At 69.9% G+C, this 57671-nt stretch carries 43 protein-coding genes (1 of these 43 running past the window's edge); 21 read left to right on the forward strand and 22 right to left on the reverse strand.

Features of this window, described 5'->3' with window-relative positions:
- Window positions 1-301 precede the first annotated feature (301 nt).
- The 9 genes from BZY54_RS28245 to pqqE all read left to right on the forward strand — a co-directional run bounded on the left by BZY54_RS28245 (window position 302) and on the right by pqqE (window position 9739).
- Entirely contained in the window at window positions 302-1696 is a 1395-nt protein-coding gene (locus BZY54_RS28245; protein ID WP_086728161.1) for a DNA-binding protein, read from the forward strand.
- A gap of 19 nt (window positions 1697-1715) precedes the next feature.
- Window positions 1716-3956 (forward strand): catalase/peroxidase HPI, encoded by a 2241-nt coding sequence (gene katG / locus BZY54_RS28250; protein WP_086728162.1) that lies wholly within the window; start codon window positions 1716-1718, stop codon window positions 3954-3956.
- Between the two features lie 280 nt (window positions 3957-4236).
- Complete coding sequence (locus BZY54_RS28255; RefSeq protein ID WP_086728163.1) at window positions 4237-4698, forward strand: MSMEG_3727 family PQQ-associated protein; 462 nt, start codon at window positions 4237-4239, stop codon at window positions 4696-4698.
- Window positions 4699-4717: 19 nt separating this feature from the next.
- A complete protein-coding gene (locus BZY54_RS28260; RefSeq protein ID WP_086728164.1) occupies window positions 4718-6418 on the forward strand; it encodes a PQQ-dependent dehydrogenase, methanol/ethanol family in 1701 nt (566 codons plus the stop codon).
- A 45-nt stretch (window positions 6419-6463) separates the two neighbouring features.
- Window positions 6464-6559 carry a pyrroloquinoline quinone precursor peptide PqqA gene (gene pqqA / locus BZY54_RS28265; RefSeq protein ID WP_086728165.1) on the forward strand — a complete coding sequence of 32 codons (96 nt, stop codon included), beginning with the start codon at window positions 6464-6466 and terminating at the stop codon, window positions 6557-6559.
- 124 nt (window positions 6560-6683) lie between these two features.
- Entirely contained in the window at window positions 6684-7571 is an 888-nt protein-coding gene (pqqB, locus tag BZY54_RS28270) for a pyrroloquinoline quinone biosynthesis protein PqqB (RefSeq protein ID WP_086728166.1), read from the forward strand.
- 5 nt (window positions 7572-7576) lie between these two features.
- Complete coding sequence (gene pqqC / locus BZY54_RS28275) at window positions 7577-8275, forward strand: pyrroloquinoline-quinone synthase PqqC (RefSeq protein WP_086728167.1); 699 nt, start codon at window positions 7577-7579, stop codon at window positions 8273-8275.
- 5 nt (window positions 8276-8280) lie between these two features.
- Window positions 8281-8610, forward strand: a complete 330-nt coding sequence (pqqD, locus tag BZY54_RS28280; protein ID WP_086728196.1) for a pyrroloquinoline quinone biosynthesis peptide chaperone PqqD — start codon at window positions 8281-8283, stop codon at window positions 8608-8610.
- Window positions 8603-9739 carry a pyrroloquinoline quinone biosynthesis protein PqqE gene (gene pqqE / locus BZY54_RS28285; RefSeq protein ID WP_086728168.1) on the forward strand — a complete coding sequence of 379 codons (1137 nt, stop codon included), beginning with the start codon at window positions 8603-8605 and terminating at the stop codon, window positions 9737-9739. The genes pqqD and pqqE overlap by 8 nt, the downstream gene beginning before the upstream one ends.
- 5 nt (window positions 9740-9744) lie before the next feature.
- Here pqqE and BZY54_RS28290 read toward each other — a convergent pair whose 3' ends face one another.
- The 3 genes from BZY54_RS28290 to BZY54_RS28300 all read right to left on the reverse strand — a co-directional run bounded on the left by BZY54_RS28290 (window position 9745) and on the right by BZY54_RS28300 (window position 12336).
- Window positions 9745-10272, reverse strand: a complete 528-nt coding sequence (locus BZY54_RS28290; protein ID WP_244217371.1) for a manganese efflux pump MntP — start codon at window positions 10270-10272, stop codon at window positions 9745-9747.
- Window positions 10273-10731: 459 nt separating this feature from the next.
- Window positions 10732-11667, reverse strand: a complete 936-nt coding sequence (locus tag BZY54_RS28295) for a LysR family transcriptional regulator (RefSeq protein ID WP_244217372.1) — start codon at window positions 11665-11667, stop codon at window positions 10732-10734.
- 90 nt (window positions 11668-11757) lie between these two features.
- Window positions 11758-12336: a Dps family protein gene (locus BZY54_RS28300; RefSeq protein WP_086728170.1), complete on the reverse strand. Its 579-nt coding sequence runs from the start codon at window positions 12334-12336 to the stop codon at window positions 11758-11760.
- A gap of 259 nt (window positions 12337-12595) precedes the next feature.
- Here BZY54_RS28300 and BZY54_RS28305 point away from each other — a divergent pair, with 259 nt between their 5' ends.
- Window positions 12596-13291, forward strand: a complete 696-nt coding sequence (locus BZY54_RS28305; protein ID WP_244217373.1) for an FAD-dependent oxidoreductase — start codon at window positions 12596-12598, stop codon at window positions 13289-13291.
- Between the two features lie 183 nt (window positions 13292-13474).
- On the opposite strand, the gene BZY54_RS28310 is transcribed toward BZY54_RS28305, so the two are convergent.
- The 11 genes from BZY54_RS28310 to BZY54_RS28360 form a co-directional block, all read right to left on the reverse strand.
- A complete protein-coding gene (locus BZY54_RS28310; RefSeq protein ID WP_086728171.1) occupies window positions 13475-14452 on the reverse strand; it encodes an alpha/beta hydrolase in 978 nt (325 codons plus the stop codon).
- A gap of 539 nt (window positions 14453-14991) precedes the next feature.
- A complete protein-coding gene (locus BZY54_RS28315; RefSeq protein WP_086728172.1) occupies window positions 14992-16011 on the reverse strand; it encodes an AraC-like ligand-binding domain-containing protein in 1020 nt (339 codons plus the stop codon).
- Between the two features lie 114 nt (window positions 16012-16125).
- A complete protein-coding gene (locus BZY54_RS28320; protein ID WP_086728173.1) occupies window positions 16126-16941 on the reverse strand; it encodes a carbohydrate ABC transporter permease in 816 nt (271 codons plus the stop codon).
- Window positions 16942-16952: 11 nt separating this feature from the next.
- A complete protein-coding gene (locus BZY54_RS28325) occupies window positions 16953-17807 on the reverse strand; it encodes a carbohydrate ABC transporter permease (protein WP_086728198.1) in 855 nt (284 codons plus the stop codon).
- Between the two features lie 40 nt (window positions 17808-17847).
- Window positions 17848-19035, reverse strand: a complete 1188-nt coding sequence (locus BZY54_RS28330) for a sugar ABC transporter substrate-binding protein (protein ID WP_244217374.1) — start codon at window positions 19033-19035, stop codon at window positions 17848-17850.
- Window positions 19036-19326: 291 nt separating this feature from the next.
- Window positions 19327-20100, reverse strand: a complete 774-nt coding sequence (locus BZY54_RS28335) for an alpha/beta fold hydrolase (protein ID WP_244217375.1) — start codon at window positions 20098-20100, stop codon at window positions 19327-19329.
- A gap of 88 nt (window positions 20101-20188) precedes the next feature.
- A complete protein-coding gene (locus BZY54_RS28340; RefSeq protein ID WP_086728175.1) occupies window positions 20189-22936 on the reverse strand; it encodes a helix-turn-helix transcriptional regulator in 2748 nt (915 codons plus the stop codon).
- A gap of 170 nt (window positions 22937-23106) precedes the next feature.
- On the reverse strand, window positions 23107-23439 hold the full coding sequence (locus tag BZY54_RS28345) for a helix-turn-helix domain-containing protein (protein ID WP_244217377.1): 333 nt from the start codon (window positions 23437-23439) through the stop codon (window positions 23107-23109).
- Between the two features lie 211 nt (window positions 23440-23650).
- Complete coding sequence (locus BZY54_RS28350; RefSeq protein ID WP_244217378.1) at window positions 23651-24832, reverse strand: MFS transporter; 1182 nt, start codon at window positions 24830-24832, stop codon at window positions 23651-23653.
- 494 nt (window positions 24833-25326) lie between these two features.
- The gene (locus BZY54_RS28355) at window positions 25327-25665 is read right to left on the reverse strand and encodes a GNAT family N-acetyltransferase (protein ID WP_086728178.1); all 339 of its coding nucleotides are present in this window, start codon (window positions 25663-25665) and stop codon (window positions 25327-25329) included.
- Between the two features lie 210 nt (window positions 25666-25875).
- On the reverse strand, window positions 25876-26601 hold the full coding sequence (locus BZY54_RS28360; protein ID WP_086728179.1) for an alpha/beta fold hydrolase: 726 nt from the start codon (window positions 26599-26601) through the stop codon (window positions 25876-25878).
- 528 nt (window positions 26602-27129) lie between these two features.
- On the opposite strand from BZY54_RS28360, the gene BZY54_RS28365 reads away from it, so the two are divergent.
- A complete protein-coding gene (locus BZY54_RS28365; protein ID WP_086728180.1) occupies window positions 27130-27966 on the forward strand; it encodes an alpha/beta fold hydrolase in 837 nt (278 codons plus the stop codon).
- A gap of 182 nt (window positions 27967-28148) precedes the next feature.
- Here BZY54_RS28365 and BZY54_RS28370 read toward each other — a convergent pair whose 3' ends face one another.
- Window positions 28149-28997, reverse strand: coding sequence for an NmrA/HSCARG family protein (locus BZY54_RS28370; RefSeq protein WP_086728181.1), 849 nt, complete (start codon window positions 28995-28997; stop codon window positions 28149-28151).
- Window positions 28998-29662: 665 nt separating this feature from the next.
- Between BZY54_RS28370 and BZY54_RS28375 the strand changes: the two genes are divergently transcribed.
- The 3 genes from BZY54_RS28375 (at window position 29663) to BZY54_RS28385 (ending at window position 34357) form a co-directional block, all read left to right on the forward strand.
- Entirely contained in the window at window positions 29663-30361 is a 699-nt protein-coding gene (locus BZY54_RS28375) for a TMEM175 family protein (RefSeq protein WP_086728182.1), read from the forward strand.
- Between the two features lie 329 nt (window positions 30362-30690).
- Window positions 30691-31581 carry an MBL fold metallo-hydrolase gene (locus BZY54_RS28380; RefSeq protein WP_086728200.1) on the forward strand — a complete coding sequence of 297 codons (891 nt, stop codon included), beginning with the start codon at window positions 30691-30693 and terminating at the stop codon, window positions 31579-31581.
- A gap of 385 nt (window positions 31582-31966) precedes the next feature.
- On the forward strand, window positions 31967-34357 hold the full coding sequence (locus tag BZY54_RS28385; RefSeq protein ID WP_208640790.1) for a M4 family metallopeptidase: 2391 nt from the start codon (window positions 31967-31969) through the stop codon (window positions 34355-34357).
- 140 nt (window positions 34358-34497) lie between these two features.
- Here BZY54_RS28385 and BZY54_RS28390 read toward each other — a convergent pair whose 3' ends face one another.
- The 3 genes from BZY54_RS28390 to BZY54_RS28400 form a co-directional block, all read right to left on the reverse strand.
- Window positions 34498-36003, reverse strand: coding sequence for a S53 family peptidase (locus BZY54_RS28390; RefSeq protein ID WP_143668139.1), 1506 nt, complete (start codon window positions 36001-36003; stop codon window positions 34498-34500).
- A gap of 197 nt (window positions 36004-36200) precedes the next feature.
- A complete protein-coding gene (locus BZY54_RS28395) occupies window positions 36201-36500 on the reverse strand; it encodes a hypothetical protein (protein ID WP_086728185.1) in 300 nt (99 codons plus the stop codon).
- 212 nt (window positions 36501-36712) lie between these two features.
- Window positions 36713-37051 (reverse strand): hypothetical protein, encoded by a 339-nt coding sequence (locus tag BZY54_RS28400; protein ID WP_143668140.1) that lies wholly within the window; start codon window positions 37049-37051, stop codon window positions 36713-36715.
- Window positions 37052-37425: 374 nt separating this feature from the next.
- On the opposite strand from BZY54_RS28400, the gene BZY54_RS28405 reads away from it, so the two are divergent.
- Window positions 37426-38031, forward strand: coding sequence for a class I SAM-dependent methyltransferase (locus BZY54_RS28405; RefSeq protein WP_086728187.1), 606 nt, complete (start codon window positions 37426-37428; stop codon window positions 38029-38031).
- Between the two features lie 135 nt (window positions 38032-38166).
- On the opposite strand, the gene BZY54_RS28410 is transcribed toward BZY54_RS28405, so the two are convergent.
- Window positions 38167-40596, reverse strand: coding sequence for a carbohydrate-binding protein (locus BZY54_RS28410; protein WP_244217381.1), 2430 nt, complete (start codon window positions 40594-40596; stop codon window positions 38167-38169).
- A gap of 723 nt (window positions 40597-41319) precedes the next feature.
- On the opposite strand from BZY54_RS28410, the gene BZY54_RS28415 reads away from it, so the two are divergent.
- Window positions 41320-42309 carry a sugar phosphate isomerase/epimerase family protein gene (locus tag BZY54_RS28415; RefSeq protein ID WP_086728202.1) on the forward strand — a complete coding sequence of 330 codons (990 nt, stop codon included), beginning with the start codon at window positions 41320-41322 and terminating at the stop codon, window positions 42307-42309.
- 142 nt (window positions 42310-42451) lie between these two features.
- The gene (locus BZY54_RS28420) at window positions 42452-43618 is read left to right on the forward strand and encodes an ROK family transcriptional regulator (protein WP_086728188.1); all 1167 of its coding nucleotides are present in this window, start codon (window positions 42452-42454) and stop codon (window positions 43616-43618) included.
- A gap of 173 nt (window positions 43619-43791) precedes the next feature.
- On the opposite strand, the gene BZY54_RS28425 is transcribed toward BZY54_RS28420, so the two are convergent.
- The 3 genes from BZY54_RS28425 to BZY54_RS28435 all read right to left on the reverse strand — a co-directional run bounded on the left by BZY54_RS28425 (window position 43792) and on the right by BZY54_RS28435 (window position 49713).
- Entirely contained in the window at window positions 43792-44031 is a 240-nt protein-coding gene (locus BZY54_RS28425) for a LuxR C-terminal-related transcriptional regulator (RefSeq protein WP_167414080.1), read from the reverse strand.
- 353 nt (window positions 44032-44384) lie between these two features.
- Complete coding sequence (locus BZY54_RS28430; RefSeq protein WP_086728189.1) at window positions 44385-48434, reverse strand: ThuA domain-containing protein; 4050 nt, start codon at window positions 48432-48434, stop codon at window positions 44385-44387.
- Between the two features lie 286 nt (window positions 48435-48720).
- Window positions 48721-49713, reverse strand: a complete 993-nt coding sequence (locus tag BZY54_RS28435) for a multicopper oxidase domain-containing protein (RefSeq protein ID WP_086728190.1) — start codon at window positions 49711-49713, stop codon at window positions 48721-48723.
- A gap of 790 nt (window positions 49714-50503) precedes the next feature.
- On the opposite strand from BZY54_RS28435, the gene BZY54_RS28440 reads away from it, so the two are divergent.
- The 4 genes from BZY54_RS28440 to BZY54_RS28455 form a co-directional block, all read left to right on the forward strand.
- Window positions 50504-52618 carry an OmpL47-type beta-barrel domain-containing protein gene (locus BZY54_RS28440; RefSeq protein WP_208640792.1) on the forward strand — a complete coding sequence of 705 codons (2115 nt, stop codon included), beginning with the start codon at window positions 50504-50506 and terminating at the stop codon, window positions 52616-52618.
- Window positions 52619-53015: 397 nt separating this feature from the next.
- On the forward strand, window positions 53016-54197 hold the full coding sequence (locus tag BZY54_RS28445) for an ROK family transcriptional regulator (protein ID WP_086728191.1): 1182 nt from the start codon (window positions 53016-53018) through the stop codon (window positions 54195-54197).
- A 91-nt stretch (window positions 54198-54288) separates the two neighbouring features.
- Window positions 54289-55548 (forward strand): Gfo/Idh/MocA family protein, encoded by a 1260-nt coding sequence (locus BZY54_RS28450; RefSeq protein ID WP_086728192.1) that lies wholly within the window; start codon window positions 54289-54291, stop codon window positions 55546-55548.
- Window positions 55549-56385: 837 nt separating this feature from the next.
- Window positions 56386-57671: the 5' portion of a sugar ABC transporter ATP-binding protein gene (locus tag BZY54_RS28455; protein ID WP_244217379.1), read on the forward strand. It continues 226 nt past the right edge of the window; only the first 1286 of its 1512 coding nucleotides appear in the window; the start codon lies at window positions 56386-56388; the stop codon falls past the right edge of the window.

Genomic DNA, 57671 nt, shown 5'->3' on the forward strand with positions numbered 1-57671 from the left:
CCGCCCGACCGCCCGACCGCCCGCCGCCCCCGGCCGCCGATCCGTCCCCGTCCGGCTGCGGGGCGGCGGCGCGCGCACGCCACGCAGCGCGACCGGGTTCGCTGCCGATGGTGCGCAGCCCGAAAACGGTACCTAGGGTGGGGGATGCAGGTCTGTGACACGGCCTGGAACGAGTGACGAAGCAGAAGACGCGCGACGCGGTGCCCGGCCCGCCGTGGGCCCGGCCGCGACCAGCGGCGACCCGCGCGGACCGGGTGCACGCTGTCGGGCGTTGGGGATGAACCAAGGGCGGTTCTGAACCATGAGGGATGCATCTCGCCTCGAGCCCGTCTCGGCGAACCCGGGCGACGGCACCGTACTCGCGGCGTGGGAACGGTTCGTGCAGGGCGAGGATCAGGTCCCGGGCGTCCGCCCCCTGGTGGCGGTCTCATGGCGTCGCTGCCGAGAGCAGTACCGGGTCGATCCTCACCTCGCACAGGCCCCGGCGGCCGTCGCGGAGCCCGGCCGTACGCCCGAGCACGATGTCGTCTTCGCCGAGCTGGGTTTTCGTGCCGCCTCGGTGGCACATGAAGTGGGCAACCTCGGTGGCGTCGTCACCGTCACCGATGCCACGGGCCGGATCCTGGCCGAGTGGGGTGATCAAGCCACGCTCGCCCGAGCCGACGCCTCCCATCTGGCGCCCTGGTTCTGCTGGTCCGAGTGCGCGGCCGGCACGAACGGCATGGGCACGGCGCTCGAGGCGCACGGCCCGGTGCCGATCAGAGGCGCGGAGCACTGGTGCCAGGCGTTCCACAACTGGGTGTGCGCGGGCATCGCGGTCCGTGACGTGGTGACCAAGGAACCGATCGCGGTCCTGAGCATCTGCTGCTGGCGCAGCGAGCTTCCCGCGTCCGCGGAATGCTGGCTGGCGAACGCGGCCACGATGACCCAGTACCCGCTGAAGAGGCGGGCCCGGGACAGCGGCGCCGAGCTCGTCGCGGCCTACACCCGGGCCAGGACCCGCTCCGGCGCGGCGCTCGCCGCGGTGGACGCCGCGGGCAAGGTGGTGATCGCCGACGACATGGCAAGCGGGCTCCTGGGCGTCCCGGCTTCCACCCCGGCGGTCGACCCCACGCTGCGCTGGACCCCCGGGCTGCCGGAATTGATCGCAGCCGCCCGGCACGCCACCGGGCAGGCGGCGCACGATCCCGGCTGGGTCGGCTCGACGCAGATCTTCGCCCACCTCGCCGAGGAGCCGACATCGATCAGCATCCGACCGGTCTTCTCCTCCGGACACCTGATCGGGAACCTGGTCTCGTTCGGTGCCTCCGACGGGGTGCAGCTGCCCCGGGCGGAGCGGTCCGCGCACGCCCGCGGGCAGCCGCGCCGACTGGTCGCGCTGCGCGGCAACCGGATGGTGCTGCTGCGGCTGCCGGAAGTCTCCTTCGCCGAATCGCGGGGAAACGACGTGTGGCTCTCCACCGATCAGGGGCGGTTGCGAGCCGCCTCGTCGAGCCTGGACAAGCTCGACGGTGAGCTGGCGGATGTCGGCTTCCTGCGGGTGCACCGCCGGTATGTGGTCAACCTCGGCCGTGTCCGTGAGATCGAGCGCGGACTCAAGGGCGAGCTGTCCCTGGTCATGGATGACCGCACGAACGAGATGGTGCCGGTCTCCAGGCGGAACGCGCCGGCCGTGCGTCGGGCGCTGGGCATCTGACGGCCTCGGAAGGAATCCCGTGTCTGACAGTCCGGACGCCGTTGTCGGCGAGAAGAGCGTGGGGAGCGCGGGCGGCCTCGGCCACTCCGTCCCGGCCGGGCACCGCGGTCACCCGAGGGGGAGCGCGAGCGACCGCGACCGGTGGCCGAACCGGCTCGACCTGGCGATCCTGCGTAAGCACCCCGCCGTGGCCGACCCCATGGGCGAGGACTTCGACTACGCCGCGGAGTTCCGCACGCTCGACCTCGACGCCCTGGCGCGGGACGTCGACGAGGTGCTGACGACGTCGCAGGAGTGGTGGCCGGCCGACTTCGGCCACTACGGGCCGCTGGTGATCCGGATGGCGTGGCACGGCGCCGGGACGTACCGCGTCGACGACGGGCGCGGTGGCGCGGGCGCGGGAATGCAGCGTTTCGCGCCGCTGAACAGCTGGCCGGACAACCGCAACCTCGACAAGGCGCGCCGGCTGCTCTGGCCGGTGAAGAAGAAGTACGGCCGAAAGATCTCCTGGGCCGACCTGATGATCTTCGCGGGCAACCGCGCCCTGGAGACGATGGGCTTCACGACCTTCGGCTTCGCCGGCGGCCGGGCGGACGTCTGGGAGCCCAACGAGGACGTCTACTGGGGGCCCGAGCGGGTCTGGCTGGGCGACGAACGCCACGGCGGCGTCCGGGAGCTGGAGAGTCCGCTGGCCGCCGTCCAGATGGGCCTCATCTACGTCAACCCGGAGGGACCGAACACCGTCCCGGACCCGCTCACCGCGGCCCGGGACATCCGCGAGACCTTCCGGCGCATGGGGATGAACGACGAGGAGACCGTCGCGTTGATCGCGGGCGGCCACACGTTCGGCAAGACCCACGGCGCGGCCGATCCGGACGCCTGTCTCGGCCCCGGACCCGAGAGTGCTCCTCTCGAGGAGCAGGGCCTGGGCTGGAAGAGCGGCTACGGCACCGGAAAGGGCGCGGACGCCGTCACCAGCGGGCTCGAGGGCACGTGGACACCCACCCCGACGACATGGGACAACGGCTTCTTCGAGACCCTGTTCGGCTACGAGTGGGACGTGGAGCTGAGCCCCGCCGGTCTGTGGCAGTGGATCCCGAGGGACGGCGGCGGGGCCGGTACCGTGCCCGACGCCCACGACCCGTCGACGAGCCACGCCCCGACGATTCTGACGACGGACCTCGCCCTGCGGTCGGACCCGGTCTACGAGCCGATCTCACGGCGCTTCCTGGAGGACCCGGACCGGTTCGCGGACGCGTTCGCCCGGGCTTGGTTCAAGCTGACGCACCTCGACATGGGCCCGATCCAGCGCTACCTCGGACCGCTGGTCCCCCGGGAGAGGCTGATCTGGCAGGACCCGATCCCCGCCGTCGACCACGAGCTCGTCGGGGCGGCGGACATCGCCGCGCTCAAGAGCCGGATCCTCGCCTCCGGGCTGCCGGTCTCCCGGCTCGTCTCGACCGCGTGGGCGTCGGCCTCGACGTTCCGCGTCAGCGACAAGCGGGGCGGGGCGAACGGCGCGCGCATCCGCCTCGAGCCGCAGCGCGGCTGGGAGGTCAACGAGCCCGACACGCTGGCACAGGTGCTGCGCACCCTGGAGGAGATCCGGGAGTCCTTCGACGGTTCCCAGACCGGGAACAAGAAGATCTCGCTGGCCGACCTCATCGTGCTCGGCGGAGCCGCCGCCGTCGAGCAGGCCGCCAGGACCGCCGGCCAGGACGTCCGGGTCCCCTTCACTCCGGGACGCACGGACGCCACGCAGGAGTGGACCGACGCGGAGTCCTTCGCCCCGCTCGAGCCGGCCGCGGACGGGTTCCGCAACTACCGAGCCAAGGGCGCCCGGCTGCCGTCGGAGCACCTGCTGGTCGACCGCGCGAACCTGCTGAACCTCAGCGTGCCCGAGATGACCGTCCTGGTGGGTGGCCTGCGGGTGCTGGGCGCCAACCACCGACAGTCACCGCTGGGCGTCCTCACCTCCGCGCCCGGGTCGCTGACCAACGACTTCTTCGTGAATCTGCTCGACCCGGACACGGAATGGACGCCGACATCCGCGACCGCGGAGACCTTCGAGGGCCGCGACCGCGCCACCGGCGAGGTCAAGTGGACCGGCAGCCGCGTCGACCTCGTCTTCGGCTCGAACCCCGAGCTGCGCGCCGTCGCCGAGGTCTACGCGAGTGACGGCGCACGGGAGAAGTTCGTGCGGGACTTCGTCGCCGCGTGGGACAAGGTCATGAACCTCGACCGGTACGACCTCGCTTGATTCCCCCATCGGAGCCCCCAACGGCGGCACATGGGGTACGAACGGTAGCTGGTCGCGGACGAACGGCATGAGCCGCCCCGAGCTGCCGCTCACTCTTGTCGGTGTGATCCGCCCGGCGTAGCGTGTTTATCAGTTGCTAATTCATCCCGCTTTTCGATGTGATTCATCCGGCGTGACATCCGCCTTGGCCGCCGAATATATCCGGCCACCGTTCCGACGTAAAAATGAATTTCAGAGGTCCACTCATTAGAGGTCCCTTCATGAGGAGAGTGAAGCCCCGATGACGACCGCGCAGGAGCGATCCGACCTGCTGGACCAGATCGGGTTGAACACACAGAACAAAGCGGCGCTGGGTCAGGTGCTGGGCACCGGAAGCATCGGCCGGGCCACCGAGGAATCGGACGGCCGCATGAAGGCCACCATTCGCATTCACCCGGATGAACTGACCTGGGATCCCGAAATTCTGGTCATGCCGCACGGAGGCGACATCGAGCTCGAGCTCATCAACGACGACCTGAACACCCACTGCGCGCTGCTGCCGAGCAACGGCGACCGGAAGTTCATCTGGCTGGTGAACCACTCACGGGGACGGGCGAACCTCAACCTCGACGGACCGGGCTACTACTGGTTCGGCTCGCCCACGGGCAACGACGAGGGCCGGGGGCTGACCGGCGCCATCGTCGTCCTGGGGGACGCTCCGCCAGAGGCCCGCCTCGACCGTCCCGAACAGCCGCGACCGTGAGGAGAAGGAGGCGGAGCACATGACCGTCGACTACGTGGACGCGGGTTGGGCCGTCGACCAGGGAAGCCTGAGCGGCAAGGTCGCGGGCGGGGACGTCGCGCCGCCGGTGGTGGCCGGCGTCGACTACGAACGCATACTCCATGCCCGCGAGGAACCCCAGAACTGGCTCACCTACTACGGCGCCTACAACGGACAGCGGTACAGCCCGCTGGACCAGATCAACACGGAGAACGTCAAGCGCATGGTCCCCGCATGGGTCTTCCAGGCGGGCACGACCGGCCTGATCGCGGGCGCGTCGACCTACTCGTTCGAGGCCGCCCCGATCGTCGTCGACGGGGTCATGTTCCTCTCCGGCTGGGACGGCTGGGTCTGGGCCCTGAATGCGAAGACGGGTGTGGAGATCTGGCGGTACAAGCACGCGGTTCCCTTCGACGTGTCCCTGTGCTGCGGGAACGTCAACCGTGGGGTCGCCGTGGCCCAGGGGAAGGTCTTCTTCGTCACGGCGAACGCTCGTGTGCTCGCCCTCGACGCCACCACCGGCAAGCGGGTCTGGGACAGGACCTACGGAGACGTCCGGGCCGGGGAGAGCGCCACGGTCGCACCGCTGGTCGTGAAGAACATGGTCATCGTCGGGAGTTCCGGCGGCGAGTTCGGCGTACGCGGCCACCTCGACGCGTTCGACCTCGAGACCGGCGAGCACCAGTGGCGCTGCTACACGGTGCCGAAGCCGGGGGAGCCCGGCGCGGAGACCTGGCCCGCCGACGGCGAGGCCTGGGCACGGGGTGGGGCGAACTGCTGGCTCACCGGCACCTTCGACCCGGAGACGAACCTGCTGTACGTCGGCACCGGCAATCCGGCGCCCGACTTCGACGGAGCCGTCCGCGAGGGCGACAACCTGTTCACCGACAGCATCATCGCCGTGGACGTGGACAGCGGTCAGATCCGCTGGCACTACCAGTGCACCCCGCACGACCTGTGGGACTACGACAGCATCGCCGAGTGCATCCTGTTCGAGCAGGACGGGCGCAAGCTGCTGGGGCACTTCGACAAGAACGGCTACTTCTTCGTCCTCGACCGCACGAACGGCGAGAGGGTGCGGATCACCCCCTTCGTGGACCGCATCACGTGGGGTGCGATCACGAGGGAGGGCCAGGTGACGGCCAAGGTGTACCCGGACAAGGAGGGGGAACCGGTCCACTTCTACCCGGGTCCCGCCGGCGCCAAGGAATGGACCCACGCGGCCTACAGCCCGAAGACGGGGCTCTTCTACGTCCCGGTCCAGGACACCGGAGCCACGGCCACCCGGCGGCGCCGGGAGTTCAAGGAGAGCATCCCGTACTGGGGCGCGGGCGTTCAGGTGGACATCGAGGACATGGCAGGGGCCATCAGCGCGTTCGATGCCACCGGCGAGGAGAAGTGGCGCTGGCGCAACGAACTGCCGATGTGCGCCTCGGTGCTGGCCACCGGCGGTGACCTGGTGTTCGCCGGTGAGCCTTCCGGCGAGTTCAACGCCTACGACGCGCGCACCGGGGAGGTGCTGTGGCAGTTCCAGTGCGGAAGCGGCCACCACAGCAGCCCGACCACCTACATGGTCGACGGCAGGCAGTACATCGCGGTACCGGTCGGCTGGGGCGGCTGGGCCGAGGGGTTCCTCCCCGGCATGCTCGGCGCCGGGCACGGAAGCGCCCTGCTCGTCTTCGCCCTTCCGGAACCGGTCTAGTGCGTGACCGGAGCCTGCCGCCCTTGGCGGAGAGGAGGTGAATCCATGGAGTCCGACCTCGCTGTGTGGGAGACACCCGAGTTCGACGAGATCGTGGTCGCGGCCGAGGTGACCATGTACCTCGCTCGGTTGGAGGAGTAGCGGACGAGAGGACCAGCGGACGCGGGGCGGCGCCGGAGCTGATCCGGCGCCCCCGGCGGTTCGGGACGGCCACGGACGGCTGGGCCGGCGACGGCCCAGAGCCTCGACGAACGCAGGTGGCGGTGTGTTGCTGCGAGTGCTGGGCTCGGCGGCGGGGGGCGGCTCCCCGCAGTGGAACTGCGGCTGCCCGGTGTGCGCCGCGGTCCGCTCCCGGGCCGGTCTCGCGCGCACCCAGTCGTCGGTCGCGGTCAGCGCCGACCACCGCCGGTGGTTCCTCATCAACGCCTCGCCCGACGTGCGCACCCAGATCGAGGCCTTCCCGGGCCTGCACCCGCGCGAGGACCGGACGACGCCGTTGGAGGCGGTGCTGCTCACCGACGCCGAACTGGACCACACGCTGGGCCTGCTTCTGTTGCGCGAGGCCCGGGCCCTGCGGCTGTACGCCACGCCGGCGGTGCGCAAGACCCTGTGCGACGGCTCGGGGATTCTGCGCACGCTCGAGCGCTACTGCCCGGTCGAGTGGCGCGCGGTGCTCCCCGGAGCCGAACTCGCTCTGTCGGACGGGCTGTCGTGCCGGGTCTTCGACGTGCCCACCAGCAAGCGGGCCCGGTTCGGAGCCGGGCCGGACCACGGCCGCGTCGTGGGGTACCGGCTGACCGACGAGCGCAGCGGGGGGACGCTGGTGTACCTGCCGGGAGTGCAATCGCTGACCCCGGCACTGCGCGGGGAGATCGAGGGCTGCGCGTGCCTGCTGATCGACGGCACCTGCTGGCGCGACGACGAACTCGTACGGCTCGGCCTGGCGGGGAAGACGTCCCGGGAGATGGGCCACCTGCCCGTCGACGGACCGGACGGCAGCCTGGCACAACTGCCCTCGCTGGGGGTGGGGCGGACGGTCTTCGTGCACATGAACAACACCAACCCGATGGTCCTGGAGGACACGCCCGAGCGGCGTACCGTGGAGGAGAACGGCATGGAGGTTGCCATGGACGGCCTTGAGGTCCAGGTGTAGTTGCCGTGACGACGACGGCCACGCCAACCGGCGCCGACGGCTTCGTCGAGGCGTTGCGGGCCCACTCGCGGCGGTACCACGACCAGCATCCGTTCCACGTCCGGATGAACGACGGGCGGCTGAGCCGCCCGCAGATCCGGGGCTGGGTGGCCAACCGCTTCTACTACCAGGAGAACATCCCCCGCAAGGACGCCGCGATCCTCTCCAACTGCCCCGACCTCGAGGTCCGCCGCCGCTGGATCCGACGGATCCTCGACCACGACGGCACCGCCGCCGGCGAGGGCGGCATCGAGGCGTGGCTGCGCCTCGGCGAGGCCGTCGGGCTCACGCGCGAGGAGGTCCGCGACCACCGGCACCTCGTACCCGGTGTGCGGTTCGCCGTCGACGCCTATGTCAACTTCGCCCGGACCCGCCCGTGGGTGGAGGCGGTGGCGTCCTCGCTCACCGAGCTGTTCGCGCCCGATCTGATGGCCGCGCGGCTGGCCGCGTTCGAGCGGTGGTACCCGTGGATCGACCCCGAGGGCCTCGCCTACTTCCGCGCCCGTCTGGAGCAGGCACCCCGCGACTGCGAGCACGCCCTCGAGGTGGTCACCGGGCATTGCCTCTCCGCGGAGTCCCGGGCGCGTGCCGTCGGCGCGCTGTCGTTCAAGTGCGACGTCCTGTGGAGCCTGATGGACGCCGTCGACCAGGCCTATCCGGAGTGACCATCATGGACACGACCCCTACCGGAACCGACCGGACCAGTACCAGGACCCGACCCGGTGCCGGGCTGTCCGGCTCGGACCGGCCCCGGCTCGCCCGCCATGTCCGGCTGGACTTCTCCCGCACCAGGCAGCGTCCGATCCTGCTGCACCCCGAGGCGGTGGTGGTGCTGAACGGGAGCGGCGCGGCCATCCTCGAGCTGTGCGACGGGCGGCACACCGTGGCCGAGATCGTGAGCGAACTGGGCGCGCGCTACCAGACCGTCCCCGACGACGAGGTGCGGGAGTTCCTGACCCGGCTCGTCGCCCGGCACTGGGTGGAGCTCACCGATGGATAGCCCGTTCGGGTTGCTGGCCGAGCTCACCTACCGCTGCCCGCTGGCCTGCCCGTACTGCTCCAACCCGCTGAACCTGGCCGGCTACCAGGACGAGTTGACCACCGGCGAGTGGCTGCGGGTGCTGACCGAGGCCGAGGACCTGGGAGTTCTGCAGTGCCACCTGTCCGGCGGGGAACCGCTGCAGCGGCGCGACCTGGTGGAGCTCGTGGCGCACGCCCACGACCTGGGCCTCTACACCAACCTCATCACCAGCGCCCTCGGCTTCTCGCGTCCGAGGGCCGAGCGACTGCGGGCCGCGGGACTGGACCACGTGCAGATCAGCATCCAGGCCGACGAGCCGACCGTGTCCGACCGGATCGCAGGAACCCCGTCCTTCCACCGCAAGATCGAGGCGATGAGAGTGGTCAAGGAGCTGGGCTGGCCGCTCACCATGAACGTGGTGCTGCACCGGCACAACATCGACCGCCTCGCCGACCTGCTCGCCCTGGCCGAGGAGGTGGGCGCCGACCGGGTGGAGCTGGCCAACACCCAGTACTACGGCTGGGCCTGGCGCAACCGTGACGCGCTGCTGCCGAGCCGGGCCCAGCTGGAGGCGGCCGAGGCCGTCGTACGGGCCGCCGGCGAGCGGCTGCGGGACCGCATGGACATCATCTACGTCATCCCCGACTACTACAGCCGCTACCCGAAGCCCTGCATGGGCGGCTGGGCCTCCCGGCAGCTGACCGTGACGCCGAACGGCGACGTCCTGCCCTGCCCGGCCGCCCAGTCCCTGCCGTTGCCGCGGGCCAGCGTGCGGGAGGACCCGCTGGCGCGGATCTGGGCCGAGGCCCCGGTGATGACCGCGTTCCGGGGGACCGACTGGATGCCGGAACCCTGCCGGAGCTGCCCCCGGCGGGAGGTGGACTTCGGAGGTTGCCGCTGCCAGGCCTTCCTCCTCACCGGCGACGCCGCCCGCACCGACCCGGTCTGCTACCTGTCGCCCGACCACGACCTGGTCGCCAGGGCGGTCGAGGCCGCCAACGCCGACTCGCGGCCCGGCGACCTTCCGCTGATCCCCCGCCCGCACCAGGTTCGCGGGCCGGGCCGCCACCCGGGCGGAGCGGGCCGGACCGCTTCCGGAGCTGAGTGAGTGGGCTAGCTGCCGAACACCAACGGCAGCGCAGCAGCGGCGATGATCAAGGTGACACCGCTCAGCAGGTCCGAGCGGATCCGGATGAGGTGCGCCACAGCCCGCCCGAGCTGCAGCCCGACCAGCGACATCACCGCCGTCATGACGCCGAAGGCGGCGGCCGAAAGCCACGGCGAGAGCCCGAGGATCCCGAGGCTCGCCCCGGCGATCAGGTTGTCCAGGCTCAGCGTCAACGGGATGCCGAACAGCGCCCACGGGTGGTCCAACTCGTCCGGCTCCGGGTTGCGAAGGGCCGAGATGACGAGGTAGAGACCGTACCCGCCGAGCGCGGCCGCGCCCACCACATCGGCGACGTTCCCGATGGACTCCCCGATCTCGCGACCGATCAACAGCCCGACCAGGGGCATGACCGCGTCCCACAGCCCGAAGGTCAGCGCGACCTGCACCGCGCGCTTCAGACCGAATGGGACGGTGCCGAGAGCGATCGACACCCGGAAATTGTCGAGACTGAGCACGAAACCCAGCACCAGCATTTCCCAGATCATGGCGACGTCGCCGCCCGATGACGACCGACGCCGGCAGCAACGACTCCGTCCAGGCTGCTACCCGCCATGATCAATATCATATCTCAGAAGGTCCGCGGACCAAACTCGGTGAGACGATTTCAGAGCGCCTGGCGAGCGTATTCGCGAGGGTCCTTCCCGGGGATCGCGCGGGGCTCGCGACCTCGCAGCCGGCCGCTCCTGAAACACTGACGCATCGACGGAAATCCGCCGGAGCCGATCCTGGGCGAGCCGACGGTCCCGAACGATGCAATCTCGGAATTCCATCCTTACCCGTCACCTTTTCAACATTCGACCGCGAACGCCGCGAGCTCCATCACGGGCGGTTGTTCACAACAGTCCAGGGCGCTGCGCAACCGATGTGGCGATCCTCGGTCGCCCCGCGTCGCGATTCTCGGCCGATCTGCCGCAGCTCGTCACCTCAGACCGTCAGGTGATGTGTCGCAGCAGCGCGGCTACCGCGGGGGGTGCCTCGCCAGGAGGCCGTACCACCATGATCTTCCAGTTCGGCGCGTGCCGGTCGAACCGGTACTGGGATAGATCGGGGAAGCGGTCCGCGATGGACTTGGGCATGATGCAGACGCCCAGGTCGTTGCGGACCAGTTCGGCCGCCGCGACGATGTCGTTCACCTCGAACGTGGTGCTGCGGTCGACGCCCGCGGCCCGGAACGCCCGGTCGACCGCATAGCGGATGGCCCAGCCGGGTGTGAAGTCCACCAGGGGCAACCGGGCGGTGTCGGCGAGGTGGACCTCGCCGTTCGGTGTCGCCCCCGCGAGCACCCGTCGGGGCGCCGCCAGCAGCACCATGTCCTCACGGGACAGGAGACGGGTCGCGAGTCCGCGCTGCTGCTGGCGGTCGAGTGCCACCACGGCCAGGTCGACCGTGCCCTCGCGCAGCGCCTGCCGGATGTCGGCGACGGCCGCCTGCCGCAGCTGCACGACCACACCGGGATGCTCCGCACGCAGCGCGGCCAGCGCGTGGTGGAGTCCCGCCCATACTCCCTGCATGGTGCCGACTGTGACCCGCCCGCGCAGTTGCCCCCGTACGGCGTCGACGGCTTCCCGGGCGAGTTCGGCGGCCCGGAGCGCCGTGCGTGCGGCGGGAACGAACGCCTCGCCGGCCGGGGTGAGGGCGACACGGTGTGTGGTGCGGTCGAACAAGGGGGTGCCCAGTTCGCGTTCGAGGGCGCGCACCGTGGTGGACACGGCGGACTGGACCACGTGCAACCGGCGTGCGGCCGCCGTGAAACCCCCCGTGTCCGCCACCGCGACGACGACCTCCATCTGCCGCAGATCCATCATCCGCTCCCGGTCCAGCAGCGCTCCGTCCGGCGCGAAGGCGACGGGCTTCGATCTTCGCTGCATCGTATGCGGCCGACGGTCCGTCGGGCGGGTGCCGGCTCATGCCGTTCCCAGGTGCCGCCCCACATACGTCGGGGCAGCCGCGGCTGTTCCTCAGGCGCGGACCAGCGGTGTGTCGACCAGATGCTCGGCCAGGAACCACGCCTGCCGTTCGCCGGTCCGGATCACCTGGGAGACCAGCAGGTCGTTGGTGCCGTCGTCACCGTACTCGGCGGTCCGGGCGGCGGCGTCGTGGGCGTCGATGAGGATGGTCTCGTGGGCCTCCAGCAGCCGGGACAGCATGGCCGGCACCTCCTCCACCCCGTCCGGCGGCCGCGGGATCGACGTGATCTCCGCGGCGTGCCGGGGATCGCCCACCGCGACGCCGCCCAGTGACTGGACGCGTTCGGCGATGGTGTCGATGATTTCGAGCTGTTCGCCCGCGTGCTTGTCCAGGACCAGGTGGAGCTGGTAGAAGGTCGCGCCGCGCATCAGCCAGTGGTGCTTCTTGTAGAGGCCGTAGAGGATCTGCGTGTCCGCGAGGACCTTGTTCAGGCGCTGGCACGAGTACATCCGCGCCTCGTAGGACAGGGCGACCGGGAACTGCTTGACGGTCCCGAACTCCTGGATCACCTCGCCCTTCTGGTGCAGCCAGGGCTGGCTGCTGTGCGGGGATGGCGAGTTGGTGGTCATTGGCCGCCTCCTGCGGTGCCGTGCTGTGCGTACCCCGGTGACGCTAGGCGCCTGGTCGGGGGCGTCTTGACCAACAGTGCACGCGGTGATGCCCTGCGGCGCACTGCGCCCGGCCGCTGTCCCGGGGGTTCGCTGTCGGGCAGGCCTCCGTGCGCCGGCGGACTCGGGCCGTTCTCCGGCCGCTCTGGCGTCAGCGGGACGGTCCATGCCCGCACAGCGGGCGGAACGAGGAGAGGCATGAGCGCGAACGAGCAGGCGGATGTGGTGGTCGTCGGGCTGGGGCCAGGGCGGCGAGTACGTCGCCGGCACGCTGGCCGAAGCGGGACTGGACGTCGTGGGGGTGGAACTCGTCGGCGGGGAGTGTCCGTACTGGGCGTGCGTGCCCAGCAAGATGATGACCCGGGCCGGGAACCTGCTCGCCGAGGCGGGCCGGATCCCCGCCCTCGCCGGCGAAGCGGTCGTGACTCCGGACCGGACCAGGGTCGCCGGACGGATCCGCGACGAGGCCACCGACGACTGGAACGACCAGGTGGCCGCGGACCGCTTCACGGCGAAGGGCGGTCGGCTCGTCCGGGGGACGGGGCGCCTCGCCGGGCCGCGCCGTGTGACCGTCGGCGACCGCACGTTCGAGGCCCGGCGCGGTGTCGTGCCGGCCACCGGCGCCCGGCCCCGGATCCCTGCGGTGCCGGGTCTGGAGGGAACCCCGTACTGGACCGACCGGGACGCCATGGCCGCCAAGGAACTGCCGGCGTCCATGGTGGTGCTCGGCGGGGGCGCCATCGGCGTCGAACTCGCCGAGGTCTTCGCCCGCTTCACGTGCGCGGTCACGGTGATCGAGGGGCGGGCGGGACCGGCTGCTGTCGCAGGAGGAGCCCGACGATCGAGACCGCCCTGGGAGCCCTCCGCTGAACCGCATCGCGGCCGTGTGGAAGGAGTTACGGTGCCGCGACGGTGACTCCGCGGCAGGTTTTCGTACCTGGGCCGAGACGGATGGGCCGCGCGGACGGACACCGTAGAGGAAGTCCGTCCGCGCGGCCGCCATGCCGCCCGCCGCCTTGTCAGTCCGTTGCGTACCGCCGTGCGGATGGGATCGGCCACCTCCGTGGGCCGGGACGGAGGTGAGCGTCGGAGCGCGGTGTCAGCCCGCGTGGAGCGCGGAACGCAGGGTGCCGACGGCGAGCGTGATGGCGGCCTCGGCGGCGTGGGTCTCGCGCAGGGCGTTGAGCATCACGAAGTCGTGGATGATGCCCTGGAAGCGCACGGCGGTGACCGGGACACCGGCCTCGCGCAGCTTGTTGGCGTACGCCTCTCCCTCGTCGCGGAGCACGTCGGCCTCGCCGGTGATGACCAGGGCCGGGGGCAGGCCGGTGAGCTGCTCGTTGGTGGCGCGCAGGGGGGACGCGGTGATCTGGGCTCGCTCGGCCTCGTCGGTCGTGTACTGGTCCCAGAACCACTGCATGCCGTCGCGGCGCAGGAAGTAGCCGGTGGCGAACTGGTGGTAGGAGCCGGTGTCGAAGTTCGCGTCGGTCACCGGGTAGAACAGCACCTGCTGCACCAGCGGGACCCCACCGCGCTCCTTGGCCATCAGGGTGAGCGCGGCGGTCATGTTGCCGCCGACGGAGTCGCCGGCCACGGCCAGCCGGGAGCCGTCCAGCTCCTTGGATGCGCCCTGCTCGACGACCCACTTCGCGACCGTGTAGTTCTGCTCGATGGCGACCGGGTAGCGGACCTCGGGGGAGAGGTCGTACTCGGGGAACACCACGGCGGCGCCCGCACCGACGGCGAGTTCGCGCACGAGACGGTCGTGGGTGTGGGCGTTGCCGAAGACCCAGCCGGCGCCGTGGATGTAGAGGATCACCGGCAGGGTCCCCTCGGCGCCGGCGGGCCTGACGATGCGGGCCCGGACACTGCCCGTCGGACCACCCGGGACGGTGATCCACTCCTCGTCGATCGCCGGCTTCTCGATGTCGCCGGACTGCACCTCGTCGACGGCCTTGCGACCCTCCGCCGGGGCCAGGTCGAAGAGATAGGGCGGGTTGGCCGTGGCCTCGGCGAAGGCGGCTGCAGCCGGCTCCAGGACCGGCTGGACCGGTGCGACGGCGTCGGAGTCGGACATGTGAATCTCCCGAGTTCGTGTGGTGCGCCGGTCTCTCCGGCGAGGTGAGGCGGCTCCGGGGCAGGCACAGGGGTCTGCGGAGTCGTCGATGGCCACCCTAGGCCGCGCAGGCGACGCGAATTGTCCCGGAGCGCACCGGATTTGGCCCCACAGTGCAAGGAGAGGCAGTGCACTGCGGAACGCGTCCGGTGCGCTGCCGGGATACACGGACGCTTTGGCTCGAAATAGGCTGGCGGCGCAGCAGTCGAGGTGCGCCGGGTCCGGGTCTGCGCAGCGCACGGAAATCCCACCGGAATGCGGATCGGTTCAGCTCGAGCGCAGCAATCGCGCATGCCCCGATCATCTCTCCCGCTTGCCGCTGTCGCCCCACATGGAAGTCGATGCGGATGCAACCCACGCCGTTCATCTCGCAGGAGGTTGTCGCAAGGTGTCCACGATGGCGGTCGGTGGGCTGGTTCCCCGCGCCACCGACAACGCCGCGGACCTGGTCATCGATGCCGGGGAATCACCAGCGGTCCCGGAAAGCACCTTGCACCGGCTCAGGCGTCCCCGAGCCCCGTGGGTGACTGGGCGTACGGCATCAAGCCTTGCGTGTCGCGCCATTCGCGGGGGGCCATCCCGTAGGCGGCCCGGAACACCCGGCTGAAGTGCGCGGCACTGGTGAAGCCCCATCGGTGTGCCACGGCGGCGATCGTGGAGCCGTTCCCGTGGCGCGCCAGGTCGCGCCGGCACTCCTCCAGGCGACGCCGCTGGATCCACCGGCCGACAGTGGCGTCCTCGCTCTCGAACAGCTTGTGCAGATAGCGCAGGGATATGTGGTGGGCTCGGGCGATGGCCTGCGGCGTCAGATCGGGGTCCGCGAGATGCCGGTCGATGAACGCCTGGATCCGCAGCAGCAGTGCCCGGTTCCCGCCGGGCGTGTCCGCGTTCGACCGGCCGAGAACCTCTTCGGCCACTGCGCCGAGCAGGTCCACGACGTTGCGGGCCATCAGCTCGCTGGTGCGTGGCGGGTAGGTTCCCGCGCCGTCGACGAGTCCGGCCAGGAAGGGCGCGAGCAGACCGCCGAGGGGCGTGCCAGGGCTGATTGGGGATGCCGTGAGATGAGCCAAGTCGGACTCGCTCAGGCCCAGGACGTCTCTCGGCAGGACGAGGGACTTCGTCCGGAAGGACTGGGGAAGATTCAGACGGAGGGGGCGCGCCGTGTCATAGAGGAAGATGTCCCCCGGTCCAAGGAGCGCTTCGCGGCCGTCCTGCTCCAGCCGGGCGACTCCTCTGTCCAGCAGTTTGACGACGACGTGCGCCTCTTCGCCGCCCTGTGCGACGAGTCGGCGCGTTCGCAGGGCGGACAGGCAGTCGCCCTCGACGGTGACGGCCCGGAGCCTGCCGAGCTGTGCCGTACGGATCGTCCCGGAGTGCACCTCGGCGGGGACGGTCATGTCCACGGCGCCGAAGGCCTGCGACAGGGCTTCGCGCCAGTAGGCCCGTCTGCGGTGGACGGGCAGCGAATCGGTGGTGTGGAAGCTGCCGGGGGCGCTTCTGTCCAGGACATCCGGCGACATGATCTCCGCCCTTCGACTGATGTGCTTGCTGAAACACCGTGTCACCGGGGCGGAGCTCAGCACATCGCGTGAAACCGCTAGATCAGGGACGCAGGACGCAGAGGAGGCCACCCGTCACTTGGTGGTATCGCCGGTGGCGCCGGCGGTGACGTAGCGCTGGGCGACGACGAGCAGTACGGCGGCGGGGACGGCCGCCATGACTGTGGTGGCCATGATGGCGTTCCACTGGTTCGTGTGGGCCCCGATGTACTGGTAGATGCCCAGGGTGATCGGCCGAACGGCATTCGTGGTGGTCAGTGTGAGGGCGAAGAGGAAGTCGCTCCAGGTGAAGAGGAAGGTGAAGACGGCGGCGGTGATCAGTGCGTTCCGGCTCACCGGGAGCACCACGGAGCGGAAGACGCGCATCGTTCCGGCGCCGTCGACGCGCGCGGCCTCGATGATCTCCCTGGGAATGCTCCGCATGAACGAACGCATGATGATGATCGCGAAGGGAACCCCGGCGGTGGAGTCGGCGAGGATCAGTCCGAGGTAGGAGTTCAGGAGTCCCAGGTCGTTGTAGGCGCTGTAGAGCGCGTTGGCCACGACGACGCCCGGCACCATCTGTGTGATCAGGATGCCGAAGAGCACGAGGTTGGCTCCGCGGAGGGGGAACCGGGCCAGCGCGTAGGCCGCCGGCGCGGCGAGGGAGAGGCTGAGGGCGACGCTGCCGAGGGCTACGACGAGGCTGGTGACGAGGTTGCGTCCCTGGTCGCGCAGCGCGGTGACGTATCCGCTGAGGTCCGGATGGAGGGGAAACCAGTCTCCCCGCAGTGTGTTGCCCGCGGGCTGGAGGGAGGCGTTCACCATCCAGTAGACGGGAAACAGCATCAGCGCCAGAAGGGCGATCCCGACGACGGTGGACGGCCGGCCTCGGCCTTGTGCGCGCTTCACGGAATCACCTCTCAGAGGTTCCGGGCGCGACGGTTGGCGCGCAGGTAGACGATGGCGAATGCGAGCGAGACGACGACGAGTACGTTGCTCATCGCGGCACCGCGCCCGAACTCGGACTGACGAAAGGACAGTTCGTAGGCCTGGGTGGCGATGGTCTGAGTGGCGCCTGCCGGTCCTCCGCCCGTCACCACGAGGATGATGTCCAGCACCTTGACCGTGTAGATCGCGCCCAGCACCAGCACGACGCTCACCACGGGCCGCAGCAGCGGCCAGGTGACATGGCGGAACGACGCCAGTGGGCCGGCGCCGTCCAGCTTCGCCGCCTCGTACAGGTGCGTGGGGATGTCCTGCAGGCCGCCGTACAGGATCGCGGTGTTGAAGGGGATGCCGACCCAGATGTTGACGAGGATCACCGACACCAGCGCCTGTGAGGTGCCGGTGAGCCAGGGAACGCCGGACGACGAGAGACGGAGGCCGCGCAGCGCCGCGTTGACGACTCCCGTGTCGGGGTCGAGCATCCACCTCCATGTGGTCCCGGAGACGACCAGCGGCAACAGCCACGGCAGCAGCAGAAGCGAGCGCAGAACGCCGCCGAGCGGGAAGCGGCGCTGGAAGAACAGGGCGAAGGCCAGGCCGAGCACGAACTGCCCGCATATCGAGCCGGCCGTGAACAGGACCGTGGTCAGCAGAGCTCTGGGGAACAGGTCCGACGCCAGGATCTTCGAGTAGTTCTCCAGCCCCACGAACGGCGCGGCACCCGTGTAGAACGTCGTGGTCGTGTACTGCTGGAGGCTCATCACGATGTTCTTGACGATCGGGTAGCCGAAGAACAGCAGCAGGTACGTCGCGGCGGGCACGATGAACATCCACTGGGCCAGCCGCTCCCGGAAACGCGCCCGGGCCGGGTCAGTCACGGGCCACGATCCGCTGCGCACGCCTGAGGGCTTCCTGCGGCGACTGCTCACCCGTGAGCGCGGACTGGATGGCGGTGTATATCCCGGTCGCCGCCTTGGGCCATCTGACGCCGAGTTCGCTGGTACGGGCGCGCGCCGCTTTCACGCTCTTGACGAAGGCGCTCATCGACGGGGTCTGCTCGGCGTACTGGGCGGCCACCTCGGTGCGGGAGGGCACGGTGAAGTGCTGCTTGGCCAGTGTGAGCATGTTCGAGGAGTTGTTCAGGCAGGCGAGAACCTGGGCGGCCTTCTTCTGCCGGGCCTTGGAAGGGTTCTGCGGGACCGTCCACACCTCACCGCCGAGCGGCGTGACCGGAGTCTGCCCTGTCCGGGGAACGGGGATGGGGGCCACTCCCCAGTGCAGGTTCTTGTCCTTGTCCAGGGCCGGGATCCGCCAGGGACCGTTGACCATCATGGCCGTCCGTCCGGCGGCGAACTGATCGTGGACGTCGGCCTGTGTCCAGTTCAGCACCGACTTCGACATGGATCCGCTCTTCACCAGGTCGACCCACAGCTGAAGTGCCTGTGCCGCCTTTGGGGTGTCCAGCTTCTTCTCGTCGCCGCCGTTGGACCACAGGAAGGGCAAGAACTGCCAGGCGCCCTCGAAAGTGGCGTTCGCGTCGACCGCCATGCCGTAGCGCCCGGGACGTGTCAGCCTGGCCGCTGCCGCCTTCAGCTCCTCCCAGTTCCTCGGTACTGCCACGCCGGCCTCGGCGAGCATGTCCTTGTTGTAGAAGAGGGCGACCGTGCTGACGTAGGGGGCCAGGCCGTACACCTTTCCCTCGTACGTGCCCGCCGACAGGATGCCCTTGGCGAAGCCGCCCGAGTCGATGCCGTACTGGTCCAGCGGGGTCAGCGCACCGGTCTGTGCGATCTGCTGCAGATCGGCGTTGTCCAGCATCAACAGGTCGGGAAGGGTCCGCGACGACGCCTGCTGGAGGACCTTGGGGATGAGCGACGCTCCGGGAACGCTCGTCTGCTCGACTCTTACACCGGCGGTCTTGCCACAGGCGGTGAGCATCTCGCCCCACTGGGTGTGTTCGGGTTCGTCGGTGTAGTAGTCGAGCACGGTGATGGAGGTGACCTTGCCTGTGGCGGACCCGGCACCGGTTCCGCCACCGCACCCGGTGGTGGCGAGCACCAAGGCGATGATCCCGGTCAAAAGGGCGGCGGTTCGCCGCGTCGGCGGTCTGGCCGGTGAGGTCATGCTGGTGCCTTTACCGAGTGGCTGTCTGTGGCCGGGGTGGGTGTCGCGAAGGTGATCGGACTTCAGGGGGTGCGGTCGGAATGCTCCAAAGAGGCACATTCCGTTCGAACGCATGTTATAGGGTCCTGGCCGGCCGACGGCGTGGAGCATCCGGACGACCGACGTCCGTAGGACGCGGCGGCGGTCCCGTGGACACGAGGACGCGGGATCACCCCTTCCACCTGCTCAGAAGACGTGCCGAAGCCCATCGTCAGCGCAGTCACCGGGATCACTGCCCTGTTCGGCGGCTTCCCGGATCATCGCCGCCACGGCGTCGGGTTGCGACAGCACCACGGCGTGCGAGGCGTCCAGCACGTATTCGGTGGCCGCCATGCGTTGCGCCATGAAGCGCTGAGCGGTGGGGCTGAGTATCCGGTCGGCGGTCGCGATGGCGTACCAGGACGGCTTGGAGGCCCATGCCGGCGGACCCGATCTACTGGTCAGCGCGCCGCAGGCGACCGGGCGTTGCGTCACGGACAGCACCTTCTTGACACCGGTCGGCAGGTCGTCGGCGTACACCTGCGGGAACCGTTCCCTATGGATGTAGAGCTCGGTGTCCGGGCCGCCGGGAACCTGGGCGGGGAGGGCGGCGGCACAGGTCGCGTCGGCCCCCGGCACGGGGGCGAAGCGGTTCGTGATGTCCAGGACGCACTCGCCCGTGTCGAGCCCGAACGCCGCGACGTAGCACAAGGCCACGACGTTGTCGGCGTCGGTGGCGGCGTGGGTGATCACCGCGCCGCCGTAGTCGTGGCCGACCAGCACGACCGGGACGTCGATGTCGCGCACCACGCTCCGGATGTAGGCGGCGTCCTGCGCCAGACCGCGCAGCGGGTTCGCCGGGGCGCGCACGGTCAGCCCGGCGGCGTGAAGGAGGCTGATGACCTCAGCCCACGACGAGGCGTCGGTGAACGCCCCGTGCACAAGCACGATGGTCGGCGGTAGGGGAGTGGATCTGTGCATGCCGATGACCTCCGGCTGAGTGCGGGGACGCCCCAGCCAAGCGCGTTCACGTTGTCGGGGCATCGCGTGAACGTACCAAGGTCTCCGCTCAGCCGTCGGGCAAGGCCATGACCAGATTGGCCAGCTGGACCCGGGAGTTGACCGACAGCTTGCGGAAGACGGACGTCAGGTGGGTGTTGACGGTGTGCGGGGAGACGACGAGCAGGTCGGCGGCCGACCGGTTGGTGTGCCCCTCGGCGATAAGGCGCGCGACCTTCTTCTCCGACGCCGTGAGGGCGCCCCAGCCCTGGACGGGGCGCCGCGAGGCCGCTGCCCTGCGGCTGCCGGCTCCGGCACCCTCCAGAGCGCGCTGTACGCGTGCCGCTGCGGCGTGGGCGCCTGACTCCGCGAACGTGTCACGGGCGTGAGTCAGCGAGGCCACCGCCTGATGTTTCCGGCCGGCTGCCAGCAGTGCCTGTCCGAGATCGGCGTATGCGGCGGCCCGGACCAGTGGGCGAGGGCTTGCCTTGAGCAGCTCGACGGAGCGTTCGAGCATGGCGAGGTCGTTCTTCACGAGCCCGAGGGCCTGCGCCGCGATGCCCGTGGCGGTCGGTACGGCGGGATTGCGTGCGGCGTGGGCTTCGGCCTGTGCGGCCAGGTCCTGGGCGAGCTCGTGCTCGGCGCCCCGCAGGGCCATGCGTATCGCGGAATCGACCCAGTCGCGCAACAGCCGCCAACGCATAAAGAAACCTTCCTGCTGTACTTGCCGAACCTTGTCGACGGCAAGCCCGACGTCCCCGTCGGCCTCGGCGTGGACGGCTTCCAGGAAGCGCACCGCCGCTGTGTTCCCCGGGTTCGGCTTGACCGCCAGTCCCACCCGCGCTGCGGCCAAGTGCTCGCGCGCCGCTTCCCGGTCGCCTCGCAGCAGAGCGATTCTGGAGCGGATCACGCGACCGTTCACCTGGTGGACGGGTACCTGTACCTCGTCTTCCAGGCGCTCCATGGTCACGAAGTCCGCGTCGGCGTCGTCGAGCCGGCCGAGCCCCAGATCGTGCTGGCCCTGTGCCCACAGCATCATTGCCTGACGCATCGCCCTGGCATCGTCCGTCGCCTGCGAGAGCAGCCGTTCGCCGGCCGCGAAGTCGTCCACGTGCAGGTGAGCGACGATCTCTTCGGGAAGGAAGGCGGAATCGACGGCGCTGAGTGCGGCGAAGCGCTCCAGCGCGACCGCGTTCTCACCCGCGTTCTGCGCGATCTCACCGAGCCCGAACAGGGCCAGGACGTGCGCCTCACGGTCACCGATGGTGGTAGCGGCACGCAGCGCGGTCTCGCCGGCCTCACGCGCCGCGGCGAGATCATGGTCCCGGGACAAGGCCAGTGCGCGCAGGGCGGCCAGCCTCGCCGCGATCTCGGGGGCGGCGCCTCCCATGGCGAGGCCAGCTTCGGCCCGGCGGCGCAATTCGCCGGCGAGATCCATGTTCCACAGCGTCCCGCCGAGGGTGGCCTGCAGCCGGCTGAACACCTCCAGCGGTGGCCGGGAGGCCAGTAGCCGGTCGCCTGCCGACAGCGCCTCCCGGTTCCTGCCGGCCCGAGTCAAGCAGAGGATCGTCTGCTCACCCACGGTGAACCTCAGCGGCCGCCCCGCCGGCACCAGTTCGAGGGCGCGCGTCATCAGGTCGGCCGCGAGGCCAGGCGTGACCGGCACCACGTCGTCGGCCGCTCGTTGCAACAGCGCCACGGCTTCCTCGTCTCCGGGCCGGGCTCCCCTGAGGATGTGCGGCACCGCGTCGATCGGCCGGTGGCCCGCGGCGACGAGGTGGTGAGCAGCCTCCCGGTGAAGAGCCTTCCGGGCTGACGGCGGGATGTCTGCGTAGACCGCCTGGCGCAGGAGGTCGTGCCGGAAGACCAGATGATCGCCGTCGTCGTCGAGGAGTCCGGCGCGCACGGCTTCGTCGAGCGCCGCGACCGATGCGGCGGTCGGTTGGCCGCAGAGCGCCGCGGCGTCGTGGAAGCTGAAACTGCGGCCCAGCACGGCTCCCATCCGAAGGAAGCGCAGTGTGCCGGGTTGCAGGGACTTGAGTCTGGCGCGCACACCCACCACCAGCCGTGGGGGCATGGGTTCGTCCGAGGCCTCGGCGGTCCGCAGTCCCGCGAGCATCTCGACTGCCAGAAAAGGGTTCCCACCGGCTCCGTCCAGCAAGTCCCGAACGCGCCCGTCGACCACTGCCCCGAGTGTGTCGCCTGCCAGTTGATCGATGGCCACGCCGGACAGCGGCCCCAAGGTCATCGTGACCGTCGGGAGGTTGCCGGTCGCGGCTGCGACGACGTCTTCCGCCGGAGCGGCGGGCTCCCGTCGACCGGTCAGCAGCCACAGAACCGGCGAGGTCCGCAGGCGTGTCGGAAGCTGCTTCAGGGCGAACAGGCTCAGCGGGTCGGCCCACTGCACGTCGTCCAGACCGATCAGTACGGGCGCGCTGCCCGCTGTGGCCTCGATCGCCTCCGCCAGGCGTTCCACCAGCCAGATCCGCTGATCGTGATTGCGGGTGAGATCGCCGAAGGCATCGCCGGACAGCAGCGGCTGGTCGCCGTGCAGAACGCAGGCCGCCAACGACGAGAACGGCACGATGTGATGAAGCTCATCGGCCTTGCCGAGGCCGACCGAGAATCCCGCTGCCCTGGCCCTGGAGACGGCCTCGACGAGCAACGTGGTCTTACCGATGCCCGGTTCGCCCTGGATCAGGGCCAGCCCGCCGCTGCCGGTGCGGGCCACCGAGGCGATCAGCGCCTGCAACTCCTCGATTTCGGCCTCTCGGCCGCGTAGACCGCTACGGGTCAGCGATCCGTGTGGCCCCGCCACTCATGTCCCTTCCGTTCCGCGCTCGCCTGTCGGAGCCGGACCCAGCCACTGCGGGCGAGTGACCGCACCCGGTCCCTTCCTCCGACGTGAAGATCCTCGCAGAGAGCCGCGGACGTGCACATCACATGAGTCCCGGCCGATCGTAACAGGGGGCATGGGATGCGAAGCGGTCACTCTCTGTGTTCGCGCGCGTCCACCAGCCGGGCGAGTTCGATCCGGGAGGTGATGCCGAGCTCGGTGAACGCGTGACGCAGGTCGGAGCTCACGGTGTGCGGTGCGACCGCGAGGCGCTCCGCGGTCTGCCGGTTCGTGAGGCCTTGAGCCACCAGACGGATCAGCGCGACCTCCGAGGCGGTCAACTCCGGCCACATCGTGACGGACCCCTTGGACGTCGCACGGCGCCGAGGCGATCCCAGGGCCCGCGGGCGACGGCGTACGCGTGCGGCGTCGCGCTCGGCGCCGGCCCGGGTGTGGAGGTCGAGCGCCTGGTCGAGGTGGGGCACGGCGTGGACGGCGCGCCGCGCGGCCGGCTTGCGCCCGGTGTCCAGCGCCGGGGCCCGGGGAACCGGCCGGGGGACGCCGACGTACGACTCGACCGAGCGCAGGAGAAGGCCGAGGTCGTCGTCGAGCAGTGCGATGATCGCCGGCCGCTCCGGGCATGCTGCCTCTCGGATCCCGTTCCCGGCCTGCCTTTACGTGCCCCTCTCGGACCGGTCACGGGGTTGTGGCGCCGGGCTTCGCCGCCGCACGCTGCCGGCGCTCGGTGGTCCAGTAGAGGAGGGCGATCAAGGGCAGGGCGGCGCCGAGGACGGTGAGCGCGCTCCAGCCTCCGGCGTGGTAGACGACCGAGCCGAGTTGGGAGCCGACCGCGCCGCCCGCGAAGAACGTGGCGATGAAGGCGCTGTTGAGGCGGGCGCGGGCGGCGGAGTCGAGTTGGTAGATGGTGTGCTGGCCGAGGATCAGGGTGGTCTGTACGGCCGTGTCGACGAGGATCGCGGCCAGAGCGATCAGTACGACGCTGTGTCCGCCGAACCCGGCGAGCGCGAAGGCCAGGGCGGCGACCACGAACGCGATGCCGGTCATGGGGCGGACGAGCCCCCGGTCGGCCCAGTGCCCGGCGAACGGGGCTACGGCCGCGCCGGCCGCGCCGACGAGGGCGAACACTCCGACTCCGACCGAGGAGTAGTGGAAGCGGGGACCGGTCAGGACGAAGGAGACCGTGGTCCAGAAGGCACTGAAGGCGCCGAACATCGCCGCCTGGTAGAGACCGCGGCGCAGCAGTGCCGGGTGCGTGCGCGCCAGCCGGACGGTGGAGCGCAGCACGTGGTGGTACGGCATGGTCGTGGTGGGCGCGTGCTGCGGCAGGGCCGCGCGGAGGGCCACCGCGAGCACGGCCATCAGGGCGGCGGAGCCGAGGAAGACGACACGCCAGCCGGCGAGGTCCGAGACCAGACTGCTCAGCGTGCGGGAGAGCAGGATGCCGGTGAGCAGGCCGCTCATCACCCGGCCGACGACACGGCCCCGGGCGTGGTCGGGAGCGAGGCCGGCGGCGAAGGGTACGAGGACCTGGGCGACGACCGAGGTGGCGCCGCTGACCAGTGAGGCGATCAGCAGCATGGGGAAGCTGGTGGCGAGCCCCGCCGCCACCAGGGCGACGGTCGTGACCGCCAGCAGGACGGTGATCAGGTTGCGCTTCTCCAGGCGGTCACCGAGCGGGACGAGGAAGAGCATGCCGATCACGTAGCCGACCTGAGTGAGCGTGATCAGTGCGCCGGTGGTGGCCGTGCTGGTATGGAAGACAGCGCTCAGTGACGACAGCAGAGGCTGGGCGTAGTACAGGTTGGCGACCGTCATGCCGGAGGCGACTGCCAGGAGCGCGACCAGCCAACCCGGCACGCCGTGAGGGGCGGTTGCGGTTGCGAGCCGGCGCGAGCTCCGGATATCGGGCGAGGCGGACATGTGCACCTTCTTGACGAGGAGAGCCGGATACCGGCGCGGACACGAGTGCTGTGGGGTGGCCGGCAGCTTCTTTGATGCCGTCACGCAGGCAACAGCGTCCGTCCACCCTCGGTGCTTCCCTGTCTGATGCGATGGTTCGGAATGTCAGTCATCTCCATCGGAGATAAGCCGCAGCTTCCCCTGCCGCCGGCGCCTCGGGCCCGCCCGTGGCGGCCGAGGCGCAGGGGTCGACCCGGATCACGCACACGGCCCCGGAACAGCCGCGACGGACCTGTGGTGGCGGCCGCCCCTCGAAGAGATCGAGGACGGACCGTGTCCGGGCTGCCGGTGGCGTCGGGCGAGCGGTCCGTCGGCGTGAGGCCGCCCGTAGCGGTGGCGGCGAGGCCGTCACTCGGCTCGGAAGGCCGGGAGCAGGTCATGGCACGGGCGGGTCACTGCGACAGCACGGTCCTCAGCCACCGCAGGACTTCGGGGGTCACGGGCTCGGCGATGTCGGCGAATTCCTGGTGCCTCTTGAGGAACTTCGCCACGTAGGGGCAGACCGGCACGGCGCGTCTCCCGGAAGCACGTGTGTCGGTCAGGGCCTGCTGGACGAGGAGCGAGGCCAGGCCCTGACCGGCGAAGGCGTCATCGATTTCGGTGTGGTAGAAAACGCGCTGGCCGTCGCGGTCGCGGTAGGCGGTGAGGCCGACGGTCTCGCCGTCGAGGAGTATGTCGTACCGGTGCTTGGCGTCCACTCGCTGGACGGCCGGGGCGGCGGGCTGTGTCATCGTGAGCCTTTCAGTGGCGCGACGGGGTCTTGCGTGGCGCGATGGTCGAGTCCGGAAGGGTCGGCGCGGAATGGCGGTCGCCGTCGTGACCATCGACGCCGCCGAAGCGGCCGGACGCGTTCTCTCGGGCTTCCCTGGCCTCGACGTCGCGCAAGAGCGGCCGCCGGCTGCCGGCTGAGGCCCCACGGCACCGGCCGAGGGCAGGCCGGCTCAGTGGGCGGTGGCCCGGACGGCCTCCTCGATCAACTCGATGACGCGCTCCGGGTGGGCGAGCATCACCAGGTGCGAGGAGTCGACTTCGACGGTGGTCATGCCGGCCCGCTGGTAGCCGTAACGCTGCACCTCGGGGTTGATGGTGTGGTCGGCTGCGGCGACCAGACCCCAGGAGGGCCTGGTCTTCCACGCCGCCTTCGGTGCCTTCTCCGCGAAGGCCTGCGCGGCCAGCGGACGCTGGGAGACGGCGAGGACGGCTGTGACGCGCGGGTCGACGTCGGCGGCGAAGACGGACGGGAACTTGTCGATCTCGACCGACACATCGGTGCCGGGAGCGGTGGAGCCCTCGATCGGGACCGGCGTGTGGACGAGCGCGGTGGCGAGGTCGGAGCCGGGGAAGCCACCCTGCAGCTCGCCCAGACTCTCGCCCTCCTCAAGGGCGTAGCCGGCCAGGTAGACCAGCGCTCGGACGTTGTCCTCCACACCGGCGACGGTGATGACGGCCCCGCCGTAGGAGTGTCCGACCAGGACGACCGGTCCCCGTATCCCACGGACGATCGAGGCGATGTAGGCGGAGTCGCCGAGCAGACTGCGGTTGGGCACCGCGGGCGCCACCACGTCCAGGCCACGGGCGATCAGCTCGGGGATGACGCGGGCGAAGCTGGAGGCGTCGGCGAAGGCGCCGTGGACCAGTACGACGGTCGGGCTGTCGGAACGGGACAAGGCACAACTCCCTTTTGTTGTCGTTGGTGATCGGCCGATGCGGGCCGGCAGGCCGGGATGGGGTCCGTCGTCTGCACGGGGAGCGAGTGGCGCCAGGAGAAACGAACGGTTGCCTCGGTCCAGGTTCTTCGCCGGACCGGACCGGGGCCCGGGCGGTGTCCGAACCGCACCGTGGGCCACGGGGTCGCACAGCACACTAGGGGTGGCCGGTGAAGGTGCCTTGTCTGCCGGTGCACCGCCTGTGGTCCGTCCGCGCCTTCGAGGTGTGTGGGGAGGCGAGCCTTCAGAGCCATGCGCGGCGGTGCGCCGGGGACACGTCCTCTTCCCGGCACTTTGAGGCAAACCGCGATGCGCTCGAGGACAACAGGCGGCGAGGCGTTCGCCTTAGCGTGAGGACATCCGGTGTCGCGCATGCCGCGAACACCAGGGCGTCGGCCTCCGATGAGCCGAGCCCCCGCACAGCGCGCTGCCCCCTCGAATCGGAGGGTGGCCCTGCGAGCGCCAGTAACTCCGGACTAAGGAACGAGCTTGCCGTACATAACCGTGGGTCAGGAGAACTCCACCACCATCGACCTCTACTACGAGGACCACGGCACCGGGCAGCCGGTCGTCCTCATCCACGGCTTCCCGCTCGACGGCCACTCCTGGGAGCGGCAGAGCGCCGTGCTGCTGGACGCGGGCAACCGCGTGATCACCTACGACCGTCGTGGCTTCGGACAGTCCAGCCAGCCGACGACCGGGTACGACTACGACACCTTCGCGGCCGACCTGAACACCGTACTGGAGACCCTCGACCTGCGGGACGCCGTCCTGGTCGGCTTCTCCATGGGCACCGGAGAGGTCGCCCGGTACGTGTCCGCCTACGGCTCCGCCCGGGTCTCCAAGGTCGCCTTCCTGGCCTCGCTGGAGCCCTGCCTGCTCAAGACCGACGACAACCCCGAAGGCGTCGCCCCGAAGGAGTTCTTCGACGGCGTCGTCGCGGCCGTCAAGGCGGACCGCTACGCGTACTACACGGACTTCTACAAGGACTTCTACAACCTGGACGAGAACCTCGGCACCAGGATCAGCGAGGAGGCCGTACGCAACAGCTGGAACGTGGCGGCGCGTGGCGGCTTCTACGCCGCCGCCGCCGCGCCGTCCACCTGGTACACCGACTTCCGGGCCGACATCCCGGCGATCGACGTACCCGCCCTGATCCTGCACGGTACGGGCGACCGGATCCTGCCCGTCGAGGGAACCGCGCGGCCGTTCCACAAGGCACTGCCGTCCGCCGACTACGTGGAGATCGAGGGCGCCCCTCACGGACTGCTGTGGACCCACGCGGAGGAGGTCAACACCGCGCTCCTCGCCTTCCTGAGGAACTGACCCGCCGCAGGCCCATTCGACGGGCCTGCGGATCGAGGCTGCCGTCGGGATCGCCGAGGACGGGGATCCCGACGGGGCTCGTGCCCGGTCGGCACGCGGTCGGACACCGTCGCGTCGCCGAAGAAGCCATGAGACCGCGCGCCACGGCGGCAGTCAGGAGTTCGGCCGGAGAACGGCCGCGGTCAAGCGGCCGCGAACGTGCGATGCGCCCAGGCGGCGAAGCTGGTCCAGGAGATCTCCGGATGAGCGTCGTGCAGTGCCGGGATGTCGACGCGATAGCCGGGTCCGTTCAGAAACGCCCACATCGCATGCATGTCCGGATTGCTGATCGCCGTCAGCGGTACCTGCTCATGGCGGACCTCCCTTCCCAGCGCCGAGCCGAGCGCAGCCGCCATCTGCGCGGGGGTGGGCGCATCGCTCGCCAGCTCAATACGCCGCCCCACGTAGGGGCCGGGGTTGAGCAGGACCTCCGCCGCGAACGCACCGAGGTCGGGGCGGGCCAGCTGCTGCAACGGGCGGTCTGGCGGCAGCGGCAGATCGAGGACGCCGCTGAGGATACGCTCCGTACCGCCCAGGGCGTTGTCGAAGAAATACGTCGGCCCCAGGATCGTATGAGGCACATCCCCGGAGACCAGCTCGGCCTCGATGCGCGCCTTGCTGTCGAAATGCGGTACCCCAGTGTGCTGGTCGGCCCCGGCTACCGAGCTGAACACGAGATGGGGCACGCGCTTCTGCCTGGCGGCGGCCAGGATCGCCCGCCCTTGAGCCACCTCCGCCTCCACGCCGGCCTCGAAGGGAGTGGTGATCGCGAAGACGGCGGCAACGCCGCTCATCGCCGCGGCGAGCGACCCGCGATCGCTCAGGGATCCCGCCACCACTTCGACGCCCTTGTCGGCCAGATCCCGTGCGGATTTCCGCCCGGGGTCGCGCACCAGGGCCCGGAGCGGGGCCCGGCGGCCCAGCAGTGCGTCGGTCACAGCCCCGCCCTGCCCGCCGGTTGCCCCCAGTACCAGGATCGGCCCATCGACCATTGAAGAACTTCCTTCCTTGTGGGCGGTGCCGCAGTGGATCAACGCATCGGCCCCACCATAGATGTCCGTCTCGGACGGCACGCCCAGCCCACGCGGCGCGTCCGCTCGCCGACACGGCTGTCACATGGTCCGTGTCGACTGCACGGAGCACCGGCGCGCAGGCGAGCCGCGGGTGCAGGTCGGTACCGGCGCTCCCGACGATAGGCAGGTGATCGCCGGGCGAAATGCCTCCCGGCGCACGGGTTCGTGCCCCAGAGTGCCACCGCGCCGAAGTCGCGTGCGGACGACAGTCGTTGGGCCTGAACGCTGTCCGAGTTGTCCACGGGGTGTCATCCCGTGGCTACGGCTGGTCCGGCGACGCCGTCCTCCCCTCCGCCCGCGACAAGACCTTTCCGTCCATGCCCTCTTCTTGTCCAGCAGCGCACAGCACCCTTCTCCGCGGACGTGGTCGACGAGACGGCACGGATACTTGCTCGCGGGCCCGACGGACAGGACCCGCGGAGCGCGCATGGTCGACGAAGCAATGGGCGACGAGTTCCATCAGCCGGATGGCTCCGAGGTGCAGCACGACGTCGGGCCATCGGACGCCTCGGACACTTTGGACTTCCGGAGCGCGATTGGCGAACCCGCTGCTTCGGGGCGGGCCGAGTACTTCGGGAGTCGGTGTGTCTCGTACCCACCTGCGCAAGTTCTCTCGTTCTGAGACCACACGGGCGGAGGCCTTCAGCGACGGTGTGTTCGCCATTGCCGTCACGCTGCTGGCTCTCGATCTCGCCGATCCGCCGCACAAGCCGGGCGGCCTCGGTCCGGCCTTGCTGGCGCAGTGGCCCGCCTACCTCGGCTACCTGGCGTCCTTCGGGTACGTGTCGGTGATCTGGCTCAACCACCACCAGGCCTTCGTCCGCATCAGAGCCATGGATCGCGGACTGCATGCTGCCAACCTGTTCCTGCTGCTCACCACGGCGGCGCTGTCCTTCCCCACCGCGGTGGTCGCGGACGCGCTGCAGACCGACCCCACGGACTCCGACGCGCGGGTGGCCGTCGCCCTCTACGCCGGCCTCGCCGCAACGATGTGCCTGAGCTGGGTGGCCTTCTACCAACAGATCGCCCGTCGGCCCGAGCTACTGGACCCTGACGTGGAGGACACATACGTACGGCACGGGCGGCTTCGGTCCTGGACCGGAGCCCTCGCCTACACCGTCGCCGGGCTCCTCGGGGTGTTCATCGCACCGCTGCTGGCGATCGCTGTGTTCACCGTCCTCCCGGTCTTCTACTTCGTCACCAGCGAAGGACTGCCTGATGGGACGGCTCCTCCTGGTACGGGACCCCATGCCGACCAGGCAGCTCGTGGCAGCGCGGTCTGACGCGTCCTGCCCCGGACACAGAGGTGCCCACGGCGCCCTGTTCTCGGGGTGGGGGACGCGGGCACCCGCTTCCGGGCCTCCGCCCGGGCGGGTGTGCGTCGTTGCCGGTGCCTTCGGCCTGGCTTCGCCCTTCGACGGGCGCCGACGCGGCTGCTGCCGTCCCTGGCGGACTTCGCTCGGTGAGGTCGTCGCGCCGGATGCGGGTATCCGTTCCCGCGTCTTGCGGAAGTACGCTGCTTCGCGGCGGAGGCGATCAAAAGCCGGATGGCCGGGCCCAGGCGCTGGGCATGGGCGGGATCATCGGATCGAAGGGCGCGACAGTCGTGGACATGCCGATCGCGGGGTACACAGCAGTCGCGTACGGTGGGGTCGACGTGCTCTTCGGCCCCGTGCGGGGCGCCTACCCGTACGGCAACTCTCTGCTCGTACGTGGCACGACGGCATCGCTGGTCGTCGATCCGTCGCTGTCGCTCGTCGAAGGCGCACCGCCCGCGGACGTGGTCCTAGTCAGCCACGCGCACGAGGACCACATCGCCGGTCTCGGCAGCTACGACGTGCCGGTCCACGTCCATGAGGCCGACCTCGACGCGCTGCGCTCCCGGGAGGCCATGGTCGCCGGGTACGGCCTTCCGCCGGACGCGGTCGACGCGTTCGACACGATGATGCGGGACCACTTCCACGTGCGGGGACGGCCGGACGCGACGGCGTTCGAGGACGGTGCCGTCTTCGACCTCGGCGGGCGCACCGTGACCGTCGTGCACCTCCCCGGCCATACCGCTGGCCACAGCGGCTTCCTGATCGAGCCCGACGGCTTCCTGTTCGTCGCGGACATCGACCTGACGTCGTTCGGTCCCTACTACGGCGACATCGGCAGCAGCCTCGTGGACTACGAGGCGTCGATCCGCCGGTGCCGGGAGATCGACGCCCGCTGGTACGGCACGTCCCACCAGAAGGGCGTCATCGAGGGTGCCGCGGAGTTCCGGCGCCGGCTCGACGACTTCGCCGGCGTGGTGGATCGGCGGGAGGCAGCGCTGCTCGCCTTTCTCGGCGAGCCGCGGACCGTCGAGGAGATCGTCGAGCACCGGCTGGTGTACCGGGCCCACGTCGAAGGACCGCACGTGAGGCCGGTGGAGCGGCGGACGGCGGTTCAGCACCTGGATCGACTGCTGGGCGACGGGCGGGTCGCGGAGGTGGGGGAGGGGCGGTTCCGCGCGACGTAGACCCGTGACGGTTCCCTGCTCGCACTGCGGGCCGTGTCACGGGCGCGCCCGGACGGTCTCGACGCCCCACCACTCTCGCAGTTCCCGCATGCGCAGCCGGCGTGCGCGTTGCTCGAGGCCCTTGCTGCCTCGAGGCGTTACGCGTCCGTGCCCGGACTCCTGACGGAGGGCGCGCGGGGCCGCCGAGGGTTAACCCTCGATTCGCCTCCATGTGAATGACATGTTCGGGTCAACACTGCCAACCTGCCTCCAGCCGTTCCGCGGGCCGTGTCCGGCCTGGCCACGGTCACGCTCTCGCACAGCTCGGCTCGTCCCGGGCAGCACACCCCGTCTGCCCGGTCTGTCACCGGCCGTAGGACTCGCGGCCGCCACAGGAGGTGTACGAGTGAGACGAATCTCCCGTCAGGCGACAGCGACAGGCGCCCTCGTGGCGACTGCCGCGTTTCTCGCCGTCGGCATCCAGGCGGTCCCCGCGGCCGCCAAGCCGGTGCCCCAGGCAAGTCCCCTGCGTACCGGGGCCCTGGAGGCGAAGCTGACCAACGCCCAGCACAGCGCGCTGATCAAGAGTGCGGCCGAGAGGACGACGCAGACCGCGCGTTCCCTCGGCCTCGGAGCCGAGGAGAAGCTGGTCGTCAAGGACGTCGTCAAGGACAACGACGGCACGCTCCACACCCGTTACGACCGCACCTACGCCGGCCTGCCCGTGCTGGGCGGCGACCTGGTCGTGCACACCCCGCCGGCCTCCCTGGCCACCGGCACGGAGAGCACCACCTTCAACAACAAGCACACCATCAAGGTCGCCTCAACCACGGCGACCTTCGCCAAGTCGGCCGCCGTGACCAAGGCCCTGAAGGCCGCGAAGGCGCTCGACGCCCGGCAGCCGACCGCGGACAGCGCCCGCAAGGTGATCTGGGCCGGCAGCGGCTCCCCGAAACTCGCCTGGGAGACGGTGGTCGACGGGGTGCAGGACGACGGTACGCCCAGCCGGCTGCACGTCGTCACGGACGCCACCACCGGCAAGGAGCTCTACCGCTACCAGGGCATCCAGACCGGCACCGGCAACACCCAGTACAGCGGCACGGTGACGCTCAACACCACACTGTCCGGCTCCACCTACCAGCTGTACGACACCACGCGCGGCGGCCACAAGACGTACAGCCTCAACAACGGCACCTCGGGCACCGGAACCCTGATGACCGACGCCGACGACGTCTGGGGCAACGGATCCGGGTCCAACACCCAGACGGCCGGCGCCGACGCCGCCTACGGCGCCCAGGAGACCTGGGACTTCTACAAGAACACCTTCGGCCGCAACGGCATCAGGAACGACGGCAGAGCGGCCTACTCCCGCGTCCACTACAGCACGGCCTACGTCAACGCGTTCTGGGACGACAGCTGCTTCTGCATGACGTACGGCGACGGCTCCGGCAGCACGCACGCGCTGACCTCACTGGACGTGGCCGGCCACGAGATGAGCCACGGTGTCACCTCGAACACCGCGGGCCTCAACTACTCCGGCGAGTCAGGCGGGTTGAACGAGGCGACGTCGGACATCTTCGGCACGGGTGTCGAGTTCTACGCCGACAACAGCTCCGACCCGGGCGACTACCTCATCGGCGAGAAGATCGACATCAACGGCAACGGCACCCCGCTGCGCTACATGGACAAGCCCAGCAAGGACGGCGCGTCGGCCGACAGCTGGTACTCCGGGGTGGGCAACCTGGACGTCCACTACTCCTCCGGCCCGGCGAACCACATGTTCTACCTGCTCTCGGAGGGCAGCGGCACCAAGACCATCAACGGCGTCACGTACAACAGCCCCACCTCCGACGGCGTCGCGGTCGCGGGCATCGGCAGGGCCGCGGCCCTGCAGATCTGGTACAAGGCGCTGACGACGTACATGACGTCCAGCACGAACTACGCCGGTGCGCGCACCGCCGCCCTGAACGCGGCCGCGGCGCTGTACGGCACCGGCTCCACCCAGTACGCCGGTGTGGGCAACGCCTTCGCCGGGATCAACGTCGGCAGCCACATCACGCCGCCGTCCTCGGGCGTGACGGTCACCAGCCCCGGCAACCAGTCCTCCACCGTGGGCACCGCCGTGAGCCTGCAGATCTCCGCCTCCAGCACCAACAGCGGGTCCCTCAGCTACGCGGCGACCGGCCTGCCCACCGGCCTGTCGATCAACAGCTCGACCGGCCTCGTCTCCGGGACCCCGACGACCGCGGGTACCTACAGCACCACGGTGACGGTGACCGACAGCACAGGTGCCACCGGATCCGCGAGCTTCACCTGGACGGTCAGCTCCTCGGGGGGCGGTACGTGTTCGCCGGCGCAGCTGCTGCGCAACCCCGGCTTCGAGTCGGGCAACACGGCCTGGACCGCCACGAGCGGGGTCATCACCAACAGCACCGGTCAGTCGCCTCACAGCGGTAGTTACTACGCCTGGCTGGACGGTTACGGCACCTCCCACACCGACACCCTGTCACAGTCGGTGACGATCCCGTCCGGCTGCAAGGCGAAGTTCACCTTCTACCTGCACATCGACACGGCGGAGACCACCACCACCACGCAGTACGACAAGCTGACGGTGACCGCGGGGTCGACGACCCTGGCGACGTACTCGAACCTGAACGCCGCCTCCGGCTACACCCAGAGGGCCTTCGACCTGTCCTCGTTCGCCGGTTCCACGATCACGCTGAAGTTCAGCGGCGTGGAGGACTCCCTGCTGTACACCGGCTTCGTCATCGATGACGCGGCCCTGACGACCAGCTGATCCGTCCGTCCATCGGGGGGCCACCCACCGGTGTGGCCCCCCGATTGCCGAGGCCCTCACTGGTCACACGCCGCGGTGACGACTGCCGGGCATCCCTTCACCGGCAGGTGACGGGATGCCCGGTTGGTGCGATCGGAGGGTCAGCTGCTGTGGACGGCGCTGACGAGGTCGGGCAGGAGCTTCGCCGCGTTCGGCGTGCCCAGTCCGGTGACGGGGTCCCATCCTGCGGTGGCGGAGTAGCCCGGGACCGAGGCGTCGGCGGTGTTGTTGCCGACGGTGACGTCGTTGAAGTCCGCCGCGTAGGTGGCCGGGTCAGACGCGAGCTTGTACAGAGCCGGGTTGATCGGTCCGAGTCCACCGTGGTTGATCTGGGCGGCGATGGAGACCAGGCCCGCCCACTCGGGGCACGCCAGCGACGTGCCGCCGATGTCGTACCAGCCCGTGCTGCACGGTGTGCTGCCGCACTTCAGCCCGCTCAGGCCGTCGGGCGGGAGGGACACGTACACCAGCGCTCCCGTCGACGGGCTCGCCTGGAGGGAGATGTCCGGAACCCCGCGCATCGCGCCGATGGAGGTGCTGCCGGCCGGCAGTGCGCGCGACTGGTAGTCCGGCTTGGCGAAGACGCTGCTGTAGCCGCCGCCGGAGCCGACCCAGGCGATCTCCGACTGGCCGGGGGCCTTCTGGCAGGCTCCGGGCGGGGAGACGCTGTCGACGACCCTGCCGCCGGTGGCACCCGGGTCGGTGCACAGGTTCGTGCCGCCGACTCCGGTGACCAGCGGGTCGGACGCGGGCCACTCGACGGCGGGGTCGGCGAGCGTCGATCCGCCCTTGCCCACAGGCGTCTTGAGCGAGCCGGCGCTGCCGCCGTCACCTGACGAGCCGAGAACGGTGACACCGTTCTGCGCCGCTGCCTTGTAGGCATAGCGCAGGTTCTCCAGGGACTGGGCGTTGTGGAAGGCGCCCTCCGCGGAGGCGAACGACTGGGAGATGACGGTCGCGAGGTGGTGCTCGACGACGTAACTCTCGGCAGCCATCATCTGCGGGAAGCCCTGCACCCCGAGGGTCTCGGCGGTGGGGGTGGTGACCAGCAGGATGTTGGCGCCGGGTGCCATGGCGTGGGCGGTCTCGACGTCGAGAGCCACCTCCAGCGCCCACGCGCTCTTGTCCTCCTGCCCGGGGGAGTTGCTCGTGGACGGGGGCGCCTTGGTGGCGGGCGAGCCCTGCAGGTGAAGCTCGCTGAAGGTCGGCATGCCGGGCGCACAGGTGACGCCCTCTTCGCCGCACATGGCTCCGACGCCGAAGGCCTGGTCGAAGACGTGCAGGTCGTGGGCCATGGTGTCGCTGCCGTAGGCGTCGACGATGGCGATCGTCTGACCGCGGCCGTCGTTGCCGGCTGCGTGCAGCGGACCTACGTTGTACGCCGCCTGGATACCCTGGGGGCTGAAACAGCGGCGTCCCACTGACGCGCACTGGGCCTGGGTCGGTGGCGTCTGACTGGACGTCAACTGCGCGTAGTCGGCGACCGTTGGCCGTGCTTGCGGATAAGCCGCCTGGTGGGCGGCGCTACTTGCGGGTATGGCGCCCGCTGCCGCGAGGCTGAGGGTACCCACCCCCGCGAGCAGCCACTGTCTGATGCTGCGTGCCATCAGAGTCCTCCCTTGAGATCGAAAGGGGACTTGCGTGTCCGCCCCCTCAGGTGGGGGGTGGTGGCACAGGGGGTCGCGGACGGGGGCGAGGTTATCCCTTGAGGCTGCTGGGCCGAAAGGCTCGTCCTGTCAAGAACGATCAAAAACCGCTCGGGCTGGGCCAGTTGTGCGGTGCCGGGTGCCGGCGCCGACCGGCTTCACCGGGTGTGGCGCCACCAGTGGCGCCCGACGATGAGTTCCTCGAGTGCGCGAAGTCTGTCAGCAGCCATCCGTGCAGAGGCATCGGGGTGTTCCAACGCGACGCGGAGGTCGGAGGCGAGGTAGCTCGCTTCGCGAACCTCGCATTCTGCCCGGAGGGCTTCCAGGGAGGTCGTCGTCGCACGGGCGATGACGTCGAGAACGGTCTCCATGTGCGGGCCGCTGAACCGGGCCAGGAAGAACCAGTCATCCACCGGTTCGCCGAAGCGAGCCCATTCGAAGTCCAGCAGGGCCGTCACGCTTCGATCGTGCGCGAGCCAGTTGCCCCAGTGACAGTCCGCGTGAACCGGGACGACTGCTCGTGCGTGCAGCGGCGCGCGCTCCGCGATGGCCGTCAGGCCGTCGAGCAGACGGCGCGGTATGGTTCGGTCCCGGTCCAGGGAGGCGAGATTCTCGACCTCGGCAAAGAGGCTTGCCTGGCTGACGAACCCGCCGTGGTCGAGGGGTTGTCTCAGTGTCTGTTCGACGTCTCCGCCGGCGTCCAGCTGTGCAGCGCGTCGAGCCGCTGGGCTGCCTCCTCCGCCAGCAGGCGTGCGGTCACTCCGTCCACACCGGGCATGCCCATGCCGGGAGCAGCTCCCGGCACGCGGGCGTAGCAGGCGTAGCGAACGTCGCACGCGCCCAGCCGGTGGAGCCCGCTGTCGAGCAGGGGGGCCGTGAGGCCGGTGGGCAGGTGGGGCGCGAGTGCGATCTCCCGGTTCAGCCGCGCGTGGCACGCGGCATCGATGATCTTCACGACGACGTGCGAGCCGACGTAGACGTGGTGGGAGCTGCTCTCAGTGGTGGCCATCGGGCCGGGGTCGCGTCCCAGGGCCGCTGCGGCGATCGCGCGAGCGGCATCGTGGGCTTGCCGGCAGTCGGTCATCGAGTACTCCGGCCGTAGACGATGATCTCGCCGGTGGGGTCGGCTGAGAGGCGGTTGCGGCCACCGTTGGTCATCGGTTTGTGAGGACAAACGATCACACGGCGGCCGCGGGTCACAGCGTAGACCCCGGGGCTGGGCCGCAGGCGACGAGGTCCACGGCGGCACCCGGACGCTGCGGGCAGCGCTGGAAGAGCACCGGGTCGGCCACGAGCTCGCCGTCGCCTGCTCCCACGAAGCCGCCTGCCCGCGAGCTGCGGCCGCGTCCTTCGAGTGGGCACGGCCCGCCTATAGTCGACCGCATGAGCCGTTGGGAGGACCTGACCGGGGGGACGTCCGGACACGACTACGCCGCACGCTTCGCCGCCCTGGCCCGTAGCGGGCGGGACGTGCACGGAGAGGCGCGGTTGTGCGCTGCGCTCGTGCCTGCCGGGGCGCGGGTGCTCGACGCCGGGTGCGGTACCGGACGGGTCATGATCCGGCTCGCGGAGCTCGGCTACGACTGTGTCGGGGTGGACCTCGACGCGTCGATGCTGGCGGTGGCGCGGAAGCAGGCCCCGGCACTGCCGTGGTTGCAGGTCGATCTGGCCGCGTTCGAGCCGGAGCCGCTCGGCATCGCGGCGGGCTTCGATCTCGTGGTCGCCGCAGGCAACGTCCTCCCGCTGCTCGCTGCCGGCACCGAGGCCGCGGTGGTCGGACGCCTGGCCGCGGTCCTGCGCCCGGGCGGTCTGCTGGTCGCCGGCTTCGGCCTTGACGAAGCCCACCTGCCCGTGCCGCCCGGCATCACCCTGGAGGAGTACGACGACTGCTGCGCCGCGGCCGGGCTCAATTTCGTCGACCGCTTCGCCACCTGGGACGCCGACCCTTACGAGGGCGGCGGCTATGCCGTCAGCGTGCACCGCCGGTGAGGTCCCCCGGCGCGCCCTGATCGCCTGCGCCCGCCGGCCGGCCGAGCGCGTCCCCGGCCGGAGTCCCCGGGACACGGACCGCCCCGCCGGGCCGTCGGTGACGGCTCGGCGGGGCGGGCATGGGCTGCTGCCGTGTCAGCTCATCGTGAAGGAGTCCAGGCTGAACAGGTCGCCGCTGCCGCCCTTGAAGACGAAGTACAGCTTGTGCGTCCCGCCCGGGTCGGTCACCGGTGCGCTGACCGTCGTGTAGGCGCCGGAGGTGTCGCCGACCGTCGCCGTGCCGACCAGCGGGCCGTCGGGCGCGTCGGTGCGGACCTCGATCGTGCCGCCGGCACCGTTCGACGCCGCCCGGAAGTCGATCTTGCTGACACCCTGGAGGTCGTACGGGTCGAACTCGATCCAGTCACCGTTGTCGATCGACTTGACCGCCTCGTTGCCCTGGGCGTTGGCGTCGTTCACCGTCTGCACGCCGGACTGCGTGCGGTAGAACTCCGCCTGCCTGCCCTTGGGCTGAAGGACGATCTGCGTCGTGCCGGTGAGGTCCGGTACCCCGGCGGTCGGGGAGGTGTCGGTGTAGCTCGCGGAGAGGATGGCGTAGAAGTCGTCGGCGTCGGTGTGGCCCGCCGTGGTCATGGAGAACGTACCGCTGCACCCCGTGGCCTGCGAGAGGTTGTGGGAGTGCATGTCGTGGCCGAGCGCGTAGCTGACCTGGACCTTGGAGCAGTCCACCGGGGTGCCGTCCGGGTCCGTCGCGTCGATCTTCCACGCGACCTGGTCGCCGTCCTTGAACGTCAGTCCGTTCGGCGGCTGGGAGAACGACAGTACCGGTGTGGAGTTGCCCACCGTGACCAGGACGGCGGCGACGCCCGTCCGGCCGCTCGGGTCACTGACCGTGAGCTTGGCGTGGTACTGGCCGTTCGCGGTGTAGGTGAACGACGGAGTGGCGTCCGTGGAGTCGGTCGTGCCGTTGTTGTCGAAGTCCCACGCGTAGCTGAGCTTGTCGTTCTCAGGATCGGTCGAGCCCGTACCGTCGAACTTGACCGTCAGCGGGGACTTGCCCGACGCGGTGTCCGTCTTGATCGCCGCGGTCGGCGCCTTGTTGCCCGGCGCATACTCGATCTTGTAGAGCCCGGCGTCCAGCGAGCCGCCGAACCACGCGCTGCCGTAGTCGAGCACGTACAGCGAGCCGTCCGGACCGAACTCGGTGTCGATGGGCTCGACCAGGCGGGCCCAGTCGTTGCCGTTGGTCAGGGTGTCGATCGACTGGATCTTTCCGCTGCTGTCGGATGTGATCGGCTTGATCCAGTGGGCACCGAACTCGTAGGCGAAGAACTTCCCGTCATAGCTCTGGGGGAACTTGACCGCGGACTTCAGCCCCGAGTCGTAGTTGTAGACGGGACCGCCCATCGGCGCGCCCTGGCCACCGAGCTGGGGGAACAGCGGGTTGCCCGCGTAGTGGTTCCAGATCCAGGCCGGCTGGGCCGGGGGCAGGTCCTTCAGGCCGGTGTTCAGGGGAGCGTCGTTGACCGGGTGGGCGCAGTCGAAGGGCTGCCCGGACTGCCCGGTGGCGAAGTCGTACTGGACGTACGGGGTGTTGTTGCCGATGCAGTACGGCCATCCGAAGAAGCCCGGCTTGGTGATCCGGTTGTACTCGACGGTGTTCTCCGGCCCGCGCTTGGGGTTCGCGCTGCCGGCGTCCGGGCCGTAGTCGGCCAGGTAGATGACACCGGTCTTCTTGTCGACGTTGAACCGGAACGGGTTGCGGAAGCCCATCGCGTAGATCTCGGGACGGGTCTTGGCAGTGCCCTTCGGGAACAGGTTGCCGTCCGGGACCGTGTAGGTGCCGTTGTCGTGCACCTTGATCCGGAGCAGCTTGCCGCGCAGGTCGTTGGTGTTGGCAGTGGAGCGCTCGTTGTCGAAGACGGGGTTGCGCTCCGGTCGCCGGTCGATGGGGGCGTAGCCGTCGGAGGCGAACGGGTTGGAGTCGTCTCCGGTGCTCAGCAGCAGGTTGCCGCTGCCGTCGAAGTGCATGTCGCCCGCGACGTGGCAGCACTGCCCGCGGTCGGTGTCGACCTTCATGATCTTCTTCTCGCTGGACAGGTCCAGCTTGCCGTCGGTGAAGGTGAACCGGGACAGCTGGTTGTAGCCCTTGTAGGGCGCGAAGTCGGCGGCGGTTCCGTTCTCCGGGGCGTCGGTCATGGGGGTGTCGAGTCTCGGCGCGTAGTACGCGTAGACCCAGTGGTTCTTGGCGAAGTGCGGGTCGAGCGCGATGGTCTGCAACCCGTCCTCGTCATGGGTGTAGACCGACAGCTTCGCCGCCACGCTGGTGAGCCCGTCGAGGGTGGTGTGGTAGACGGTCCCGTCACGGGAGCTGTGCAGTGCGCTGCCGTCGGGCAGCACGGCGAGCCCCATGGGCTCGCCCACCTGGTCCGATCCCTTGGCGAGGGTGACCTGCTGGAAGTCGGACGTCGCGGCACTGGGCGCGGCCGCGGCCGTACCTGCCGACGCCTCGGTCCGCGCCTGCGCGGACGTCGATCCGGCCACCGCGACCCCCACGCTGAGCACTGCGCTCAACGTGGCGGTGAGTAGTCGGCTTACTGGTGTACGCACGTACTGCCTGCCTCTCGTGTGGCGCTGCGATGGACATCGCGCGATCGGTCGCGTCGCGCGGGGTGTCGAGCCGGGTCCGGGATGGCCGGGCCGGCCGTGTGCCGTCTCACCGGTGGAGTGGGCAGGTGGCCCAGGTGTGCGCGGCCGCCCACAACCGGTGTCGAGCCCGTTCGTGACTGCGGACGGGGCATCGGATGCGGTCGTGCGGTCCGGAGTGGGACGTGACGTCAGGGCTCGGAAGGGTCCAACGGCTCCTGATGAAGCGTCACGAGCGTGAACCCATGACAACCCACTGTCAAGAAGATACTGCTCGGTAGCTGCTTTTCATGGCCTCAAGTGGCCATATCTTTTGCTCGTCCGGTGAAAAGTACCGCCGGTCCGTGGTGAACTATCGGCCGTCTCAGGTGTTCATCGTCCGCCAGGGAGCCGTCGAGACCATGCAGTCACCGTCGAGCGGTCCCCGGGGATCCGCGCCCCGGCAGCCGCCCCGTCCCCGCTCACCGGGCACGACTCCCGCCGTCCCCCGTCAGTCCCGCCCACTGCCCGTCCGCCAGGCGCTCCAGGCCGACGAACGCCCCGTACCACCCCGCCCGAACACCGGGCGAGGACGTCTGTACTTGACGGCCCCCGCCGCGGTCCCACCGCGGCTCGGGGGTGCTCCACATCTAAGGAGTGATGATGGGTAAGTTCACCCATGACTTCGACCGCAGAGGCTTTCTGCGCGCGGCAGCCGCCGGCACCGTGGCCATCGGTGCGGCGTCCGTCGCAGGCGCGCTCCCCGCAGCCGCCCAGACACTCGCCCCGGACGCCGGGCCCCACGGCGCCAGCCTGACCATCCCCAAGGACGCCATCGGCATCCAGCTCTACAGCGTCCGCGACAAGGTCACCAACCTCGGCTTCCGCGTGGTCTTCGAGGAACTGTCGCGGATGGGCTACAAGGAGGTCGAGTTCGCCGGCTACACCCAGAACACCTCCATCCTCGGCCGGCAGATCACCCTCCAGGAGATCCGCACGCTGCTCGACGACAACGGCCTGCGGGCCATCGGCAGCCACATCGGCATCGGGTCCTTCCGCAGCAACCTGCAGCGGGAGCTGGACAACGCCGAGATCCTCGGCATGCCGAACATCGGGACCGCGAACGCCCCCTCGGACACCCCGACGGTCGCCGCGTACCAGGCGGCCTCGGAGGACTTCAACCGCTGGGGCGAGGCCGCGTCGGCGCGCGGCCTCAAGCTCTACCAGCACAACCACTCGGGCGAGTTCGCCTTCGCCCAGGACCAGCCGGAGGTGCGTCTGTACGACGTCTTCCTGGAGAACACCGACGCTGCCCATGTCTACCTCGAGATGGATGTGTACTGGGCCTTCGTCGGCCAGTTCCGCTACCCGGGCTTCGACCCCGCCGCGTACGTGCGCCAGCACCCCTACCGGTACACGCTGTTCCACATGAAGGACGGCAAGTCCGACCCCAACGTCGCCGACGGCTACGACATGACCGAGTTCGGCGCCGGCGACATGCGCTACCAGCGCTTCATCCACGCCATCGGCCCGTTCGGCAACCACCACGGCATCTGGGAGCAGGACACCGCCCCCGGCACCCAGCCCGACCCGCCCGGCTCGCTCGGTGCCGCGCAGCGCAGCTACACGGCGCTCGCGAACCTGCTGTCCTGACCGGACGTCACCACCCCGTCTCCGCCGCCCGCCCCGCTCCCGCCGGGGCGGGCGGCGGAACGGGGTGGCCGCTTCTCATGCCCCTCGCCGGCGCTGACGACGTGGGCCGGCGAGCCGTGCCTTCCACCAGGAGGTGAGCCAAGTGAGCGTCCGGTACGGTCTGCTCACCCTGCTGCGGGACCACGGCCCGCAGTCCCGCGCCCAGTTGACCGGCCGGCTCCAGGTGCCACGGCCGCGCCTGCTGGCCGAGCTCGACCGCCTGGTGGCGTCGGGGACCGTCGTGGAGGCGGGGCCGAACGCCTCCCGCGGCAGACGCCGCTCCCCTCTCGTGGAGCTCAACCCCGACCTGCGCCTGGCGGCGATCGACCTCGACGCCCGCTCGGTCGGCGTCGAGGTCACCGACGGCCGCCTGCAGGCGGTGGCGGCGCACACCGAGCACTGCGACATCCGCACCGGCCCGGTGACCGTCCTGGGGCGGGTGACGCAGATCCTGGACAAGATCCGCGCCGAGGGCCACTTCACGCGGCTGGACGCCATCGGGATCGGACTGCCCGGCCCGGTGAGTTTCCGCGAGGGCATTCCCGTCTCCCCGCCGATCATGCCGGGATGGGACCGCCATCCGGTCCGCGACGTGCTCTCCGATGAGCACGGCTGCCCCGTCGCCGTCGACAACGACGTCAACGTCATGACCCTGGGCGAGCAGCACAGCGGCGTCGCCCGGACCGTGGACAACCTGATCTTCGTCAAGATCGGCAGCGGCATCGGCTGCGGAGTGCAGATCGAGGGCCGCATCTACCGTGGCGCCGCCGGCTGCGCCGGGGACATCGGCCACATCCAGGTCGACGCGGACGGCCCGGTCTGCTCGTGCGGGAACGTCGGCTGCCTGGAGGCGCTCTTCAGCCATGAGGCGCTGGCCCGCCATGCCGAGTCCGCCGCGGACGGGGACCGTTCACCGGTGCTGGCGGAGCGCCTGGCGGCGAGGGGCTCCCTCACCGCGCGCGACGTCGCCGACGGCGCGGCGGCCGGCGACGCCGTCTGCATCGGCCTCGTCCGGACCGGCGGGCGGCGGGTCGGCCAGGTGCTCGCCGGGCTGGTGAGCTTCATGAACCCGTCCATGATCGTCATCGGCGGCGACCTCGCCGACCTCGGGCACATCCTGCTCGCGGAACTCCGCAGTGTCGTCTACCAGCGGTCGTTGCCGCTGGCCACCGGCGACCTGCCCATCGTACTGTCCGAGCTGGGCGGCCGCGCCGGGGTCGTCGGCGCCGCCGTCCTGGCGAGCGAGCTGGCCTACGGCGACACCGTCTGAAGCGACGCCGGGCCCCGACGCGAAGCACCGGACGGACCTCGGCCCTTGCGCGCCCGGCCGCGTCCCTCGAGGGACGCGGCCGGGCGCGCAAGGGTGTTGTGCGAGTTTTCGGCTTCTGGAAGCTGTCAGGAGTCCTCGGAGGCTCTCAAGGGCGCGTTCGGATCGCGTTCGGTTCAGATCAGTCTGCGTCGCGCCGCCCAGGCGACGGCCTCGATGACGCTGCTGACGCCGATCTTGTCGCACACGCCCCGGCAGCGTCGCCGCACCGTTCGGGGGCAGACGTGGAGCCGCCGGGCGACGGCCTCGACCGGCAGGCCGGTCGCCAGGAGCGACAGAAGGTGGACCTCGTCTCTGAGCAGACGCGAGTTTTCGGGCTGGGGCCGCCGGCCTGTCTGGTAGCTGAGCGTGGACACTTCCGTCTCCTTCGCCGAGTGCGGCCGGCAGGGAACGCGGGGAAGGCCGCCCCCCGGCTGGGGGAGGCCAGAACCCGTGATCGACCGCGGTTCGTCAATCGCCTGCAAACGTTTCAGGTAACTCGGGTAACTGCTGTAGCTTGAGTAACTGTTCGAGTGCACAGGGTCAAGGGTGCGCCGCTGCTTGGGTCCGGGTTTGATCCGCTCTCACACGAAAACTTCTTCCGCATTGAACGGTTCAATCCGGCGGAGGAACGGCCCGGGAGGACCCGCCGCGGTCGCGTGGGCGGGCCGGTTCGTGGCAGAGCCGGGCTCGGGGCTGCCGCCCCGAGCCCGGCGCCGATCGCTCCTTGCTACAGGTCCCGCACCCGGATGTTGCGGAACTCGATCAGGTCGTTGTCACTGTGGTTCTGCAGACCCACGTAGCCGCTGAAGAACTGACGCAGGTCCGTGGGCGGATCGCCCGCACGCGACGACGACTTGCCCGGCGTGTTGTCGAACTCGTTGATCACCACGCCGTTGCGGATGATCGTGTAGTGCTGCCCGACGACCCGGATCTCGTAGTCGTTCCACTGTCCCTTGGGAGTGACCCTCGCGTGGTCCAGGTCGAGTGGATCGAAGTTGTAGACCGAGCCGGTCTTCTGGGGCTCACCGGTGGCGCCGTCGTAGATCTGGATCTCGTTGCCGCAGTAGATCGCCACCCACTCCGGAGCGGTGCGGGCCGATCCCGTGGTGCTGCAGCCTTCAGGCCGCTGGGCCAGCGGCGTCCGCGGGTCGGGGAACCTCACGAACACACCGCTGTTGGCCTGGTGGCCCTCCGGGGCGACGTCCCGGAACTGCAGCCTGATCGAGTAGTCCTTGAACTGCTGCTTGCTGTACCACAGCATGCCCATGCCGCCGGAACTGCGCATGGTGCCGTCCGGCAGGAGCGAGAACGTGCCCGCGCCGGCCTGGCTCCATCCGGCGAGACTGCTCGCCGACCCGTCGAAGATGGACTTGTATCCGGGCGTCTTGCCGATGGGCGACTGGGCACCTTCCTTGCTGAGGGTCGCCGCCTCGTGGTTGTCGATGATGCCGTCCTTGCGGAACTGGTCCACCAGGTCGTTGAGGTTGCTGACGAACGCGCCGTGGTTCGGCCAGGCGCCCTCGTCGTCGATCAGGTCGTTGATCGTGCAGCCGCCGCCGACCTTGTGGTTGGCCACACCGGTGTCGGTGTCGAGCAGCCGGACCGTGGAACGGGCGTCGGGCGCCGTGCAGCCCACCGTCACGTCGATCTTCCCGGTGGACTGCTCGCCGTTGGCGTAGGTCACCTTGAGCGTGGCGTGGTAGGTGCCGTAGGAGGCGTAGGTGTGGGTGGGGTTGGCCTCGTGCGACGGCTGGCTGCCGTCACCGAAGTTCCACTCCCAGGAGACGCCGCCCGCCTTCGCGGCCGAGAACTGGATCGTCCGCGGCTTGCTCTGCGCGACCGCGCGTCCCGCGGCGTCGCTCGGGTTCGGCGTGGCCGGCCCACCGTGGTAGGCGACGCGGACCAGCTTCTGGTTCGAGTCGAGGCTGAAGAAGCCGCCGGCGTAGTCGAGCATGTAGAGCGCGCCGTCCGGGCCGAACTTGGCGTCCATCCAGCTCTGGATCTTGTTGTCCCCGACGCCGCCGGGGAGGATCCGGCGCAGGTCCTCGCCGAAGGCCGGCTGGGACTGGTCCTTGACGTTGTCCGGGGTGACGGTGACCGCGACGCGGTTGTTGGCGTTGGACTCGTCACCGATGAACCACTTGTTGTCCCAGTACGAGGGCCAGGCGACACCGCTGTTGGTGTCGACCTCCGAGCGGTGGTAGGTCGGGCCGTCCATGATGGCCTGGCCGCCGCCCTTGAGGTAGGGCTCGGTGTACTTCTCGTCGCTCTGCACGTACGTGGGCAGCCCGCTGCCGTCGCTGCGCTTCGGGTAGTCCACGCCGCCGCCCTGCGGCGAGTACCAGATCATGTTGCTGCGGATCGGCGGGAGGTCCACCAGTCCGGTGTTGCGGGGCGAGGTGTTCTTCGGGTGGTCGCAGTCGTACCAGCCGGTGAGCACGCTGGCGTCGGTGTTGCTGCGGTCACGGTAGGGCTGCTTGTTGCCCATGCAGTACGGCCAGCCCTGGTTGCCCGCGGAGGTGATGACGGTCGCGGTCTCGTACTTGGCCGGGCCCAGCTCCGGGTCGGGCGTCGGCGCGTCGGGGCCGACCCAGGCCGCGGTCAGCCAGTTGTTGGTCTTGTCCCAGGCGATCCGCGCGATGTTGCGGACACCCATGACGTAGATCTCCGGGCGGGTCTTGCCGCCGCCCTCCTCGTTGCCGGTGAACAGGTTGCCCTTGGGGATCGTGTACGTGCCGTCGGCCTCGGGGTGGATCCGCAGGATCTTGCCGTTGAGGTCGTTGGTGTTGCCGGCCGTACGGCGGGCGTCCTGGAAGGACAGGCCCTTGTAGTCCTTGGTCCAGTTGTTCCCGGAGTAGCCCGCCCCGGCTCCCTGCGAGGAGTTGTCGTCACCGACACCCACGTAGAGGTTGCCGTTGTTGTCGAACGTCATGCCGCCGCCGGTGTGGCAGCAGCTGTGGATCTGGGCGGTCCAGTGCAGCAGGTCCTTGCGGGTGCTCTTGTCGATGGACTGGTTCTTGAAGTCGTAGGTCAGGCGCGAGATGGTGCGCTGGCCCGTCTGCTTGTCCCGGTCGACCGACTCGTGCGGCATCCAGTAGATGTAGATCCAGCCGTTCTGCTCGAACTTGGGGTCGAGCGTGATGCCGACCAGACCCTCCTCGTTCTTGACCAGCTCGTCGCCGCTGCCGCGGTTGCCCATCACGTCGAGCGTGGTGAGCAGCTTGACCTGCTTGGTCTTGGGGTCCCACTGGTGGATCGTGCCGCAACCCAGGCCCACCTTGGGGTCGTTCCAGTCGGGGATCGGTCCGCTCGGGCAGGCCGCCTTGCCGATGTAGAAGGTCTTGCCGTCGGGGGCGATCGTCAGACCGTGGGGCTCACCGATCTGGTCGAGCTGGCCCGACTGGTTCTTGGCCGTGAGCCGATCGACCGAGTAGTTCGAGGCGATGGTCGCCTGGCAGTCGCCGCGGACCATGCCGGTCGTCCACTCGATGGCGCCGAGCAGATGACTCTGGAACTTGGTGTCCGAGGTGTAGCTGTCCTCGGTGCGGCCCATGCCGGTGTAGAACGACCGGCCGCCGTCGTAGTCCCGGCACCAGGAGATCGGGTGGAACGCGCCGTTGCCCGCCGGCCCGGCGTCGTAGGAGCTCTCCTCGACCTGGGCGACCGTCTGGACGTTGCCGCTCGGGTTCGGGTCCCAGTTCATCCACTGGTCGGACCGGGTCCACTTCAGCGGAAGGCCCTTGTTCGCCGGGTGCTGGCGGTCGGTGACGTCCACGACCGCCTGCTGCACCTTGGTCTCCGGCGCGGGCGCCGGGTCGGCGCCGAACAGCCGCAGCTCGGCCAACTGGGTCAGCGGCTCACCGGAGTTGGCCGTGACGTTCAGCCGGTAGTACTGGTAGGCCGTGGTGTTGGAGAACTTGTACTGCTTGGTCTGGAAACGGTCCGGGAAGCTCTGGCCGGACTGGGTGTCCAGCGTCTTCCAGGTGCTTCCGTCCTGAGAGCCCTGCAGGGTCCAGTCCTTGGGATCCCGGCCCGGGTAGTCGTTGGCCGACGTCAGCGCGTACTGGGCCACCGCGACGGCGTGGTCCATCTTCGCCGTCACCCACGCGGTGTTCTGATGAGCCAGCCACTTGGTGGTGTTGCTGCCGTCGAACAGCTTGGCCTTCGTCTCGTTCGGCGGGTTGTCGTCGCTCGCCGTGACGTCCGCCACCTTCTCGGAGGCGGGCAGGCTGGAGGCCGGGCGCGTGCCGATCAGGCCCGTGAACCAGCTGGAGTCGGCGTCCGCGCGCGCCGCGTCGTGGACGCCGACGAAGCCGCCGCCGCCCTTGACGTAGGCCTGGAACGCGGACTCCTCGTCGGAGGTGAGGGACACGCCCTTGGCCGACAGGAAGACCACGCCGCGATAGCGGGCCAGGCTGTCGGGGGTGAAGACGGACGGGTCGTCCGACTCGTCCACGGAGAAGCCGTTCTTCTGACCCAGTCCCTTGATCGTCGAGACGGCGGCCTTGACGGGGTCGTCCTGCTGATCGGCCGGTCCGTGGAAGACCAGGACGTTCACCGAGGCGTCGGCGCCGGCTCCCTGGTCCTGGTCGGGTGCGGACGGCGACTGCGCCTGTGCCTGCACGGCCGGCAGCGCGGACAGCCCCAGTGCCAGCGCGGAGCTGGACAGCAGGATGACCGCGCGTCGCCAGGCCGGTGCGTGGCGGGGGGTTCGGGCAGGGTGCGACGGTGGTGCTCCGCTTAGTCGTGACAGGGTGAACCGGTCTCTTCGGCCCATTCTTGCTCCTTGACTCGATCCGGCAACGGAAGAGTGGTCAGGGGGTGGAGCCAGGGCTGCCGCACGGGCCCCGCACGGCGGGCGCCGGGCGAGGCGGATTCGGATCGGCCATCGGGACGTGGGGAGACGGCCGGGGCACCGGAGCCGGTGAGGTCGCGGACGCCCCGGGACCTCACGGCCCAGGGCCGACCGACCGGCGGCAGGTGGTACACGCCCGTCAGACCGTCCGGTCAGGTCCGACGGGCGTGGCTTGAAGGGGTGGGGTGAGGGACGACGGCGGTCAGGTTCACATGCCGGGCATGTTGTGCATGTCGTGCATGTCGTGCATGCCGCCGGGAACCGAGCCGTCGGCCTCGGTCACCATGAAGACCCCGGACATTCCCATGTCCGAGTGGCTCTGCACGTGGCAGTGGTACATCCAGTGGCCCGCGCCGACCCGTTCGCCGGCGATCACCTGGAATCCGAAGGAGTCCGCGGGGCCGGTGGTCTTGGTGTCGATGACCCGGCTGACGTCCTGCGGGCCCTCGAGGATCCCGGTGCGGTTGTCCACCCAGCGGTGGCCGTGCACGTGGAAGGTGTGGAAGAAGTCGCCGTGGGTGATCACGATGAACTCCACCCGTTCGCCGCGGACGGCCTTGAACATGGGGGTGTTGGGAGCGGTCCTGTTGTTGATCGTCATGTCGTTGAACACGACCGTGAACTGCTTGTCGGGCAGCACATCGCCCTTGCGTCGCACCACCACGGGGCCGTACAGCCCCTTCTTGATCCCGCCGGTGCCGTGCTCGGTGCCCACGTTGTGGTCGTGGTAGTGCCAGTAGCCCGCGCTTCCGGCCTCCCACGTCCCGTCGTGACGCTTGCCCGGGGCGTGGGTGCGCCAGACGTAGGTTCTCCGCTCGCCGGGCTGGACCACACTGTCGTTCATCTTGGTGCCGTCGCTGGCGACGTCGTAGTCCAGGCCGTGCACGTGCAGACTGGCGGCGACGTCGAGGTTGTTGACCACCTCGATGTTCATGGTGTCGCCCTCGGTCAGCTCGATGAGCGGGCCCGGAATCGTCGCCTCACCCGGGCGGAGGCCGTAGCCCATCTCCCCGTTCGGCAGCTTCTCCATGTACAGCGTCAGGTTGCGGACGTCGCCGCCCTTGTCCGCCGCGGCGGGCTTGTCCGAGGTCGCGGCGGCGGCGGTGCCGAGCGCCGCGGGGACGACGGCCGCCGCCACAGCTCCAGTGGCGAACGATCGCCGGGACAAGAGGCGTCGCACGCCTGCGCCTGAGTCGGTCATCGCTCTCCAATCCGCGACAGGCGCGGGCGCCTGACGGCGTTTCGTGGTCGTGAGGAGTGCCGCCCCAGGCAACACAGCATCCGGACGCGGCGGTCTTGCGGTGGTGCGCCGGGCGTTCGGCCCCCACGGGGCCGGTAGAGAAGTCGTCGGGTTCGACAGCGTTGTCGTCGGGTCGGTTCGCCGGTCCGGGGGCCGTCCGGCGGGCGGATGCCCCGGTACGGCCGAACCCGGCTCGGCTCGGAAGGCGAACTGCGCCTCGGAACGGCCTCACCGTAACGGTGCTTCTCCAGTTTTTCCAGACTCAGGTCAAAGTTGGTTGGGTTGTGGCCATAGACCTTGGCGGGTCGTCAAAAGACCGGTAGCTTCCCAACGTTGCTGCAATCAGAGAGGTGGGTGAGCTGCGCGCGCGGGCACGCGGCGTCACCGCTCCGGCACGGGGCGGAGCGGACACCGCTCGCTCGCTCGTGCGGCCGCGGCCGGTCGCCATCGGTACCGCCCCGTGATCACCCACAGCTCCCTCATCGTGCCGCTGAGTTCAGGGCGCCGGTCACCTGACGGACCGAGTGCCATCGCCGCTCCGGACCGAGCTCCGCGCGGCACCCGGCCGGACGGGCCCCGACGCGGTCGTCCCGGCGGCTGGTCGTCCACCTGGCGGGACCGCGGATCCGTGCGCGGTACCGCGACAAGCGAATTCGCGAAAGGTACAGCGGTGTTCAGAAGACTGCTCCATACCCAGACGGATCCGCCCCCCTCCAGATCCGCGCCGCGGGGCCGGTTCGGTACGCATCCGATCGTGCTGGCGCTGGGAGCCTTGTTGGTCACGGCGTTCGCGTTGGCCGCGCCGGCCGCCTACGCGGCCTGGAGCGGGGCCGACAACACGGCCGCGGCCCAGGTGCTCACCTGGACCGCCGGTGACGGCTACACGGGCTACACGTCCGCTCCCACCACCGCGGTGGCCGGCCCGGCGACGATCGTGTTCGAGAACAGCGCGGCGACCGGCAACACCACGGGGATGCCGCACACGCTGACGTTCGACACCTCGAACACCGACTACAACACCGACGTCAGCCTCAACATCCAGGCGAGCCCGTCGGACTCCAGCGGCGGCCGGCACACGGCGGAGGTCACCCTGACCCCCGGCGTCTACCGCTACTACTGCGTGATGCCGGGCCACATCATGTCCGGCGAACTGACCGTCACCGCGGGCTCCGGGGGCGACACGACCGCTCCGGACACGTCGGCATCCGTGTCGGGTACGAAGGATGCCTCCGGGAACTATGTCGACAGTGCGACCGTCACGCTGTCGGCTACGGACTCCGGTTCGGGTGTGGACAAGATCGAGTACGCGCTCGACGGTGGGGCGTACGCGACGTACAGCGCACCGGTGAAGGTGAGCGCTGTGGGTCAGCACACGGTGTCGTACCGGGCGACGGACAAGGCGGGCAACACCTCGGCGGTGAAGTCGGTGTCGTTCACGGTGGTGGCGGCTCCGCCGCAGGACACGACCGCTCCGGACACGTCGGCCTTGGTGTCGGGGACCAAGGATGCTTCCGGGAACTATGTCGACAGTGCGACGGTCACGGTGTCGGCTACGGACTCCGGCTCTGGGGTGGCCAAGATCGAGTACTCGCTCGACAACGGCGCCTACGCGGACTACACCGCGCCGGTGAAGGTGAGCAGTGTCGGTCAGCACACGGTGTCGTACCGGGCGACGGACAAGGCGGGCAACACCTCGGCGGTGAAGTCGGTGTCCTTCACGATCGTGGCGGCTCCGCCGCAGGACACCACCGCACCGGACACGTCGGCCTCGGTGTCGGGGACCAAGGACGCTTCGGGCAATTACGTCGACAGCGCGACGGTCACGCTGTCGGCTACGGACTCCGGTTCGGGCGTGGACAAGATCGAGTACGCGCTCGACGGTGGGGCGTACGCGACGTACAGCGCACCGGTGAAGGTGAGCGCTGTGGGTCAGCACACGGTGTCGTACCGGGCGACGGACAAGGCCGGCAACACCTCGGCGGTGAAGTCGGTGTCGTTCACGATCGTGGCGGCTCCGCCGCAGGACACCACCGCGCCGGAGACGTCAGCCACTGTGTCTGGGACGAAGGACGCCTCCGGTAACTACGTCTCCAGCGCGACGGTGACGGTGACTGCCTCCGACGCGGAGTCGGGTGTGGCCAAGATCGAATACTCGCTCGACAACGGTGCCTACAAGGACTACAGCGCGCCGGTGCAGGTCGGCACGGTCGGCCAGCACACGGTGTCGTACCGGGCGACGGACAAGGCCGGCAACACGTCCGCGGCGCAGTCCGTGTCGTTCACCGTCGTGGCGGCTCCGCCGCAGGACACCACTCCGCCGGAGGTGTCGGCCTCCGTGTCGGGGACGAAGGACGCCTCCGGCAACTACGTGGGCGGTGCGACGGTGACGGTGACGGCGTCGGACTCGGGGTCGGGCGTGGCCGCGACCGAGTACTCCCTGGACGGCGGCCCCTACCTGCCGTACTCCGCGCCGGTGGCGGTGAACCGGGCAGGGAGCCACACCTTCCTGTACCGGGCCACCGACAAGGCGGGCAACACGTCCGCGGCCAAGTCGCTGACCCTGACCGTCGTGGACAGCAAGCCGCCCACCGACTGCCCTGAGGCGGACGACCGTTCGACGGTGTTCGTGGGCACGATCAACACGGGCATCCCCAACCGCGTCACGACGAACGGCTGCACGATCAACGAGCTGATCGAGGACCACGCGGCCTGGACCAACCATGGCGCGTTCGTCTCGTCCGTCGAGAAGCTCGTCGCGGACCTCCGGAGCGAGGGCGTCGTCGACCAGCGGGAGGCGGGCGCCATCAAGAAGGCCGCCGGCCGTTCCGACGTCGGCATGCCGCACACCGCCCGTACGGAGCGGTGAGGTGACGGCGGGGGGCAGCTGACCCCCCGCCTCGTACGAGAGGACTCGGCGGGCCTGAACGAGCGCCTGCCGAGGCGACTCGGACGGCTCGACCGCACGGCACCAGGGCCCGATGGAGTGGAACCGGCAGGTTCCACTCCATCGGGCCCTGCCCGCTGTGGGGGTGTGTCAGGACCTGCCCGGCGGATCCGCGCCGCTGGCGCGAGTCCCGTTCATGCACCTTCACGGCGGTGACTTCAAATCGGCTTTGTCCATTGCGAGATGAAAGTTCATCGGACTGCTGCACAAGTTCTTTCGTGTTCGGCACCACGGTGCTACGGTCCTTTTGAAAGTCGCGCCCCGAATCGCCGGGTGCGCGTACGGCTTCGGCGACGACGGGAGGGGTGGCGTGAGGCGCATGACGGCTCGACCGGCCAATGTCCACCAGGCCACACTGCTCCGTCTGTTGCGCGACCTCGGCCCGCAGTCCCGGGTCGCTCTGGGTGACCGGGTGGAGCTGTCGCGTTCGAAGCTCGCGGTCGAGATCGACCGGCTGCTGGAGACGGGCCTCGTCGTCCAGGACGGTCTCGCCGCCTCCCGTGGCGGCCGCCGCTCGCACAACGTCCGGATCGCTCCCTCGCTGCGATTCCTCGGCGTGGACATCGGTGCCACGTCCGTGGACGCCGCGGTCACCAACGCGGAGCTGGAGGTGCTCGGCCACCTTTCCGAGCCGCTGGACGTTCGTGAGGGCCCGGTCGCCGTGTTCGAGCGGGTGCTCGCCCTGGCCGCCAAGCTGCGCGAGGCCGGCCTGGCGGAGCACTTCGACGGCGCCGGGATCGGCGTCCCGGGGCCCGTCCGGTTCCCCGAGGGCGTCCCCGTCGCACCGCCGATCATGCCCGGCTGGGACGGTTTCCCCGTCCGCGAGGCGCTGAGCCAGGAGCTCGGCTGCCCCGTCCTCGTCGACAACGACGTGAACCTGATGGCCCTCGGCGAGCAGCAGGCCGGCGTCGCCCGGTCCGTGCGTGACTTCCTGTGGGTCAAGGTGGGGACCGGCATCGGCTGCGGCATCGTCGTCGGCGGCGAGGTCCACCGCGGTGTCACCGGCAGTGCCGGCGACATCGGCCACATCCAGGTGGACCCGGACGGGCCGCCGTGCGCCTGCGGTAACACCGGTTGCCTGGAGGCGCACTTCGGCGGCGGCGCCCTGGTGCGGGACGCGACCGCGCTCGCCGAGACGGGCCGCTCGGCGGAACTGGCCGGGCGGCTCGAGGCGGCCGGACGGCTGACCCCGGAGGACGTCTCGGCGGCCGCCGGCGCCGGTGACGCCGCGTCCCTCGAACTGATCCGCCTGGGCGGAAGCCGCACCGGCCAGGTCATCGCCGGCCTGGTCAGCTTCTTCAACCCCGGCCTCGTGGTCATCGGGGGAGGGCTCACCGGGCTGGGCCACACCCTCCTGGCCAGCGTCCGTACCCAGATCTACCGGCAGTCCCTGCCGTTGGCGACCGGCAACCTGCCGATCGTCCTCGGCGAGCTCGGCCAGGTCGCCGGTGTCGTCGGCGCCACCCGGCTGATCAGCGACCACATCTTCTCACCGGCCTGACGCGCCCCCGCGCGGCCGGAATCCGTTCCCCGCGAACGGACGTGATCCCCGCGTCCGTTGCCCGCGCCACACGCATCCTTCAGGAGCGCCTATGGACAGTCAGCACGGCTCGCCCACGATCGGGGTGGGCATGGTCGGATACGCCTTCATGGGCCGCGCGCACTCGCACGCCTGGCGTACCGTCGCCTGTGCCTTCGATCTGCCCATACGCCCGGTCATGGCCGCCCTCGCCGGACGCGAGCGAGCGGCACTGGAAGAGGCCGCCCGGCGTCAGCTCTGGGCCGCCACCGACACCGACTGGCGGGCCCTGATCGCCCGCCCCGACGTTCAGCTGGTCGACGTCTGCACCCCGGGGTCCAGCCACGCCGAGATCGCGATCGCGGCCCTGGAGGCCGGTAAGCACGTGTTGTGCGAGAAGCCGCTCGCCAACACCGTCGAGGAGGCGGAGGCGATGGCCGCCGCCGCGGCCGCGGCCTCGCGCCGCGGCGTGCGCTCCATGGTGGGCTTCAGCTACCGGCGCACGCCGGCGCTCGCCCTCGCCCGCCGCCTGATCGCCGACGGCCGTCTCGGCAGCCTGCGGCACGTACGCGCACAGTACCTACAGGACTGGATCGTGGATCCGGAATACCCCCTGGTGTGGCGGCTGCAGCGCGAGCACGCCGGCTCCGGCGCGCTGGGCGACCTCGGCGCCCACATCGTCGACCTGGCCCAGTACCTGGTCGGCGAGCGGTTGACGGGAGTCTCCGCGCTGACCGAGACGTTCGTCCGCGAACGTCCGCTGCCCGCGGCGTCCTCGGGGCTCGCGGCAGTCGTCGACGGGACCGCGCCACGCGGAGAAGTCACGGTGGACGACGCCGCGTTGTTCACCGGCCGGTTCCCCGGCGGTGCCATCGCGTCCTTCGAGGCCACCCGGGTCGCCGCCGGCCGCAAGAACGCCCTGCGCGTCGAGATCAACGGCGATCGCGGCAGCATCGCCTTCGATCTGGAGCGCCTCAACGAACTGGACTTCCACGACCACACCGAGGCGTCCGCGACGGCGGGCTTCAGGAGGATCCTGGTCACCGAACCCGACCACCCCTATCTGGACGGATGGTGGCCGCCGGGTCACGGACTCGGCTACGACCACACCTTCGTCCACCAGGTGCGCGATCTGCTGCAGGCCATCGACGAGGGCCGGGATCCCGAACCGTCCTTCGCCGACGGGCTGCAGGTGCAGCGGGTGCTCGCCGCGGTGGAGCACAGTGCCGCGCACGGCAGCGTATGGACGCCCGTCGCACACGAGGAAGTCGCGCCGGAGGACTCGCCGCCACCGTCCGGAACCGGCGACCCCGTCGCGGTGGTCGCTCCCTGAGCGAACGCCGCGGCGCCGGCCGGCCCGGTGGTTCCGCCAACACCGCACGTCCCACCCGGCCGGCCGTCCACGACCGACGTACACGTTCCGTTCACGCGAAGGAGGATTTCAAGGAAACTCCGAAGATAAATCCGCTCAGTCGAGCACTTTCATTCGCCGGCCGGAGACCGGATGTTACTGACCGGTGACATGCGCCGTACGGCAGACGTCGGTAAATCCGGGGCCCGTTCGACCCTGTGTTCCCGGAAATGCCCGCCTGCCTCCCCGCGGGTCTCGTGCGTCATTCGGGCGGAGTTCCGTAATCCGCCGGGCATGAGGTGCGCCGGCCCTCACAGCACACGAGTTCCCGAGGTGGGCGAGCAGACGGCGCCGGCCGCCCGGCGTCCCGCCGCACCGGCGAACGGCACGCAGTTCGGGGCATTCCAGACGTGCCGCGATGCGGAATGCCCAAAAGTGTTACAGGTGTTGCCGCTTCTGGCCACGAGAAGTTCCGAAAGTTCGCGAACCCTTTTCAAACAACGCTGTGAGAACTACCTTCCTCTCAGCGCGCAAGGTGACCAGGGAGCGGCCGGATCCGGGAAACCCGGACGGACGCACGGACCCATCGGAAAACACCCGACCGGAACCACCGAATCCCACCCACGAGGAAACCGCCGAGGAGCCACGACCGGCCCCCGGCCGGACCGGGATCACCGCCACCCACGACACGTCCGACCCCTCACCGGCCTCCGAGCCGAGGCCACCCGTGAGGGACCAACTGCTCCATGAGATCGACAAGTCGACGAACCGTCATGTGCCCCTGGGAGGGCCGGCGGAGACCGCATCAGAGGGAGACCCATGAGTGCCCCGCTGCTCGAGATGCAAGGCGTCGTCAAGGAGTTCCCCGGCGTCCGGGCCCTCGACGGCGTCGACCTCGACGTGGTCGCCGGAGAAGTCCACTGCCTGCTGGGCCAGAACGGCGCCGGCAAATCCACGCTCATCAAGGTCCTCGCCGGAGCCCACCAGCCCGACGAGGGACACATCGCCTGGGAGGGCGAACCGGTCACGCTCCCGACCCCGACGGCCGCCATGCGCCACGGGATCGCCACCATCTACCAGGAACTCGACCTGGCCGACGGCCTGACGGTGGCGGAGAACATCTACCTGGGGCACGAGCAGTCCCGGCTGGGCTTCGCCCAGCGCTCGCGGATGCACGACGCCGCACGGCAACTCCTGCGCAGGCTCGGGCACCCGGAGATCCCCGTCACGCGCGAGGTGGGCGACCTCTCCTCGGCCGGCAAGCAGCTCGTGTCCATGGCACGCGCCCTCTCGCACGACACAAGACTCATCATCATGGACGAGCCCTCCGCCGTCCTCGCCCACGACGAGGTGGACAACCTCTTCCGCATCATCGGCGACCTCACCGCCGCCGGCGTGGCCGTCGTCTACATCTCGCACCGCATGGAGGAGATCCGCCGGATCGGGGACCGCGTCACCGTGCTCAAGGACGGCCGCACGGTCGCACGGGGACTGCCCGCGCGCACCACCCCCACCTCCGAACTGGTCTCGCTGATGACCGGCCGCACCGTCGAGTACGTCTTCCCGCCGAGGCCGCAGACACCTGGCCCGAAGGAGCGCCCGATGCTCCTGGAGGTCGAAGGCATCAGCCGCCCGGGGGAGTTCGAGGACGTGTCCCTCACCGTCCGGGCCGGCGAGATCGTCGGGCTGGCGGGCCTGGTCGGCTCCGGCCGCTCGGAGATCCTCGAAACGGTCTACGGGGCCCGCCGTTCGGCCTCCGGGCGCATCAGCGTGGCCGGAAAGGTGCTACGGCCCGGCAGCATCACCGCCGCCGTCCGGGCGGGCATCGGGCTCGCCCCGGAGGAGCGCAAGAGCCAGGCGCTGTTCATGCACTCCTCCATCGCCCACAACGTGTCCATGTCCTCGCTGCGGCGGTTCGCCCGCGCGGGGTTCCTCGACTCCCGCTCCGAACTGGCCGCCACGACGGAGGCGGTCCGCAGCCTCGACCTGCGGCCCCCCGACCCGACCCGACCGGTGCGCACGCTGTCCGGCGGCAACCAGCAAAAGGCAGTCGTCGCCCGCTGGTTGCTCAAGGACTGCCGGCTCCTGCTGCTGGACGAGCCCAC

Source organism: Streptomyces carpinensis (genome assembly GCF_002154505.1).
GTDB classification, from domain to species: Bacteria; Actinomycetota; Actinomycetes; order Streptomycetales; family Streptomycetaceae; genus Streptomyces; species Streptomyces carpinensis.

Bases quoted from the DNA above. Each gene is read 5' to 3' on its own strand.
- BZY54_RS28335 (WP_244217375.1), bottom strand. From the start codon at position 20,100: ATGCACAGATCCACTCCCCTACCGCCGACCATCGTGCTTGTGCACGGG.
- BZY54_RS28405 (WP_086728187.1), top strand. From the start codon at position 37,426: ATGAGCCGTTGGGAGGACCTGACCGGGGGGACGTCCGGACACGACTAC.
- BZY54_RS28260 (WP_086728164.1), top strand. From the start codon at position 4,718: ATGACCGTCGACTACGTGGACGCGGGTTGGGCCGTCGACCAGGGAAGC.
- BZY54_RS28445 (WP_086728191.1), top strand. From the start codon at position 53,016: ATGACGGCTCGACCGGCCAATGTCCACCAGGCCACACTGCTCCGTCTG.
- BZY54_RS28290 (WP_244217371.1), bottom strand. From the start codon at position 10,272: ATGCTGGTGCTGGGTTTCGTGCTCAGTCTCGACAATTTCCGGGTGTCG.
- BZY54_RS28295 (WP_244217372.1), bottom strand. From the start codon at position 11,667: ATGCAGCGAAGATCGAAGCCCGTCGCCTTCGCGCCGGACGGAGCGCTG.
- BZY54_RS28305 (WP_244217373.1), top strand. From the start codon at position 12,596: ATGTGGTGGTCGTCGGGCTGGGGCCAGGGCGGCGAGTACGTCGCCGGC.
- BZY54_RS28435 (WP_086728190.1), bottom strand. From the start codon at position 49,713: ATGACCGACTCAGGCGCAGGCGTGCGACGCCTCTTGTCCCGGCGATCG.
- BZY54_RS28380 (WP_086728200.1), top strand. From the start codon at position 30,691: ATGCCGATCGCGGGGTACACAGCAGTCGCGTACGGTGGGGTCGACGTG.
- BZY54_RS28355 (WP_086728178.1), bottom strand. From the start codon at position 25,665: ATGACACAGCCCGCCGCCCCGGCCGTCCAGCGAGTGGACGCCAAGCAC.
- pqqA (WP_086728165.1), top strand. From the start codon at position 6,464: ATGGAGTCCGACCTCGCTGTGTGGGAGACACCCGAGTTCGACGAGATC.
- BZY54_RS28315 (WP_086728172.1), bottom strand. From the start codon at position 16,011: ATGTCGCCGGATGTCCTGGACAGAAGCGCCCCCGGCAGCTTCCACACC.
- BZY54_RS28390 (WP_143668139.1), bottom strand. From the start codon at position 36,003: ATGGCACGCAGCATCAGACAGTGGCTGCTCGCGGGGGTGGGTACCCTC.
- BZY54_RS28370 (WP_086728181.1), bottom strand. From the start codon at position 28,997: ATGGTCGATGGGCCGATCCTGGTACTGGGGGCAACCGGCGGGCAGGGC.
- BZY54_RS28300 (WP_086728170.1), bottom strand. From the start codon at position 12,336: ATGACCACCAACTCGCCATCCCCGCACAGCAGCCAGCCCTGGCTGCAC.
- BZY54_RS28400 (WP_143668140.1), bottom strand. From the start codon at position 37,051: ATGGCCACCACTGAGAGCAGCTCCCACCACGTCTACGTCGGCTCGCAC.
- BZY54_RS28255 (WP_086728163.1), top strand. From the start codon at position 4,237: ATGACGACCGCGCAGGAGCGATCCGACCTGCTGGACCAGATCGGGTTG.
- pqqE (WP_086728168.1), top strand. From the start codon at position 8,603: ATGGATAGCCCGTTCGGGTTGCTGGCCGAGCTCACCTACCGCTGCCCG.
- BZY54_RS28325 (WP_086728198.1), bottom strand. From the start codon at position 17,807: ATGTTCATCGTGCCCGCCGCGACGTACCTGCTGCTGTTCTTCGGCTAC.
- BZY54_RS28415 (WP_086728202.1), top strand. From the start codon at position 41,320: ATGGGTAAGTTCACCCATGACTTCGACCGCAGAGGCTTTCTGCGCGCG.
- BZY54_RS28430 (WP_086728189.1), bottom strand. From the start codon at position 48,434: ATGGGCCGAAGAGACCGGTTCACCCTGTCACGACTAAGCGGAGCACCA.
- pqqD (WP_086728196.1), top strand. From the start codon at position 8,281: ATGGACACGACCCCTACCGGAACCGACCGGACCAGTACCAGGACCCGA.
- BZY54_RS28450 (WP_086728192.1), top strand. From the start codon at position 54,289: ATGGACAGTCAGCACGGCTCGCCCACGATCGGGGTGGGCATGGTCGGA.
- BZY54_RS28310 (WP_086728171.1), bottom strand. From the start codon at position 14,452: ATGTCCGACTCCGACGCCGTCGCACCGGTCCAGCCGGTCCTGGAGCCG.
- BZY54_RS28245 (WP_086728161.1), top strand. From the start codon at position 302: ATGAGGGATGCATCTCGCCTCGAGCCCGTCTCGGCGAACCCGGGCGAC.